General features: G+C 70.8%; 51 protein-coding genes and 1 pseudogene (1 of these 52 cut by a window edge). 18 read left to right on the top strand and 34 right to left on the bottom strand.

Features of this window, described 5'->3' with window-relative positions:
* Positions 1-64: 64 nt before the first annotated feature.
* Positions 65-1,270 (bottom strand): MFS transporter, encoded by a 1,206-nt coding sequence (locus PZB75_RS18250; RefSeq protein ID WP_275536374.1) that lies wholly within the window; start codon positions 1,268-1,270, stop codon positions 65-67.
* Between the two features lie 128 nt (positions 1,271-1,398).
* Here PZB75_RS18250 and PZB75_RS18245 point away from each other — a divergent pair, with 128 nt between their 5' ends.
* Positions 1,399-2,307, top strand: coding sequence for a LysR family transcriptional regulator (locus PZB75_RS18245; RefSeq protein ID WP_275536373.1), 909 nt, complete (start codon positions 1,399-1,401; stop codon positions 2,305-2,307).
* 55 nt (positions 2,308-2,362) lie between these two features.
* Here the strand turns inward: PZB75_RS18245 and PZB75_RS18240 are convergent, their stop codons facing one another.
* The 4 genes from PZB75_RS18240 to PZB75_RS18225 form a co-directional block, all read right to left on the bottom strand.
* On the bottom strand, positions 2,363-3,637 hold the full coding sequence (locus PZB75_RS18240) for a GAF domain-containing SpoIIE family protein phosphatase (RefSeq protein WP_275536372.1): 1,275 nt from the start codon (positions 3,635-3,637) through the stop codon (positions 2,363-2,365).
* A gap of 125 nt (positions 3,638-3,762) precedes the next feature.
* On the bottom strand, positions 3,763-4,116 hold the full coding sequence (locus PZB75_RS18235; protein WP_275536371.1) for a hypothetical protein: 354 nt from the start codon (positions 4,114-4,116) through the stop codon (positions 3,763-3,765).
* Positions 4,113-4,661 carry a DUF6232 family protein gene (locus tag PZB75_RS18230; protein WP_275536370.1) on the bottom strand — a complete coding sequence of 183 codons (549 nt, stop codon included), beginning with the start codon at positions 4,659-4,661 and terminating at the stop codon, positions 4,113-4,115. The genes PZB75_RS18235 and PZB75_RS18230 overlap by 4 nt, the downstream gene beginning before the upstream one ends.
* Positions 4,662-5,032: 371 nt before the next feature.
* A complete protein-coding gene (locus PZB75_RS18225; RefSeq protein ID WP_275536369.1) occupies positions 5,033-5,782 on the bottom strand; it encodes an alpha/beta fold hydrolase in 750 nt (249 codons plus the stop codon).
* Positions 5,783-6,540: 758 nt separating this feature from the next.
* Here PZB75_RS18225 and PZB75_RS18220 point away from each other — a divergent pair.
* Together PZB75_RS18220 and PZB75_RS18215 are read left to right on the top strand one after the other, a co-directional pair.
* On the top strand, positions 6,541-6,732 hold the full coding sequence (locus PZB75_RS18220) for a DUF3073 domain-containing protein (protein WP_275536368.1): 192 nt from the start codon (positions 6,541-6,543) through the stop codon (positions 6,730-6,732).
* Positions 6,733-7,315: 583 nt separating this feature from the next.
* Positions 7,316-8,275: a M28 family metallopeptidase gene (locus tag PZB75_RS18215; RefSeq protein WP_275536367.1), complete on the top strand. Its 960-nt coding sequence runs from the start codon at positions 7,316-7,318 to the stop codon at positions 8,273-8,275.
* A 113-nt stretch (positions 8,276-8,388) separates the two neighbouring features.
* Here the strand turns inward: PZB75_RS18215 and PZB75_RS18210 are convergent, their stop codons facing one another.
* From PZB75_RS18210 to PZB75_RS18180, 7 genes are all read right to left on the bottom strand, one after another.
* The gene (locus PZB75_RS18210; RefSeq protein ID WP_275536366.1) at positions 8,389-10,713 is read right to left on the bottom strand and encodes an amino acid adenylation domain-containing protein; all 2,325 of its coding nucleotides are present in this window, start codon (positions 10,711-10,713) and stop codon (positions 8,389-8,391) included.
* Positions 10,714-10,962: 249 nt separating this feature from the next.
* Positions 10,963-11,397 carry a nuclear transport factor 2 family protein gene (locus tag PZB75_RS18205; protein WP_275536365.1) on the bottom strand — a complete coding sequence of 145 codons (435 nt, stop codon included), beginning with the start codon at positions 11,395-11,397 and terminating at the stop codon, positions 10,963-10,965.
* A gap of 37 nt (positions 11,398-11,434) precedes the next feature.
* Positions 11,435-12,703 (bottom strand): polyketide synthase, encoded by a 1,269-nt coding sequence (locus PZB75_RS18200; RefSeq protein WP_275536364.1) that lies wholly within the window; start codon positions 12,701-12,703, stop codon positions 11,435-11,437.
* Positions 12,704-12,732: 29 nt separating this feature from the next.
* A complete protein-coding gene (locus tag PZB75_RS18195; RefSeq protein ID WP_275536363.1) occupies positions 12,733-13,740 on the bottom strand; it encodes a zinc-binding dehydrogenase in 1,008 nt (335 codons plus the stop codon).
* Between the two features lie 54 nt (positions 13,741-13,794).
* Positions 13,795-18,444 carry a non-ribosomal peptide synthetase gene (locus PZB75_RS18190; RefSeq protein ID WP_275536362.1) on the bottom strand — a complete coding sequence of 1,550 codons (4,650 nt, stop codon included), beginning with the start codon at positions 18,442-18,444 and terminating at the stop codon, positions 13,795-13,797.
* Complete coding sequence (locus tag PZB75_RS18185) at positions 18,441-18,758, bottom strand: acyl carrier protein (RefSeq protein ID WP_275536361.1); 318 nt, start codon at positions 18,756-18,758, stop codon at positions 18,441-18,443. Before PZB75_RS18185 ends, PZB75_RS18190 begins: the two co-directional genes overlap by 4 nt.
* Positions 18,759-18,801: 43 nt before the next feature.
* Entirely contained in the window at positions 18,802-19,689 is an 888-nt protein-coding gene (locus PZB75_RS18180; protein WP_275536360.1) for a 2-dehydropantoate 2-reductase, read from the bottom strand.
* Positions 19,690-20,128: 439 nt separating this feature from the next.
* Here PZB75_RS18180 and PZB75_RS18175 point away from each other — a divergent pair, with 439 nt between their 5' ends.
* The 6 genes from PZB75_RS18175 to PZB75_RS18150 all read left to right on the top strand — a co-directional run bounded on the left by PZB75_RS18175 (position 20,129) and on the right by PZB75_RS18150 (position 25,027).
* Complete coding sequence (locus tag PZB75_RS18175) at positions 20,129-20,470, top strand: phosphopantetheine-binding protein (RefSeq protein ID WP_275536359.1); 342 nt, start codon at positions 20,129-20,131, stop codon at positions 20,468-20,470.
* 124 nt (positions 20,471-20,594) lie between these two features.
* Positions 20,595-21,578, top strand: a complete 984-nt coding sequence (locus PZB75_RS18170; RefSeq protein WP_275536358.1) for a class I SAM-dependent methyltransferase — start codon at positions 20,595-20,597, stop codon at positions 21,576-21,578.
* Positions 21,579-21,580: 2 nt separating this feature from the next.
* On the top strand, positions 21,581-21,961 hold the full coding sequence (locus PZB75_RS18165) for a cupin domain-containing protein (protein WP_275536357.1): 381 nt from the start codon (positions 21,581-21,583) through the stop codon (positions 21,959-21,961).
* Positions 21,958-23,025, top strand: a complete 1,068-nt coding sequence (locus PZB75_RS18160) for a histidinol-phosphate transaminase (protein ID WP_275536356.1) — start codon at positions 21,958-21,960, stop codon at positions 23,023-23,025. Before PZB75_RS18165 ends, PZB75_RS18160 begins: the two co-directional genes overlap by 4 nt.
* A gap of 52 nt (positions 23,026-23,077) precedes the next feature.
* Complete coding sequence (locus tag PZB75_RS18155) at positions 23,078-24,097, top strand: methyltransferase (protein WP_275536355.1); 1,020 nt, start codon at positions 23,078-23,080, stop codon at positions 24,095-24,097.
* Positions 24,098-24,178: 81 nt separating this feature from the next.
* Positions 24,179-25,027 (top strand): hypothetical protein, encoded by an 849-nt coding sequence (locus PZB75_RS18150; RefSeq protein ID WP_275536354.1) that lies wholly within the window; start codon positions 24,179-24,181, stop codon positions 25,025-25,027.
* A 140-nt stretch (positions 25,028-25,167) separates the two neighbouring features.
* On the opposite strand, the gene PZB75_RS18145 is transcribed toward PZB75_RS18150, so the two are convergent.
* The 6 genes from PZB75_RS18145 to PZB75_RS18120 form a co-directional block, all read right to left on the bottom strand.
* Entirely contained in the window at positions 25,168-25,911 is a 744-nt protein-coding gene (locus tag PZB75_RS18145) for an alpha/beta fold hydrolase (RefSeq protein WP_275536353.1), read from the bottom strand.
* Positions 25,908-27,311, bottom strand: a complete 1,404-nt coding sequence (locus PZB75_RS18140) for a class I adenylate-forming enzyme family protein (protein WP_275536352.1) — start codon at positions 27,309-27,311, stop codon at positions 25,908-25,910. The genes PZB75_RS18145 and PZB75_RS18140 overlap by 4 nt, the downstream gene beginning before the upstream one ends.
* The gene (locus PZB75_RS18135; protein WP_275536351.1) at positions 27,308-27,856 is read right to left on the bottom strand and encodes a hypothetical protein; all 549 of its coding nucleotides are present in this window, start codon (positions 27,854-27,856) and stop codon (positions 27,308-27,310) included. The genes PZB75_RS18140 and PZB75_RS18135 overlap by 4 nt, the downstream gene beginning before the upstream one ends.
* Positions 27,853-29,046 carry a beta-ketoacyl-[acyl-carrier-protein] synthase family protein gene (locus tag PZB75_RS18130; RefSeq protein WP_275536350.1) on the bottom strand — a complete coding sequence of 398 codons (1,194 nt, stop codon included), beginning with the start codon at positions 29,044-29,046 and terminating at the stop codon, positions 27,853-27,855. Before PZB75_RS18130 ends, PZB75_RS18135 begins: the two co-directional genes overlap by 4 nt.
* Positions 29,047-29,285: 239 nt before the next feature.
* Positions 29,286-29,804: a hypothetical protein gene (locus tag PZB75_RS18125; protein WP_275536349.1), complete on the bottom strand. Its 519-nt coding sequence runs from the start codon at positions 29,802-29,804 to the stop codon at positions 29,286-29,288.
* A gap of 28 nt (positions 29,805-29,832) precedes the next feature.
* Positions 29,833-31,680: a GNAT family N-acetyltransferase gene (locus PZB75_RS18120; RefSeq protein ID WP_275536348.1), complete on the bottom strand. Its 1,848-nt coding sequence runs from the start codon at positions 31,678-31,680 to the stop codon at positions 29,833-29,835.
* Positions 31,681-32,270: 590 nt separating this feature from the next.
* On the opposite strand from PZB75_RS18120, the gene PZB75_RS18115 reads away from it, so the two are divergent.
* The gene (locus PZB75_RS18115) at positions 32,271-32,654 is read left to right on the top strand and encodes an S-adenosylmethionine decarboxylase (protein WP_275536347.1); all 384 of its coding nucleotides are present in this window, start codon (positions 32,271-32,273) and stop codon (positions 32,652-32,654) included.
* A gap of 72 nt (positions 32,655-32,726) precedes the next feature.
* On the opposite strand, the gene PZB75_RS18110 is transcribed toward PZB75_RS18115, so the two are convergent.
* From PZB75_RS18110 to PZB75_RS18090, 5 genes are all read right to left on the bottom strand, one after another.
* A complete protein-coding gene (locus PZB75_RS18110) occupies positions 32,727-32,954 on the bottom strand; it encodes a DUF5133 domain-containing protein (RefSeq protein ID WP_275536346.1) in 228 nt (75 codons plus the stop codon).
* Between the two features lie 285 nt (positions 32,955-33,239).
* Complete coding sequence (locus PZB75_RS18105) at positions 33,240-34,070, bottom strand: glycosyltransferase family 2 protein (RefSeq protein WP_275536345.1); 831 nt, start codon at positions 34,068-34,070, stop codon at positions 33,240-33,242.
* A complete protein-coding gene (locus PZB75_RS18100) occupies positions 34,055-35,089 on the bottom strand; it encodes a glycosyltransferase (RefSeq protein WP_275536344.1) in 1,035 nt (344 codons plus the stop codon). Before PZB75_RS18100 ends, PZB75_RS18105 begins: the two co-directional genes overlap by 16 nt.
* A complete protein-coding gene (locus PZB75_RS18095; RefSeq protein WP_275536343.1) occupies positions 35,086-36,147 on the bottom strand; it encodes a glycosyltransferase family 4 protein in 1,062 nt (353 codons plus the stop codon). The genes PZB75_RS18100 and PZB75_RS18095 overlap by 4 nt, the downstream gene beginning before the upstream one ends.
* Positions 36,138-37,265 (bottom strand): glycosyltransferase, encoded by a 1,128-nt coding sequence (locus PZB75_RS18090; protein WP_275536342.1) that lies wholly within the window; start codon positions 37,263-37,265, stop codon positions 36,138-36,140. The genes PZB75_RS18095 and PZB75_RS18090 overlap by 10 nt, the downstream gene beginning before the upstream one ends.
* A gap of 407 nt (positions 37,266-37,672) precedes the next feature.
* On the opposite strand from PZB75_RS18090, the gene PZB75_RS18085 reads away from it, so the two are divergent.
* Positions 37,673-38,146 (top strand): hemerythrin domain-containing protein, encoded by a 474-nt coding sequence (locus PZB75_RS18085; protein ID WP_275536341.1) that lies wholly within the window; start codon positions 37,673-37,675, stop codon positions 38,144-38,146.
* 295 nt (positions 38,147-38,441) lie between these two features.
* Here PZB75_RS18085 and PZB75_RS18080 read toward each other — a convergent pair whose 3' ends face one another.
* Both PZB75_RS18080 and PZB75_RS18075 read right to left on the bottom strand, forming a co-directional pair.
* Positions 38,442-39,278, bottom strand: a complete 837-nt coding sequence (locus PZB75_RS18080) for a cytochrome c oxidase assembly protein (protein ID WP_275536340.1) — start codon at positions 39,276-39,278, stop codon at positions 38,442-38,444.
* Positions 39,278-39,844 carry a DUF2243 domain-containing protein gene (locus PZB75_RS18075; RefSeq protein ID WP_275536339.1) on the bottom strand — a complete coding sequence of 189 codons (567 nt, stop codon included), beginning with the start codon at positions 39,842-39,844 and terminating at the stop codon, positions 39,278-39,280. The genes PZB75_RS18080 and PZB75_RS18075 overlap by 1 nt, the downstream gene beginning before the upstream one ends.
* Positions 39,845-40,259: 415 nt before the next feature.
* Here PZB75_RS18075 and PZB75_RS18070 point away from each other — a divergent pair, with 415 nt between their 5' ends.
* From PZB75_RS18070 to PZB75_RS18055, 4 genes are all read left to right on the top strand, one after another.
* Positions 40,260-40,496: a DUF2945 domain-containing protein gene (locus PZB75_RS18070; RefSeq protein ID WP_275536338.1), complete on the top strand. Its 237-nt coding sequence runs from the start codon at positions 40,260-40,262 to the stop codon at positions 40,494-40,496.
* Positions 40,493-40,834 carry a DUF3140 domain-containing protein gene (locus PZB75_RS18065; RefSeq protein WP_275536337.1) on the top strand — a complete coding sequence of 114 codons (342 nt, stop codon included), beginning with the start codon at positions 40,493-40,495 and terminating at the stop codon, positions 40,832-40,834. The genes PZB75_RS18070 and PZB75_RS18065 overlap by 4 nt, the downstream gene beginning before the upstream one ends.
* Before the next feature lie 238 nt (positions 40,835-41,072).
* Positions 41,073-42,092, top strand: coding sequence for a DNA topoisomerase IB (locus tag PZB75_RS18060; RefSeq protein WP_275536336.1), 1,020 nt, complete (start codon positions 41,073-41,075; stop codon positions 42,090-42,092).
* A gap of 160 nt (positions 42,093-42,252) precedes the next feature.
* On the top strand, positions 42,253-42,474 hold the full coding sequence (locus PZB75_RS18055; RefSeq protein WP_275536335.1) for a DUF6480 family protein: 222 nt from the start codon (positions 42,253-42,255) through the stop codon (positions 42,472-42,474).
* A gap of 157 nt (positions 42,475-42,631) precedes the next feature.
* On the opposite strand, the gene PZB75_RS18050 is transcribed toward PZB75_RS18055, so the two are convergent.
* Positions 42,632-44,122, bottom strand: a complete 1,491-nt coding sequence (locus PZB75_RS18050; protein WP_275536334.1) for a hypothetical protein — start codon at positions 44,120-44,122, stop codon at positions 42,632-42,634.
* Between the two features lie 356 nt (positions 44,123-44,478).
* Between PZB75_RS18050 and PZB75_RS18045 the strand changes: the two genes are divergently transcribed.
* Both PZB75_RS18045 and PZB75_RS18040 read left to right on the top strand, forming a co-directional pair.
* Positions 44,479-45,768, top strand: coding sequence for a histidine kinase (locus PZB75_RS18045; RefSeq protein ID WP_275536333.1), 1,290 nt, complete (start codon positions 44,479-44,481; stop codon positions 45,766-45,768).
* A complete protein-coding gene (locus PZB75_RS18040; RefSeq protein WP_275536332.1) occupies positions 45,765-46,427 on the top strand; it encodes a response regulator transcription factor in 663 nt (220 codons plus the stop codon). Before PZB75_RS18045 ends, PZB75_RS18040 begins: the two co-directional genes overlap by 4 nt.
* Before the next feature lie 598 nt (positions 46,428-47,025).
* Here the strand turns inward: PZB75_RS18040 and PZB75_RS18035 are convergent.
* The 6 genes from PZB75_RS18035 to PZB75_RS18010 all read right to left on the bottom strand — a co-directional run bounded on the left by PZB75_RS18035 (position 47,026) and on the right by PZB75_RS18010 (position 54,944).
* On the bottom strand, positions 47,026-48,258 hold the full coding sequence (locus PZB75_RS18035) for a GNAT family N-acetyltransferase (protein ID WP_275536331.1): 1,233 nt from the start codon (positions 48,256-48,258) through the stop codon (positions 47,026-47,028).
* A gap of 297 nt (positions 48,259-48,555) precedes the next feature.
* Positions 48,556-49,674, bottom strand: coding sequence for a peptidase C39 family protein (locus tag PZB75_RS18030; protein WP_275536330.1), 1,119 nt, complete (start codon positions 49,672-49,674; stop codon positions 48,556-48,558).
* 131 nt (positions 49,675-49,805) lie between these two features.
* Positions 49,806-51,908, bottom strand: coding sequence for an iron ABC transporter permease (locus tag PZB75_RS18025; protein WP_275536329.1), 2,103 nt, complete (start codon positions 51,906-51,908; stop codon positions 49,806-49,808).
* Positions 51,905-52,969, bottom strand: a complete 1,065-nt coding sequence (locus PZB75_RS18020) for an iron-siderophore ABC transporter substrate-binding protein (RefSeq protein WP_275536328.1) — start codon at positions 52,967-52,969, stop codon at positions 51,905-51,907. Before PZB75_RS18020 ends, PZB75_RS18025 begins: the two co-directional genes overlap by 4 nt.
* A 70-nt stretch (positions 52,970-53,039) precedes the next feature.
* A complete protein-coding gene (locus PZB75_RS18015; protein ID WP_275536327.1) occupies positions 53,040-53,903 on the bottom strand; it encodes an ABC transporter ATP-binding protein in 864 nt (287 codons plus the stop codon).
* 165 nt (positions 53,904-54,068) lie between these two features.
* Positions 54,069-54,944 (bottom strand): AraC family transcriptional regulator, encoded by an 876-nt coding sequence (locus tag PZB75_RS18010; RefSeq protein ID WP_275536326.1) that lies wholly within the window; start codon positions 54,942-54,944, stop codon positions 54,069-54,071.
* Between the two features lie 444 nt (positions 54,945-55,388).
* Here PZB75_RS18010 and PZB75_RS18005 point away from each other — a divergent pair.
* Positions 55,389-55,556: pseudogene (locus tag PZB75_RS18005) on the top strand (RNHCP domain-containing protein); the annotation flags it as partial.
* A 68-nt stretch (positions 55,557-55,624) separates the two neighbouring features.
* Here the strand turns inward: PZB75_RS18005 and PZB75_RS18000 are convergent.
* Complete coding sequence (locus PZB75_RS18000) at positions 55,625-56,020, bottom strand: SRPBCC domain-containing protein (protein WP_275536325.1); 396 nt, start codon at positions 56,018-56,020, stop codon at positions 55,625-55,627.
* 5 nt (positions 56,021-56,025) lie between these two features.
* On the bottom strand, positions 56,026-56,600 hold the 3' portion of the coding sequence (locus PZB75_RS17995; RefSeq protein ID WP_275536324.1) for a CGNR zinc finger domain-containing protein. 28 nt of this gene lie beyond the right edge of the window; 575 of the gene's 603 nt are visible here — the last part of the coding sequence; its start codon lies off the right edge, out of view; its stop codon occupies positions 56,026-56,028.

The following is a 56,600-nucleotide window of genomic DNA, read 5'->3' as shown; positions in this document are numbered from 1 at the left end:
CAGGACCCGGTGCCAGGCCCCGGTATCAGGACCCGGCGTCAGGACCCGGTATCAGGACCCGGCGTCAGATCCTTCCGTCGACCGGGGCCCGCCCGGTCGCGGCCGTCAGCAGGGCGCCGATCGCGAGGGCCCCGCCCAGCCACATCGCGGCCGTGATGCCGATGCCGTCCGCCGCCAGACCACCCACCAGCGCACCGAGCGCGATGGCCGCGTTGAAGACCCCGACGAACAGCGAGGAAGCCCCCTCGCGCGCCTCCGGCGACGAGACCAGAATCCACGTCTGGGTGCTCACCGACACCCCTCCGTACGTCAGCCCCCACACCGCCATCAGCACACCCGCGACCAGGAGGGACCCGCCCACGGCGGGCAGCAGCAGGACGGTGGCCGCCATGACCCCGCTGATGAGCAGCAGTGTCGTACGCGGCGAACGGACCGCCCCGGCGCCCGAGATGAAGTTGCCCGCGACCCCGGCGACCCCGTACACGAGGAGCAGCGTGCCGATCATGCCCGCGCCGGCTCCGGAGACGTCTTCGAGCACCGGCCTGACATAGGTGTACGCGGCGAAGTGACCGGCGACGACGAATCCCACGACGATCAGTCCCGTACGGACCTGGGGGTTGGCGAACAGCCGCATCACACCGCTCAGCGGGACGGCGCGCTCGGCGGGCAGCTTCGGCAGCAGGACCGCGAGCGCCACCAGCACGAGGAGCGCCAGCCCGGCGGCGGCCACGAAGGCCGCGCGCCACCCCGCCGCCGCGCCGAGGTACGTACCCGCGGGGATGCCCAGCACGGACGCCACGGCGATCCCGCTGAAGACCAGCGAGGTCGCGGAGCCGACCGCCTTCGCGGGGACCAGACGCACGGCGAGGCCCGCCGCGATGGCCCACACCCCGCCCATCCCGATGCCGACCAGCACCCGCGCCGCGATCATCACACCGAAGTTCGGGGCCCACGCCGCCCCCAGGTTGCCGATCACCAGGACGGCCATCAGCCCGCACAGCACCAGCCGTCGCCCGTACGCTCCGAGTGTGGAGGTCAGCAGGGGGGAGGAGACGGCCGCGACCAGACCGGTGATCGTCAGGGTGAGACCGGCGGTGCCCTCGCTGACCCTGAGCGCATCGCCCATCGGGGTCAGCAGCCCGACGGGCATCATCTCGGAGGTCACCACCGTGAACGTGCCGACGGCCAGGGCCACCACGCCCAGCCAGCCACGCAGCGCCGACCGTTCCCGCACCGGTGTCGTTCCCGTGGATTCCTCAACTTGCGTCATGCGTCAAGAGAACCGAGCCCGGCGGCCAGGAACAACAGCCAACCTCTCATCCTTCTATGAGCGGGGCTCATGGAACGGAACACGCCACCCCCGAGCCGGGAGGAGTCCCCGATCCGAGAGGAGCGCTCATGAGCAATCTGGAGATCCGAGAGGTGGAGGCGTTCCTCGCGCTGGCGGACGAGCTGCACTTCGGGCGGGCGGGCGAGCGGCTGTACCTGTCGCAGAGCCGGGTCAGCCAGCTGCTGCGTTCCCTGGAGAGCAGGATCGGCGCCCGCCTCGTCGAGCGCACCAGCCGCCGGGTCGGCCTCACCCCGCTCGGCGAACGGCTGGCGACCGGCCTGCGCCCCACGTACGCCGCGCTGCGCGCGGTACTCGACGAGGCGTCGGCCGAGGCCAGGGGGGTCGGCGGACTGCTGCGCATCGGCTTCCAGGGCAGCGTCAACGACCAGGTCATGAACGCCATCACGCTCTTCCAGAGCAGGTACCCGGACTGCGCCACGGAGATCGTGGAGATCCCCTTCTCCGACCCCTTCGGCCCCCTCCACCGCCGCGAGGTCGACACGGCGGTGGTCCTGATGCCGATCGAGGAGAACGAACTCGTCCTCGGGCTGGTCTTCTCGAAGCAGCCGCAGACACTCGTGGTGTCCACCCGGCACCCGTTCGCCAAGCGCCGGAACCTGACCGCCGAGGACCTGGCCCGCTGCCCGCTCATCAGCGTCCACGGCGCCGCCCCCGAGTACTGGCGCCGGGCGCAGGCCCCCCGGCACACCCCCGGGGGCCTGGACATCCCGGTCGGTCCCACGGTGAGCACGCTCCAGGAGGGCCTGGCGCTGGTGGCGGCGGACCGGGGCGCCATGCTCCTGTGCCACCCCACCGCCGACTACTACGGGCGCCGCGCGGTCACGTTCGTCCCCGTCACCGGGCTCGACGACTCGTTCCTCGGCCTCACCTGGCACCGCGACCACGGGAACGCCCGCGTCCACGCCTTCGCCCAGGCGCTCACCAGCACGGCGGAGGCGGCCGAAGGGAAGGGGTGAGCGCCCACGGCACGTACGCCCCCGCGCCCTCGGACGGCACGTACCGGCTCCGGCGTCAGCGCACCCGGAGGGCGAGCAGCGCCACGTCGTCCCGGTGCTCGCTCAGCATGCGGGCCAGGATCTCGTCGAAGAACACCTCAAGGGGTTCCCCGGCGAGCGGACCCGCCTGCTGACGGAGCCGGACGAATCCCCGGCCGATGTCCTCGCCCGGCCGCTCCACCAGACCGTCGGTGTAGAGCAGCAGCGTCGACCCCGAGGGCAGGACGTCCAGCCGGTCGGTCCGGGGAACGCCGAGGTCCACGCCCAGCGCCACATCGGGTTCGTGCTCCAGCAGTCCGGTCGTACCGTCCGGGTGGATCAGCAACGGCGGCGGGTGCCCGGCGTTGGCCCACCGGAACTCGCACGCGGCGCCCCCGCACACCCGGCCGACCATCGCGGTGACCAGCTCGATGTCCGTGAGGCCCTGCACGACCCGGTCCGTCCGGCTCATCACCCCGGCCGGCGTGTCCTCACCGTCGTACGCCAGGGCGCGCACCATGTTCCGTAGCTGCGACATCCGCACCGCGGCCGGCAGGTCATGGCCCACGACGTCCCCGATCGCGAGCATCATCGACCCGTCCGGGAGCTGGAAGGCGTCGTACCAGTCACCACCGACCTGGGCGTACTCACGGGCGGGTACGTACCGCGCGGCCAGCTCCCCCAGCCCCGTCGTCCGGGCGTCCGGGAGGACCGGCAGCAGCGAGCGCTGCATCGCCTCGGCCGTGCGCTGTTGCAGCAGATAGAGCCGGGCGTTGTCCAACGTCAGCGCGGCCCGGTGCGCCAGCTCCGCGCCCAGCGCCACCTCCTCCTCGCTGAACTCCGGGGCCGACGCCGTGCGCAGGAAGGTGAGCGCCCCCATCACGTCCCGCCGGACCCGCAGCGGTACGACGAGCGCCCGTACGGCGCCCGTCTCCTCGTACAGCCGCCGCTGCGCCGCCGGTTCGTCGGCCGCCGTCACGTCCTCGACGAGCTGTGGCCCCGCCCCGTCCAGCACCCGGCCGAGCACGGAGGAGGTGAACTCCGGCCTCGGGTGCTCGGTCACCGACAGCGCGTGCGAAGCGGACCCGTCGGTGGTGACCTGGGCGACCCGGAGCCGGCGCACCCCGCCGTTCTCCGCGATGTCCACCACACAGGCGTCGCCCATCCGCGGAACGACCAGATGGGCGAGTCTGCGCAGGCTCTCCTCCCCGTCCAGACCGCTGCTGAGCGCGGCACCGGTCTCGGTCACGAGCCGGGACCTCGCCAATGCCCGGCGCAGGGCCTCCCGCTCTTCCCGAGGATCGCCGCTCATCCGCTCTCTCCCTGTGGACCACGCTCACCCCACCGTAGAGCGACCACGCCGCCCCCGCTCGGGCAAGCGGTGCGGGAGCGCGCCGCCGAGGACCAGCGCGGGATCGCGGGGCCCCGCGGCCCGCCTCAGGCCCCGATGAGCTCGATCAGGGAGCGGACCGCGTCGGCGACCGGCCGGCCGACCGCGCCCACGGTGGCGGCGATGCCCGCGACGGCCATCAGTGCCCGGTGCCGCTCCTCCGGGGGAACGGCCGGGTCGGCCGTGATGGCCGGGAGGGAGTCCTGGATGCACCGTGCCGATGCCGGGGGCACCTGCGTCTGCAACTGCCGCAGCAGCGCCGTCAGTTCCACGATCGCAGCACGCAGGGCGGGGTCCGCCGACGAGGAACCGGTCTGCGCGGAGCCGCCGTTGACCATGCCGATGTTGCACGTACCGCCGTGCATGTTGACGACTCTGCCGTAGTAGTTGTCCCCGCTCATGAGTTCGCCATCCCCACGTTGCCGGAGCCGCCGTACATGTTCACGGCGTCGCCGAAGTAGTAGTTGCTGGGGTTGCTGATCGTCAACCGTTCCACCCGCACCTGGAGTTCGGTCTCCGGGTTCTCTATCGCGTGCGCGATCCGGTGGACGAGCTGGTTCAGCTGCTCGGGCTGCCCGGTGACCAACGCGGTCGACAGGCCGTTCGACTCGACGGCCATGACGAAGTGCGAGGAGGCGGTCACCACGGCGAGCATGTCCGCGAAGAAGTAGATCAGGCCGCCCACGGCGGCGATCCAGGTGAACGTGATGAAGCCGTCGAAGCCGGAGTCCTCCCGCGAGAGGAAGTCGGCGATCGCCCCGAACAGCGTGAACGCCATCGCGACGATGAGCGTCAGCGCCGCCCGTTTCAGGAACCGGCGCACCGCCTCCGCCCGCCGGGGGTGGAGTACGAAGGTGTAGACCCGGGCGACGTTCTGGAGCGGGTAGACCGCCCCTCCCACCCACAACAGCCTTTTGGTGACGGTGAGATCGAGCGAGGTCGGCATCCCGAAGCGGGGGGCGGGAGGCGCCCCCGGTGGGCTCTGCGGCAGCGACGGCCCCGCCGGCTGCGAGGCCCGCTGCGGCGGAGGGGACGACGGGGGCGGTGTCGGCGGCTGCGGCGGTGTCGGTGGCCCGGTTGCTTCCATGCTTCCCCCTGGTAAGGAACGGTGAGAGCGCGTCGCCCATTTCGCAGCGCGCCGGAGGTACGGATCGTGTCGAGGTGGAGCCTCATTAAGCACCCGGCGCTTTTCTGCCACAAGTCGAATTCAAGGCAGACCACACCCCCCGGACGCCGAAGGGCGGACCGTTCGGGCCGTCCGGTTCCGCACCCCGGCGGGCGGCGCGGGCGTGGACCGGCCGGCCGCCGGGGTGCGTCTCATCCGGTGCGCACGCCGCCGAGCGCCTTCCTGATCACCGCGGCCACCTCGTCCGCGTACTCGTCCAGATAGAAGTGCCCCACCGGAAAGACATGGCATTCGCCCGGCAGCGCGGACTCCTCCAGCCAGTCGGCCGCCCGGTCCGGGGTGACGACCGGGTCGTCGTCCCCGACCAGCACGGTGAACGGGATGTGCAGCGGTGGCCCCGGGCACCAGGTGTACGTACGAAGGGCCAGGTAGTCCGCACGCACGGCGGGCATCACCATCTCCAGCAACTCCGGTTCCTCCAGCAGGAGTCCGGCCCCACCGAGGCGGCCCATCTCGGCGATCAGGGCCGGGTCGCCGACGATCCGGTCGCTGGGGGGCGGCACCACGGTGGGACGCCCGCGCCCGGACAGGAAGAGCCGCACGGGCGCGGGCACCGACATCTCCTCCAGCCGTCGGGCCGTCTCGTACGCGATCGCCGCACCCATGCTGTGCCCGAAGAACGCGTAGGGCCGCTCGGTGCCGAGAGCGCTCACCACCTCGTCCGCGATGTGATGGGCGAGCCCGATGATCGACTCGACGGGCGGTTCCCGATGGCGGTCCTGGCGCCCCGGGTACTGGACGGCGCGCACATCGACGTCAGGGGCCAGCGCGCCGGACAGCGACAGATAGGCGCTGGCGGCGCCGCCCGCGTGCGGGAAGCAGAGCAGTCGCACCCCGCTCGGGGATGTGCGCTCGAACCGTTTGAGCCACCGGCTCTCCATATCGGTCTCCATTCCCGCGGCGGTCCGCCCTGGGCGAGGTCGCCGCCGCTCGGTCGCGTCGGCAGAGATTGGTCAGAGAATCCGGAACCGGCGCGACACGCACACGGCCACGCCCCAATGACCGACGGACACAATACGCACGGGGAACCAGTAACGCTTCCGGCCCGGACAGAGCGCGAACGACCCTCCTCCACCCGTCCGCACCTTCACTCGTCCCGTTCCTTACCCAGATGTGGACGGCCGCCCACATGTGGAGGGCGGCCGATGTGAATTCAGGTTTTCCGGTGCGCGTCTTTCGGCGGAATTGCACGGGGGACGGAGAGGGCGGGGCGAAGCCTGTGCACCGGAGCCCGTGAAGGTTTTACGGCGGAACCGGGCGAACGGTCGAGCTGCCGGAGAATTCGCATCCGCCGTACGCCCTGAGGGCTGGGCCGGAAGCTGGAACCGGGATCAGCGGCCGGGGGCCCGCGCGTGCGACCGTGGCCGGCACCGGAGGCCCGCGACCCGGGAGCGAGCCGGACGGAGCACTGGACGCGCCAGGGAGACCGTCCTCGGTTCCCGCTCGCCCGGTTCAGCGGTGGATTCGCAGGTCAGGCGGGTGAGCGGGGCGCTGTGAGCCGGTTTCGGGAGACCTCCGGCGATCCACTGCTCGGCGCAAAAGAGCCGGTGTACACATGGTAGCATTTGACGGGTGACGTAAAGACGAGCGGGCCGCCACGAGCGGGTAGCGCCGCTCCTACCTCCCAGGAGATGTGGCTATGGGTCGTGGTCGCGCGCGCGCCAAGCAGGCGAAGGTCGCCCGGGAACTCAAGTACTCCACGTCCGTGACGGACTTCGAGGCTCTACAGCGGGAGCTCGCCGGCGGGTCGACGGTTCGGAACAAGGACCCCGAGCCCGACCAGGAGTTTCCGGAGTATCAGCCGTTTGAGCGCTCCTACCGCGAAGAGTGACGGGCCGCTGAGCGCCTGAATCCGTACGTCGCCCGACGGCGTCGGTCACCACCGACGCCGATCGCGCCGGTGCCTGACACCCGAGACTCACTCCGACCGTCCGGCACCCTCCTCAGTGTGTTTCCGTGCGCATGTGGCCGACGCGGTTCGATGGCTCCCATGACGCACTGGAACCGTTGTTCGATCCGGTCGAACGAGCCAGATTCGCGGCGAATGAGGGTCAGGCGGGCCGTCAGCGCCCACCGCTGGGCCGCGCCGTCAACCCTTGACCGGGCTCGAACGGTGGCGGGTACCCCACGGGCCGCCCCTCCGCACGGCCGAGCACAGGTCGTCGACGCGCGGACGCCGCGTCCGGCCGCCACGACCCTCCCGCCCCCACGGAAAGCGCGTGAGGAATTCGGCACGCACCGGATTCAATACCTCCGCGCAATCGGAATCAACCGGTCCGCAAACGGGAACGCCACTTCGAATTCACGGAACCCGGATTACCCGAATGCGTTGACCACACATCACATTTCATGTGAGGCTTCTCAGTGATCCAACTCCTCCTGGCGAGGAGTTTGTTTCCACAACGGAGGTTTCCTTGAAGTCCAGCAATGCCCTGCGCACGACTCTCGCGACCTGCGCCGCCGCCGGTTTAGTCCTCTCCCTCACCACCGGGGCCCAGGCTTCCGCGCCTCATACGCACAGGACGCACAAGGCCGCCCCGGACATTTCCGTCAAGGCTGTGCAGAAGCATCTCTACGCACTGCAGAAAATCGCCGACAGGAACGGCGGCCACCGGGCGCACGGAAGTGCCGGATACCAGCAGTCCCTCGACTACGTCAAGGGCATTCTGGACAGGGCCGGCTTCAAGACCTCGGTCCAGGAGTTCGAGTTCGGCGGAAAGAAGAGCTACAACCTTCTCGCCGACTGGCCGAAGGGCGGCAACCGGCACGGCGAGACCCTGATGGTCGGAGCGCACCTGGACTCGGTGGACACCAGCCCCGGCATCAACGACAACGGAAGTGCCGTCGCCGCCGTCCTCGAAACCGCGCTCGCCGTGTCCAAGGGCGAGATCAAACCGAACAAGCATCTGCGTTTCGCCTGGTGGGGCACGGAGGAGGAAACCTTCATCGGCTCGACGTACTACGTCGACCACCTCACCCCGGCAGAACGCGGCAGGATCAGCGCCTACGTGAACTTCGACATGATCGCCTCGCCCAACCCGGGGTACTTCGTCTACGACCAGGACGCCGAGATCGAGGGCCTGTTCAAGGACTTCTTCCGGCGCAAGGGCATCGACACCGAGCCGGCGACGGCGCTCGACGGGCGCAGTGACCACGAGTCCTTCCGCGCCAAGGGCATCCGTGTCGGCGGCACCTTCACCGGCTCGGCCGAGATCAAGACCGCCGCGCAGGTGCGGAAGTGGGGCGGCACCGCCGACGAGGCCATGGACAAGTGTTACCACCTCGCCTGCGACACCCCCGCGAACATCAACAAGAAGGCCCTCGACCTCAACAGCGACGCCATGGCGTACGTCGTGACGCGGCTGAGCTCCTGAGAACACGGCGTCGGTCCGTCCGGTGACCGAACTCCTCGGTCCGGCCGCGGATTTCCCGCGGCCGGTCCGCTTCCGGAGAGCCGTTCCCCCCGGGACGGCTCTCCGGACGGCTCTCAGGTGTCCCGCTCGCAGCGGGGAGCCGCCGCGGCCAGGGCCTTGCGGTCGACCTTTCCGGTGGGGCCCACGGGCAGGGCGGGCATGAGCAGCACATGCTCCGGGACCATGTAGCTGGGGAGCAGCCCGGCGAGCACGCGGCGCACCGACAGACTCGTCAGTCCCCGCTCGTTGTCCCCGGTCGCGGCGGCGGCCACCAGCTCCGGTCCGGTGGCTCCCGCCACCGTGGTGACGGCGCAGTCGACGACGCCGGGGACCTGGCGCAGCGCCGCCATGATCTCGCCCAACTCGATGCGGTAGCCCCGGATCTTGACCTGGTCGTCCTGCCGTCCGAGGAATTCGAGGTGTCCGCCCTCCGTCCATCTGGCGCGGTCGCCGGTGGCGTACATGCGTTCACCGGGACCGCCGTCGACCGTGTCCGGCAGGAACTTGGCCGCCGACAGCTCGGGGTCTCCAGCGTAGCCGTCGGCCACCGCCACCCCCGCGATGTACAGGTCGCCCTCCACGCCGATCGGGCACACCTGCCGGGCCTCGTCCAGGACGTAGTAGCGGGCGTTGTCGATCGGCCGGCCGTAGGGGACGCTCGCCCAGGCCGGGTCGATCTCCTCGACCTCGAAGTAGTTCGACCAGATCGTCGCCTCGGTCGCTCCGCCCAGGGCGACGAACCGGGCCCGGGGGAAGTGGTGGCGGACCCGGTCCGGAAGGGTCAGCGGCACCCAGTCGCCGCTGAGGAAGACGAGCCGCAGGCTCGGCGGAGCGGCCCCGGCGGCCGGCTCCTCGGCGACCGACATCACCAGGCTCAGCGCCGCCGGGGCCGAGTCCCAGAAGGTGATCGGCTCCTTGAGCATGATCTCCATGAGCAGTTCCGGGTCGGTGAGTTCGTCCGGGGTGACGACGCGCAGGCAGGCCCCCGCGGCGAGGGTGCCCAGGAGGTCGTACACGGAGAGGTCGAAGGTCAGCGCGGTGACCCAGAGCAGGCAGTCGTCGGCCCCCACCGAGTAGCGGTTGTTGACCCACTGGATGATGTTCACCGCGCTGCGGTGACGCACCGTGACACCCTTCGGGACCCCGGTGGAGCCGGAGGTGAAGATGACGTACGCGATGTCGTCGGCGACCGGCCCGCCGGGCAGCGGCAGTCGGCGCGCGCCCTCGACGTCCCGCCAGGTGCTGACCACCGGGCTCGGACGCGTGGGTTCGCCCGTGCCCCGGCGCAGCACGACGTCGTACCGGTCCCGCAGCGCGGCGTTCCACCGCTCGCCCGAGCGGCGGTGGATCTCCACCTCGACCGGGAGACCGAGTGCGTCGCCGAGTCCTTCGAACCAGGAGGAGGACAGGGTCAGATGTCCGGCGTCCGGCCCGTCGGTGGGTTCCACGACGTCCGCCAGTACGACGGCCCCGCCGGGCACGAGCGCGACGAGCGCGTCCTTGAGGACGCTCCGCAGGTACTCGTAGCCGGGGAAGAACTGGACCACGCTGGCCATCAGGACGACATCGGCGCCGGCGGGTGCCACGACCGCGCCCAGTTGGCCGGCGGTGGCGTGCACCAGCCGGGTGTCCTCGCCGAGTTCGCGTTCCGCGCGCCGCAGCGCGACCTCCGAGATGTCCAGGCCGGTGTAGGAGGCGACCCGGCCCTTCAGCGCGCTCGCGACGAGCCCGGCACCGCAGCCGACCTCGACGACACGCGGGGACGGCCGGTCCGCCAGGACGAGGTCGCGGACGTGCTCCACGTACGCCCGGATCTCGGCGTCGGTGACCTGGTCCGCCGGGTTGTGGTTGAAGCCGGAGGCGCGGGCGAGGTCCGGGTCCTCGGCGATCGCGTCCCAGAGCAGGCCGATGGCCTCCTCGTCGAGCGGTTCCGCGGTCCCGGTGTTCGGGTCCGCGCACACCAGACGCGTCGTGACACCGGCGATGCCCGCGGCTTCCTCCGCCTGCCGGGCCCAGCGTTCCCCGGTGACGATCCACTCGATGCCCAACTGCTCGATGGGCTTGGCCACTCGGGACGCCGGCCACCGGACGTCCAGCGGCACGTAGGCCGCGCCGGCGCGCAGCGCGCCCAGTACGGCGACCACCGAGGTGTAGGAGTTCTCGACGAGGACGCCCACGTACTGCCCCCGTCCCACTCCACGGCTCCGGAGGTATCCGGCGAGCAGACCGGCGTCGGTCCACAACTCCCGGTAGGACATGGACTTTCCGCCCGCCAGCCGGACGGCGGGGTTGTCGGGTGCCCGGTGCACCTGGCGCTCGACCAGGTCGACCATGGAAACGCTGTCCTCGAAGGGACGGCTGGTGTCGTTCCATTCGGCCGGGGGCGGTCCGGGGGACACACCAGGGGTGTCCGGGGACGACCGCGGTCCTGCGGGGTGGGGTGAAGGACCGGATGCCGTTGCCATCTGCCAACCTCCGTGACTCTCTGTCGCCGCGATGGCTCGCGAAACGTTGATTCGTCTACCGGACCCACGAGGTGCCGACGGCCCACCCGTCCCGAGCGGACGGGCCGTCGGCACCGCTGGACCGGCCTTCCGGCCCGGTCCCGTGCATGACGCGCCGAGCCGGACGAGCCGGCCCGGCCGGTGTCAGATGACGCGGCCCTTCTCGGGGTGGTCGCGGTAGATGACCCGGTCACGGATGCGCAGTTCGCCGTCCTGGCGGATCATGATGTCCTCGACGCTGGAGGAGGAGTAGAAGGTGACCTGGTAGTCGGCGTTGGACTGGGTCACCAGCGAGTAGTACGTGACCCGCAGCGCGTCGACCTCGTACTCCTCAAGCAGGAAGTGGTCGAACCAGTGGCGGGTGACCAGCCCGTTGTACCCCGGGAGCATGGAGTTCATCTTGATGCGCATGTTGTCGTGACCCACCGTCTTCTCACCGCGGTGGGGGTGGGCGACCGAGCCGTTCTCGGTGAACGTGCGGATGAACTGCTCGATGTCCAGGTCGTCCAGCACGCGCATCTGACGGGCGTAGAAGTTCTTGACCTCGATGTACAGGTCGGCGTCGATCTTCGCTGACATGAAGAAGCTCCCTGAGTGGGTTCGGATTGTTTCTCTGTTACGGACGAGGAAGTGCGGCCCCGGCGCCCGGTGGCGCCGGAGGCTCCTCGATGACGAGGAACGCGTTCGTTCCCCCGACGGCGGCCGACATCAGGCCCGCCGTGCGCGGCCGGCCGTTCGATGTCCATGGACGGCCCTCGGGCACGATGCCGAACCGGTCGCCATGGCGGGTGATCTCCTCGATGGGATCACTCGTGTTCGGAGTGGCCGGCAGGAATCCCTCACGGATCGCGAGGGACGTCTTGATCAGGGCCGCCATGCCCGCGGCGGTGTCGCAGTGGCCGACGGACGCCTTGACGGAACCGAGGGCCACCGGCGGCCCCTCGGTGCCCAGTGCCTCGATCAGGGCCGTCGCCTCGATCTGGTCGTTCATCGGGATACCGACGCCGTGCGTCTCGACGTAGTCGATGTCCGCGCCGTCCAGACCGGCCAGCGCCAGTGCCTTCCGCACGACCCTGACCTTGCCCTCGACGCCGGGGACGACGAACCCCGGCTTCCCGTGGCCGTCGTTGTTGACCGCGCTGCCGCGGATCACGGCGTGGATCGGGTCGCCGTCCCGGACGGCGTCCTCCAGCCGGCGCAGGAGCACGGCGCCGGAGCCGTCGCCGGGCACCACCCCGTTGTTGCGCCGGTCGAACGGGCGCATGATGCCCTCGGTCGAGTAGATGCTGCGGGGTGTACGGAGGTAGGTGCCGTCGTTCTCCTCCATGATCGCGACCGCCCCGGCGATGGCGTAGTCGCAGGCGTGCAGCCGCAGGCTCTGGCACGCCAGGTGCACGTTCACCGTCGCGGTCGCGCACGCCGAGTCGACCATGACGCTCTCGCCCCAGAGGTCCCGCAGATAGGAGAAGTAGGGGCCCGAGAAGGTCGGGTCGACGCCCACGACATCGCCGAAGGCGGCCCGGGGTATGTGCTTGGTCCGCGCGCACCCGGCGTACACCGCGGTGCGGTCCCCTATCGCGGAGATCCTGGTGCCGGAGTCCTCGACGGCCTGCCACATGGACTCCTGGAGGATTCCGTGCTGCGGGTCCAAGCCCGCCACGCCGATGAGCCCGGCGTCGTACGTGTCCCGGTGCGGGGCGATTCCCCAGGAGGAGACCCGTGAGGTGTCGTCGCCCAGATCCTCGACCACGGGAACCTCGTCCCGCTGGAAGCAGTCCCGGCCGGCGACCAGGTTCGCCCAGAACGCCGGGACGTCCGGCGCCTTGGCGAACCTGCCGCCCATTCCGATGACGGCGACCGAATGGGTCGGCACATCCGTGTACATGTTGCAGCCCTCTCTCCCGGTCGCGGTCCTCAGTCGAAGGTGATGCCGACCTTGACCACACCTTCACCCCGGGTGTGAGCGAGCTCGACCGCGGCGGCGATCTGCTTGATGTCGAAGGTGTGGGTGATCTGGTCCTTCACCGCGAGCGTCCCGTCCGTGATCAGCTGGAGCGCGCTGCGGAACGACGTGAGTCCCGGCTCCAGCTGCGCACCGCCCACGGCCGTGATCAGCTGGGCCTGCTTGCCGAACAACTGCACGTAGGGGATGGAGAGTTCGTACGCCTCGGGCATGCCGTAGAAGCCCAGCTTCCCGTGCGTCCCGACCATCGACAGCGCGTGCGCGCGCGCCGAGTCCGTGCCGGCGGCCTCGACGACCAGGTCGGCGCCGTTGCCACCGGTCAGCTCCTTCACGACCTCGTCGGGCCGCTGCGCCGGGACGAGAGCCGTCGCGGAGCAACCGAGCGCGCGCGCCAACTCCAGCCTGCCGGGCTCCAGATCGACGGCGACGACCTGGTCGAAGCCGAGGTGCCTGAGCATCTGGACGAACAGCAGACCGGCCGACCCCACGCCGACCACCGCGGCGGTCCTGCCCTCGGCGGGCCCGGACCAGAACCTCTTGAGAGCGTGGATCACGGTGCCGAGCTGCTGCGCCATGAGGTACTGCGTCGGCGATCCGGTGGGCACGTGCAGCAGGAAGCGGTCGGCGATCGTCTGGTAGCGGGCGAACGACGCCATGTACGCGTGGTTCGGCACCGTCAGCACCGTCTCGCCCGGGGTGAACAGGGGCGACCGGCTCTCGACGACCTCGCCGAGGCCCTCATGACCCGGGTAGCCGGGCGGGCAGGGGTACGGGTGGTCCTGCATGTCCTTGAAGAAGGGCGACTCGGCCCGGACCCGGTGCACATCGCTGCCGCAGATGGCTCCCACGGTGTTGCGGACGAGCACTTCCCCCTCGGCCAGATCGCGGAACGTGACCTCTTCCACCTCCAGCCGCCCGGGTTCGACAAGGATGGCGGCTTCCCCGCGTACATCCGGCATTCGGATTCTCCTCATTCCTCAAGGTGGGTGGTTCGCTCGACGCCATGACGTCCGTCAGGCCCGGTCGAGCAGTTCGGCCATGCGCCCGAAGGTGCGCGCCTCGGCCAGCTCGGCGGCGGACGGGGTGGTACCGGCGAAGAGACCGATGCGCTGACGGAGCCGGAGCAGCTTCAGCCGTTCGTCGTCCGCGTCGAAGAGGTCACTGTTCTCGTCGGGTTCGGTCCCCAGGACCGCCCGCCAGGCCGCCGCCAGCCGCCGGCGCGTCGGCACGTCCGACTGCCGGACGCTGTCCTGGGCCCAGGAGAGCGGATGGCCGGGCAGCCTGATACGCCTGCCCCGGCCGGCCGGGGTCAGATCGGCCTCGACCCCCTGGCACCACATCCCGGCGACGGCCATCAGCAGGGCCTGGTCGTCGTCGACGTCCGGCGCGAGGGTGGGAACGACCGAGGTGCCCGGGGCGGTGTCCGTGGTGGAGACCGGTCCGGGGGCCGTGCCGATGTCGGCCACGACCACCGCGGTGGTGTCCTCGGACGCCAGCTTCAGCAGCTCCGCGGGCTCCCCCGGGGCCGTCAGATGACGCGTCGACGGTCCGGGGCCGTCCGGCAGCACGACGCCGAGGCCGGTGATCCAGGGCAGTTCGGGCCTGCGCAACGGCAGTTCGGGAGCCCCGGCCGGGTCCGTCGCGAGGTGGCGTACCCCGTCGTCGAAGGCCAGCGCACCACAGACGGTCGCGGCCGCCGACCGCCCGGAACCCGTGCCGTAGACCGCCGCCGGTGTCACGCCCCACAGCGCGAACTGTTCGGCGATGCCCACCTGTAGCGCGTAGACGAAGCTCGCGACGGTCCTGGCGGGCAGTCCCGCCCACGGCGCTCCCGTCCCGGAGGCGGAATCGGGGAGGGTGGTGCCGAGCAGCGCGGCCGCGCGGTCGATCCGGTCGCGTACGGCCGGGAACAACCGGTGGGCCAGGGCGCCCGTGGCCGAGGCGGCGGACGGCCCGGAGCAGTCCGCGAAGGCGAACACGACGGCCGGCCGCGGTCCTGCGGACACCTGCCCGGCGAAGGCCGGTGCCCCGGTGCCCGGCTGCTCCGGGTCGAGTGCCCGCGCGGCTTCGACGAGGTTGCCCGCGACCACGGCGAACCGGTGGTCGAAGGGCACGCGGCCCACGTCGAGAGTGCGGGCCACGTCGTCGAGCCGCGGGGTGGTGGACGCGTCCAGGTGACGGGCGAGTCGGTGGCGCGCCGCGCCCAGCGCCTCGGCCGTGGTGGCGGAGACCGCGAGGATCTGGTGCCTGCGGTCGTCGGCCGGCCGGGGTTCCGGGGCGGCGGCGACCGGCGCGGGACGCGGGGTGCTCGTGGCGGGGACCGCCTCCGCCGCCGGGGCCGCGCTCACGGGCCCGGGTGGCGGGGGTGCGGGGGCCGGGGCGGGCGCCGCGGGCGGGGTGTCCGCCGGCGCGCCCGGCGCCGCCGCGACGAGGGCGGACTGGGCCTCGACGGTGACGTTCCGCATCAGGTCGATGATCGAGGGGGCGACGCCCGTGGCGACCCGCAGCTCCTCCTGGAGCCGGACGAGGAGCAGCGAGTGACCGCCCGCGTCGAAGAAGTTCTGGTCGAACCCGAAGGAGTCGTGTTCCAGGACGGCCTGCCAGGCACCGCGTACCGACTCGACCGTGGTGGCCCGCGCGGGACGTGCCATCGGGGCCGGGGCCACGGGCTCGGGTGCGGTCGCCGGGGTCATGGGGGCCGTCGGCGTCCCGGACACCTCGGACGCCGCCCCGGACACCCTGGACACCTCCGACGCCCCAGGCGCCCCGGACACCTCGGGCACCTCAGGCGCACCAGGCGCACCAGGCACCTCAGGCACCGACGCGTCGGTCACGGCCGGGAGTTCGCGGCGGTCGATCTTGCCCGTCGGCGTCAGCGGCAGCTCGGACATGAGGACGATGTGGCGCGGCACCGCGAAGGTGGGCAGCCGCTCCGTGGCGAACCGCCTCAGCTCGGCGGGGGTCGTCGGCCCGGTGGTGACCGCGTAGGCGACGATCTCCTTCTCGTCCCGCTGGTTGCGCCGGGTCGTCACGAAGACCGACTCGATGGCGTGGTGCGCGTCGAGCACCGCCTCGACCTCGCCCAGTTCGACCCGCTGGCTGCGGATCTTGACCTGGTTGTCGTTGCGGCCGATGAACTCCAGCAGCCCGTCGGGGGTCCAGCGCACCCGGTCCCCGGTGCGGTACAGCGTGGCGGGGCTGTCGGCGGGGGCGAGCGGGTCGGGCACGAAGCGCGCGGCGGTCTGTTCGGGCGCGCCGAGGTACCCGTCGGCGATCCCGACGCCGCCGAGCAGCAGTTCGCCGGCCACACCACGCGGTACGAGGTGGTCGGTTCCCTCCATGACGACGCGTACGAACGTGCCGGGCACCGGCTTGCCGATCGACAGGGTCCGGGCGTTCTCCGCGACCTCGGTGACGGGGTGCCAGGTCGAGGTGAACGAGTTCTCCGTCGGCCCGTAGCTGTGCAGCAGGACGCCCGGACGGCACCAGCGCAACGCGCGGCGCATGTGCGGTACGGAGATCAGCTCGCCGCCGAAGTACACCCGCCGCAAGGACTGGAGGAGATCCGGCGCGTCCTCGATGACGCGGTTCAGCAGCGGGGTGGTGACGAGCAGGGTCGTGATGCCCCTGGCGCGCACGATGTCACGCAGGTCACGTGGGCTGAGCACCACGTGCTTGTCCAGGACGACCAGTTCGCCGCCGTGGGCGAGCGCTCCCCAGATCTCGTACGAGGCCCCGTCGAAGTTGAGCGGGCACAGCTGGGCGACGACGTCCGACGCGTCGAGCGGGATGAAGTCGGGCCGCCCCATGAGCCGTGCCAGACCGCGGTGCGGCAGCACGACACCCTTGGGCCTGCCGGTGGTGCCGGAGGTGTAGAGCACGCAGAAGGTCGAGGAGCCGTCGCGGTCGACCCTCGGCGGTTCGGCCGGCTCGTCGGCCGCGCTCGCGAGCAGGTCCGGCACGGATATCGCCGTACCGGTGCGCAGTTCGACGTCGCGTCCGCTGTCCGGGTCGGTGATGAGCATCACCGGCCGCGCGTCGTCCGCGATGAGCTGGAGCTGGGCCTCGGGGTAGGCGGGGTCGAGCGGGAGGTAGGCCGCGCCCGCCAGGACGGTGGCGAGCCAGAGGACGGGGGTGTCGGCGCCGGGTGACGTGAGGATCGCGACGGTGTCGCCGGTCCGTACGCCCTGTCCGCGCAGCCAGTTGGCCACCGCGCCCGCCCTGCCCACCAGTTCGCCGTAGGTGACGGTACGGTCGCCGTGCCGGACGGCGACCGCGTCGGGGCGGGCGGCCGCGTGTTCCAGCACGAGATCGGGCACGAGCGCGGAGGGCTCCTCGGGCGAGGCGGAGTGCTCCGTACGCTCCAGGAGTCGCGGGTCGCAGACGGCGAGCAGTTCACCGCAGGTCAGCATCGGCTCGGCGGCCGCCCGGGCGACCAGCTCCCGCAGTTCCTCGGCGAACAGTTCGGCGGTGGCGGCGCGGTAGCGCGCGGAGTCGTAGTAGACCCTCAGCTGCGTCCAGTCGGCGCCCTCGACCACATTGATCGCGAATTCGTACTTGGTGGTCTCGTCCGGGTGTTCCAGGCGGTTCACCGCCGTGTCACCGACCGTCCACCGGTCCTCGTACGTCGGGGTGTGCATGAAGACGGTCCGTTCGACGGCCGTCCCCTCGGCGTGGGTGCGGCGGATCTCCTGGAGGCGGTGGGCGGAGATGTCCGCGTGCATGAGGGAGTCGAGGACCTGGTCGCGCAGCCCGTCCATGACGTCGGCGAAGGGCCGGTCGGGGTCGAGCGCGTCCCGCAGCGGAAGGGTCCGGCTGCGCAGGTCGATCAGCTCTTCGGTGTCGTCGTCACGGCCGGCGAAGACCATGCCGAAGGTGCCTTCGTCACGGCCGCTCCACGCGTGCAGCAGGATCGACCAGGCGCTCAGCAGGACGACGGCCGGTGAGCTGCGCTCGCGCCGGGCCAGGGCCCGGACGGCGTCCGTCGCCTCGGCGGACAGGGTGAGTTCGACGGAGGCCGACGGGCCGGGCAGACCGTCGTCGGGGACCAGGTCGGGCACCGGGACCAGCGGCGAGGGGGCGTCGCGCAGGACCGAGATCCAGTGCTCCTCGCCCTCCGCCCGCTGCTCGGCCGTGACGACCGGCACAGCCGGTGCCCCACGGTCGGGTATACCGGGGCCGCCCAGGGTACGGGCCCGGTAGGCCGCGACGAGATCGTCGGCGAATATGCGGCTGGACCAGCCGTCGGAGACGATGTGGTGCATGGTGACGGCGAGCAGCGCTCCGCCGTCACCGACGAACAGCGCCCCCCGGACCAGCGGTGGCACGGTGAGGTCGAACGGCGCGCGCCCGGCGACCGAGGCCAGGCGCAGCGCCCGTTCACGGTCGTAGGCGCCGCTCACGCGCTCCGTGACGAAGGCGGGCGGCGGATCGGCGACGACCAGCCGGTTCAGCTCGCCGTCCTGGACGAGGAATTGGGAGCGTAACGCCGGGTGGGCCCGTAACACGTCGTCCACCGCTCCCCGCAGGGCGCGTTCGTCGACACCGGGGACGAACTCCAGGACGACGCTGACGTTGTAGCGGTCGGACTCCGGTTCGCGCTGACACGCGAGCCACACCTCAAGGTGGCCGGGCAGCGCGGGCGTCGTCGATTCGACGGTCAACGCAGCTGTCCTTCCTGCCGCTGCGCCGAGGACGCCACCATGTCGCCGCCGTCACCGCGCAGGGAGCGGACGAGTCCGGCCACGGTCCGCACCGAGCGGAAGTGGACCGGGGTGAAGTCGGCGTCACCGATCTTCACGCCGTAGCGCTGCTCGCACTGCGCGCGCAGCTCGACGAACCCGAGCGAGTCGAGGCCGAGCACATCCTGGAGGCCGTCCTCAGCACCGATCTCCTCGGCGGGCACGTCCACCAGGAGATCTTCGACAAGGATCTCCTTCAGCTCGTCCTCGAGAAGCTGATTGGCACTAACTGTCATGATCATCTCCGTTGCGATGAGTGGATCTGTCGCGGGTGATGGCTCACCCGCAGGCATCGCGGGCGTGCTGAGTCAGCCTGCTGATCGACGGTGTGGCGATGTTGGACGCGGCGCCGATGCGCAGCACCGGTTCGGTGAGTGCGGTCAGTTCGGTGGGGCGGCCCCCGGCGACGTCCCGGTGCAGCGACGAGTCGGTACGGCCGGGGAAGGAGTCGAGGGTCCGCCGGCTCGCCGCCGCGTCGACGGCGACGCCCTGGGCGGCCGCGACGGCGCAGAGCTCAGGCACGACGGCGTGCATGAGCGCGAGCAGTTCGGGGTCGCGGCGCACGACGCCGAGCGGGCCGTCGGCCGCCGTGGTGGCCAGGGCCAGCGGCAGCAGGATGATCAGCTTGCGCCATAGCACATCCGGTGGTGAATCACCGAATTGACAGCCGATTCCGGCTCGTTCCAGCTCGTCGCGCAGTGGCGGCAGCCGGGGATCGTCCGCCGATTTCTCCGAAGCCAGTTCGACGGATGCGAACAGGGAGTTCCATGTGACCTCGCCGGGCGCGGAGCGCACGGCTTCGATTCGGATGGTCCCAGGAAGCAGACAGGGCCCGAAACGCGCACGCAGAGTGTCCAGATGACCAATGCCATTGAGCAGTGGAACAACTGACGTGGCATCGGCACCGGGGACGATGCGCTCAAGGGCGGATGTCAGCGCGGGCGCTTTTACCGTCACCCACAGTACATCGACAGATTCGCACAGTTGTCGCACCGCCTCGACCGGCACCTTGTAGTCGTCGCGCAGTCCGCCGCGCACCGTGATCTCGCCGGAATACCGGTCGTACGAGGAATCTGTCATGACCAGGACGACCGGTTGGCCAGATTTCGCCAGGGAGGCCCCCAGCGCGAGACCGACGCCACCGGCCCCCAGAATCGCATGCCTCAACGCATCCCCCGTCGGGATTCCAGTATTGGTCAACCGCTGAGTGAAAGAAAATCGGTGAAAGAAGGTCGACGGCCGTTGAATGTGAAATCTTCACGCACCGGCCGGTGAGCTTTCGGGGAGTCCACACGGAGGTGAATCCAGCACGCCATTTCAACGAAAGGTGGGGAAATGCAATGCACTGTCGACCCCGGCCAGACTGTACCTCACAGCAACCGAGAGTGGTCAACCCTTGACTCATCTGGACTCGGACGCCTACCGTACCAGTCGTTAATCCTCCTGCAACATGACCGCGTTGCAGTACATCGGAGATCAGCGTCGCCACAAGAGCCGGCCTGGCTGAACGGTGGCGTCTGAATGACGGGGGATCTTGAATGAACGCACGTGGAGTTTTGGCCTGCCCTACGGTGGTGGCCATGCGCCGGCGCGGCGAAGTGAACTCATGATTCTCGACGCGAGCGGCGAGCCGAAAGGGGCCCGCCGCGCGGCCACCGCGGAACAGACGGCGACAGCGGGGCGGTCCACCTCTGTCGTCGGCAGCGACGTCCGCGAGCACGTGCGCCGCGTCTGGGCCGATGTCCTGGGCCACAAGGACTTCGACGACGACACACAGTTCTTCGAAGCGGGCGGCCAGTCCATGAAGGCCACCCAGGTGCTGATGAAATTGCGCAAACAGACCGGCGTGCGCCTTCCCATCCGTCTGGTATTCGACAACCCCACGGTCCGGGAACTCACCGCGGCGGTGGAACGTGAGATCGCGAAAGCATCGACCGCTACCGAATAGCTCTGTCTTCAGTGGACGAGAGAGGGACTTTCCTTTGACCGCGAAGAGCACTCACAGATCTGTGGGCGAGCCTGGCACAGAGATACCCCTGCCCTCCGAGTGGCAGGGCCGGGCGAAAACGCCCATGAATGCGGATGCGGCTTTCAACGGCTTCATCAGCACCAATGTCGTCTTCGCTCTGGAGCGCCTCGATTTATTCGCCCGCCTGGACGAGGCCAAGAGCCTGAACATCACAGACTTCTGCGTTCAGAACGGCCTCGACGAGTCCGTGTTCCGTGCGCTGGTCTCCTCCGCCGAGTCATTCGGCTATCTGTCCGTACGGGCCGACCAGGTGGCATTGACGCAGGACGGACGCGATGTCCGCCGCATGATCGGCTTCTTCACCTGGGGCGTCGGCGGCTACCACGACGTCTTCGCCAACGCGGCCCCCATCGCCCGCGGCAAGCGCAGCTTCGGCGACGACGTACGCCGCGACGAGGCCATGGTGGCCCTCGGCTCGGCGCAGGCCGACATCGCCCTGATGCGCCACCTGCTCGACGAGCAGATCGCCCAGCTCGACTTCTCCGTACTCGCCGATCTGGGCAGCGGCATCTCCGAGCGTCTGTGCCGGCTGGTCCAGGCCCGCCCCGGTACCCGCGGAATCGGCCTGGACATCAGCCAGTCGGCCACCGAACTGGCCGCGGAGACCGTGAGCCGCTACAGCCTGCACGACCAGGTGAAGCCGGTCTGCGCCGACGTACTCGACGTCATCTCGGGCAAGCAGCGGATCGAGGGCGCCGAAGAGGTCGACGTCGTGATGAGCTTCATGTTCCTGCACGATCTGCTCGTCGACCCCGCCACGCGCTCCGAGATCATCCCCTCCCTCCGCGCGGCCTTCCCGAAGGCCCACACCTTCCTGCTCGGTGACACCACGGTCCGGCCGAACGACGGCTCCGGCACCCTGCCGATCTTCTCCAGCGGCTTCGAGCTGGCACACGCCCTGATGGGGGTGCCGATCTACACCCGCCAGACCTACGAGGACCTGTTCGAGAAGGGCGGCATGACCGTCCGCCGCACCGTCCCCTTCGGAGCCCCGCACACGTACCTGTTCGTCCTGGAGGCGCGGTAGCCATGGCCGAGACACGCAAGGCCGAGATCATCGACCAGCTGCCGATCCCGCTCGCGGTCGCGGGTCACCACCAGCCCGCGCCGTTCTACCTGACCTCGGACATGTTCGGGGGACTGCCGGTGCAGCTCGCCGGCGGCGAACTCAGCGTCCTGGTGGGGAAGCCGGTCGCCGCGCCGCACACCCACGAGGTGGACGAGATCTACATGCTGGTCTCACCCAACAAGGGCGGCGCCCGCATCGAGGTCCTGCTCGACGGCGAACGGCACGAGCTGAGCTCCCCCTCCGTCATGCGCATTCCGGCCGGCGCCGAACACTGCTTCCTGACCCTCGAAGCCGAGGTCGGCAGCTACTGCTTCGGCGTCCTGGTCGGGGACCGCGTGTGAGCGAGGCACCGGCCACACGGGGGAAGAACGCCTACAACGCCACCATTCCCGGCGCCGACACCCTCATCCGCCTGCACCTGAGCGAGAGCCCGTACGGCGCCAGCCCGTCGGCGGTCCAGGCCGCCGAACGGGAACTGCGGCGCATCAACCTGTATCCGGCGCCCGAGCGGGACGCCCTGGTGGCGGCGCTCTCCGCGCACTGGGCGATCTCCCCGGACCGGATCGCCGTCGCGAACGGCAGCGACGAACTCGTCCTCGCGACGGCCCTGACCCTGGGCGACCGCGGCCGGCCCGGACTCGTCCACGCCGGCACGTTCCCCGGATACCCGGCCTCGCTGAACCGGATCGGCCGCTCGCACACCGCGGTGCCGCTCGTCGGCACCGGGATGGACGTGGGCGGATTCGCCGACCGGTTGCCCGACCACGGCATCGGCTACGTGTGCAACCCGCACAATCCCAGCGGCTCGGTGCTGTCCGCCGACGATCTGACCACCCTGGTGAAGGCGTCGGAGGCCGGCGGGGTACCCCTGGTGTTCGACGAGGCGTACATGGACTTCGCCGATCCGGGAACCCCCCAGGCCCGCGACTGGCTCGACCGCGGGGCACCGATCGTGGTGCTGCGCACCTTCTCCAAGGCGTACGGGCTGGCCTCGCTGCGGATCGGGTACGCCCTCGGGGCGCCGGAGTTGATCGCCGAACTCAAGGAGACCCTGCGCACGCTGCCCTTCAGCGTGAACCGGATCGCCCAGGCCGCGGCGACCTCCGCACTCGGGGACTCCGAGTTCCTCGAACGGACGCGCCGGGCCAACGAGTCGCAACGGGCCTGGTTCACCGGAGAGCTGGACCGGCTCGGGCGCGGCCACCTCCCCTCCTCGACCAACTTCGTCGCCGTCCAGGTGCGGGACCCTTCCCTCGCCCAGGACCGGCTCGCCGCCGAGCACGGGATTCTCGTGCGCAGCGCCGCGCTGTTCGGGTTCCCCGGGTATCTCCGGGTCTCCCTCGGCACCCGCGACGAACTGACGTCACTGCTCGACGCGTTGGACAGCGTCGACCCACTCGGCTGAGCACTCCGAGTCCCCGAGCCGCCGCCCACCCGGACAACACAAGGAGCATGACGTGTTCCGTCAGGACCCCCTGAACACGATCCTCGCGCTGGCCTCCGAGTTCACCCCCACCGCCGTACGGGTGGCAGCCACGCTGCGCCTGCCGGACCTCGTCGAGGCCGGCCACAACACGCCCAAGGCCATGGCGGAGCGGACCGGCGCCGACGAGCAGGCGCTGGGCCGCGTGATGCGGTACCTCACGCTCCTCGGCCTGTTCACCGAGGACTCGGGCACCTACGCGGTGACCGAGGTCGGCCGGGTCATCGGCTCCGACCATCCCAGCACCCTTCAGCGCTGGCTGGACCTGGAGGACCCGGCCCGGGAGATCGAGGCCCGCTTCGAGCCGGCCATCGCCGAGCTGCTGACCGCCGTGCGCACCGGCAGGCCGGTCTACGAGAAGGTGTACGGCGCCGACTTCTGGGACGACCTGAGGGCGCGCCCCGAGCTGGACAAGTCGTTCAACGACGGCCTCACCCGCACCGTGAACCGCATGGTGCCCGAGTTCGTCAGGATCTACGACTGGGCGTCGGTCAAGCACGTCGTCGACGTCGGTGGCGGCAAGGGCGCCCTGTTGGCCCCGCTGCTGGCCGCACATCCGGAGATGCGCGGCACGCTGTTCGAGCTGGAGCACGTCGTCGAGCAGGCCAAGGAGACGCTGGCTCCGGTCGCCGACCGCTGTGACCTGGTCGGCGGCAGCTTCTTCGAGCCGATCACCACCGGCGGTGACGTCTATCTGATCGCCAACACGCTCCACAACTGGAGCGATGCCGACGCCGAGAAGATCATGGCCCGCCTCGTCGAGGCGGCCGGCCCCGGCGGCCGGGTGCTCATCGTCGAGCGGATGGTCGACAGCGGCAAGGACCCGGTGATGGCCAGTTACGCGGATCTGCTGATGCTCGTCCTGCTCGGCGCGCGTGAGCGCAGCGTCGAGGACTACCGCGGCCTCGGTGCCGAGGTCGGCATGGAGCTGACCGACACCCTCCGCTTCGAGACCCCGGGCATGTGGCTGCTCGAATTCACCGTCCGGTCTTGAGCGATCCGTACGGACGGCCCGACGTCACCGGGCCGTCGGCCGTCCGCCGCCAGGCAGCGGAAGAGAGCGACAGGGAGCACCGTGAAGCGTTCACTGAATCCGGACGAAGTCAACTCGCAGCTGGTGTACGAATTCGACAGGGGAAGCAACTACGAGAGCGTCCTCAATCTGACCCAGGCGCTGTCCGCCCTGGTACCCGAGAGTGAGACGGACCACCCCGACCAGCGGTTCTTCCAGGTCACGCACCTCATCAGCGAGTACGCGTGGGTGCAGATCCACTACGAGCTGCGTCGGGTGAAGGAGCACCTGGACAACGACCGCTGCCAGCAGGCCGTGCGGCTGCTTGAACGATCGCGTGAGCTGAGCGAGATCACCATCAACGCGGTGCGCATGCTCTCCGACCATCTGCCGCAGCACAGCCTGTTGATGATGCGCAACTCGCTGCCGGAGGACGCCACCGGTCTCGACTCCCCCGGGTACCGCAATCTCCGCCGCGTCGCCCGTCCGCTCTGGAAGTCCTTCGAGCAGGCGATGGATCGCGCCGGGTGCACGGCGGCCGAACTGATCAGTGTCCAGAACGACGCGGCCGACAGCGAGAAGAGCTCCCAGCAGGCACAATCCCTCGCCCTGGTGTGGAAGGCGATGCTGCGGTTCGACTCCAGCGTGCTCGGCTGGAAGAAGAGCCATCTGATCATGGTCTGGGCCCAGTTGGGCGGTCAGCCCGGTCTGCGGCACGACAACGAGCAGACGGACCTCCCGCGCAGCCTGGGCGGCCGCTCGGTGTCGACGATGGAGTCCCGGTCCGACTTCGCCCTGTTCCCGGAGTTGTGGCGGGCCGCGGAGCAGACGTACTGGGCGCTCGGGACCCGGCACGACGGCCCGGTGGACGGCGAGGCCGTCAGGGGCTCGGGCTGCCCCGTGACGGGATGACCCTTCGCTGAGCCCTTCCGCGGGTCCCTCCGCGGCACGACGGCGTGGGGGTGGTCACCGGGTCCTCCCGGTGACCACCCCCGCGTCGCCATGGGCCGGACGACGCCACGGCCGGTGGCCGTACCGGCCCGGCCGCGGCACTACATGGCGTTCACGCCCGTCGCGGCCAGCTCGACGAGGCGCGCGGTGACGTGCTCCAGGTGCTCGTGGAGGAAGAAGTGCCCGCCGGGGAACGCCTCGACGCGGCAGGGCCGCCGGGTGTGGCGCTGCCAGCCGGCCATGACGTCCCCCGGGGTGGCGGGGTCCTCGGTCCCGTACCAGGCCGTCAACTCGACCGGCAGCGGCTCCGCTTCGAGGTCGGGCCGGTAGCCGGCGATCAGCTCCAGATCGCCCCGGATCACCGGGACGAAGAGCTGCCTCATCGGGGAGCGCAGCAACTCCTCGGGGATCGTGCCGCCTTCCGCCAGTGTCTCCAGCAGCCTGTCGTCCGGCAGGTCCAGCAGGGGCGCGTGCAGCTCCGGTGTGAGCAGATGACAGGGTCTGGTCGCGGCCACCACCAGGAACTCCGGGGCGTCGCCCCGGTCCGTCAGCAGCCGGGCCAGTTCATGTGCGATGAGCCCGCCCATGCTGTGGCCCAGGATCGCGTACCGCCCGTTCGGCACGATGCCGTCGGCGAGACGGCGCGCGGCCTCCTGAAGACTCGCGTGCCGGGGCTCGCGCGTCCGGCGGCCCCTGCCCGCGATCTCCAGCGGTACCACCCGGACCGCCGCCGGCATCTCCCGGCGCCAGCGCAGGAAGGTCCGGGCCGAGCCCCCCGCGTGCGGTACGCAGTACAGCGTGAGGGGTTCGCCCCCGTGACCGGCCACCTGATCGGGCGGCGTCACTTGTGGAACTCGCCGGACCGCAGCGGGTGGATGCGTACCTCGACGGGACGTTCGCTGCGGGTCAGCAGTGTCCGCAGCGACCGCCGCACATCGGCCTCGGAGGGCACGTCGAAGTCGTTGACGTAGATGTCGAGTCCGACCTTGGCGTACTCGTCGTCGCCCGCGCCGTCGCTCACCACCCGCGCCGCGGCCCGTACCACGCAGGGCAGCGACTCGGCCGCCTTGCGCACCGTCGCCAGCGACACCTTCTCGCCCCTGACCATGGCGAAGTCCGAGAGCCGGCTGCTGACGTACACATAGCCGTCGTCGTCGACGTAGCCCATGTCACCGGTGGCGAGCAGCCCCGGCTCGATCAGCTCTCCGCGCTTCGACAGCGGGATGTCCCCCACCCGCTGTCGGTAGACGGTGTCCGAACGCACCAGCAGTTCACGCTCGCCGTATTCGCTCGACTCACGGGTCAGCACCTCGACGCCGTCCATGGGCAGCCCCACCGAGTGGTAGCGGTCGGGGTGTTCACGGTGGGCCGCGAGCGTGGAGACCCGGGGGCCGGCCTCGGTCAGGCCGTAGGTCAGATACAGGTTCAGTCCGGGGTTGCTCTTCACCAGCCGGGACACATAGCTGGGGTCGAGTGCCTGGCCGCCGATGCTCAGAATCCGCAGGGGATCGGGCAGTTCCTCGCCCACCCCCACGATCGACTTCGCCTGGATCGGGGTCAGGGCGGAGACGCCGACTCCGTAACGGCTGATGGTGTCGGCGTAGTCGGCGACGGAGAACGGCGGGCCCGCGAGAATCAGCGGTGATCCCGAGACCAGGCTGCCCAGCACCTGCGCCACCAGTCCGAAGGAGTAGAACACCGGCAGGCCGACCAGCACGGCGTCCTGCTCCCGCTGGCCGATCGAGGCGACGTGCCGCCGGGCGTTGCGCAGCAGTGAGTCCACGCTGTGCAGGCATCCGGTGGCCATGCCGGAGGTACCCGACGTCATCAGGATGACGTGCCCCGGGTCGTGCCGCCGGTGCGGCCAGTCGTCGAAGAGCGCGAGGTCCACGCCGTCGATCGGGGTGACCTGGCCCGTGCCGTAGTCCACCGGCCTGACACAGGTCCGGACGAGGGCGTACGCGCCCAGGTGCCGGGAGATGCCCAGCACTCTGGACGGCGGTGTCGACGGGGCGAGCAGCACCGGCGTGTGCCCGGCGAGGGAGACCGCGAAGAACATGCGCAGGAGCCGGGCACTGTTGGGCAGCGAGATCACGACGACCGATCCGGGCTCGGCCGGCAGCGCCGCGAAGCGCTCCACGAGAGCGTCCAGCGTGAGGTGGTCATCGCCTTGTGAGGGGTGCACCTCCTCGACACGGCGCAGCAAATCGCCGATCCCTGCGAGGTCGAACTGCTGCCCTGTCATACGAGTTGGCTCCCCCTCGTTGTGTTTCGCCGGCCCAGCACGAAGCAGCGTGCGCGATGACGGCCGTCCTCCGCGCACTCATGTGTCACGACGACCACGTGAGCGGCGCTCGCGGCGTCGCCGGTCAGCCAGTCGGTGATCATCGCCCTCGTCACCACGGCGGCGTCCGCGACCGGCATGGGCAGCATCAGGGTCGGTCCCTGGAATCCGAACACCGCGCAGACGACGCCGACGAGTGAACCGGGGCCGGCCGCCGCGAACCGCATGGGCGACATCCGGCCGGCCGGGACTCCGGCGGCGACGGCCCGAAGGGTGTGGCGGGTGGCGTGCTCGCTGATCCCGATGACGGCCACCTCGGACAGTTCCGCCGGCGCGTCGGCGCCGCAGGCGTCGAGGGCGGCGGCCACCGCGTCCGCCATCATCCAGGCCACGGGATCGGCGTAGGTGCTCGGGATGCGGCGGGGCGCCTTGCCGGGGTCGGCGAGGTCGACGACCGCGTCTCCCACGAGGACGGTTCCCTCGGGACACCAGGGGGAGTCGGTCATGTCGCCCTGCCTTCGTGAGTGCCGCGCTCCAGCACCAGGCAGGTGTTGAAGCCGCCGAATCCGAGGGTGAGGCTGAAGCCGGTCGCGCCCGTCAGCGGGAGCGCCCCCTCGGTGGGAAGCGGCAGCGGGAAACCGGGCATGATCTCCTCGCACTGCGGGAGCGGCGGGGCGACTCCGTGGTGCAGGGAGAGCAGCAGCGCGATCGCCTCGATCGCTCCGGTGGCGCCCAGGGTGTGGCCGAAGGCCGGCTTCGTGGCGAAGACCACCGGCTCGGCCCCGGTGCCGCCGAAGAGTTCCGCGAAGCACGTGGCCTCGGTGTCGTCGTTGACCTTGGTCGCGGTCCCGTGGGCGTTGATCACCGCGATGTCCTCGGCGCGGACACCGGCCTTGGCGAAGGCCCGCCGGACCGCGCGTACCGCTCCGGCGCCGGACGTGTCGGGGGCCGTCAGCCCGGAGGCGTCGTTGGAGGAGCCCCAGCCCCTGACCTCGCCCCACACGCGGGCGCCACGGTCGCGCGCCGCCGACCGGGCCTCCAGGACGAGGAATCCGGCTCCCTCGCCGAGCATCATGCCGTCGCGACGGGTGTCGAACGGGCGGATGGTGGTCGGTGACGCCGTGCCGAGCGTGGAGTGTCCGAGCTGTTTGGCCGCGCTCAGCAGGTCGATACCCCCGCACAGACAGCGGTCCACCACACCGCCGCGGATCAGTGCGGCCGCGACGAGTATCGCGTCGGCGCCCGAGGAGCACGCGGTGCTGAGCGAGACGGGCGACTGCCCGAGGCCCAGCTCTTTGCCGACCAGGACCGTCAGGTCGTTCGGAGAGGTGTCGGCGGCGTCGTCCAGATGTGGACCGAGGCTGCTGCCGAGGACGAACAGATCGATGCCGACGGGCTCGCAGCCCGCGTCACGTAACGCGGCCCCGGCTGTCGTGGCGGCCAGGGCGACCTGCCGACGAGCGGGCGGCGCGGCCAGCTCGCCGCCTTCGAAATCGCCGCCTCCGAGTCCGGCGGCCCTGCCGATCGTCGACGCCGCGTCGGCCGGTAACTCGCGGATGCCGCTGCACCCGCTCAACAACTTCTGCCAGACTTCGCCGAGTTCATTGCCGAGGGCGGTCGTCCACGCCATGCCGGTCACACACACGGCGCGATCGGCGCTCGCCCGGCCCGCGGTCACGGACACGTCAGCCGTCATCAAACACCGTCGCGACAACAACGCCGGCCGAAGGGGCGGAGACCGGGGCCGAAGCCCTCGGAACCGGCCGTCCTCGGAGCTGTCGTCCCGCGCGCGCCGGGGGCTACAGGCCGGACCTCATGTAAAACCCTTTGATCGAACCGCATCTGCGTTGCCGCCCCCTGTCGCTTCACGCCTCAGAAGAGAAGTGGTGAAGTGCAACTCGACTACTACGCCGACCACTCGGATACAAATTCACACTAACGTGCCTCTTCGGCTTGCGGCAAGCATGACGAAGACCCTCCGGAGCTGCCCGGGAGCCGTGGCCGGGCCACGCGCGCCGACCCTTGTGACAGAGCATCCGATTCCGGGTACGGGTGCCCCGGGGACCCGTCCGCGAGGCATCGTCGACCCGGCAACGCCCCACCGGCCTCGGCCCGTTCGTACGCGCTGCCGTCGACGAGGACCAGGGACTCCACCGCGGTCCCCGGCCTGTCGGCCATCCGCGGTCCGTCGGCCATCCGGGGCGGCGCCTCGCCCTTGTCCTGTCGGCCGACCTGGGGCGCCACGAACCGCGACGACGGCGCCGGATCGGCGAGCAGCAGCGGAAGCACCGACGGCGCGGTACGGCCGGCACCGCCGCTCAGTGCGCCGCGCTCGGCCAACACGCCGATCGCGGCCGACGCCCAGGCACGCGGCGCTTGCGGTGCCCCGGTCCGGGATTCGACGGTCACCTCGTCCCGGACGGTGCCGTCGAGGTCCCGGACCACGCACGTCAACCGATCGAGGGTGACCGCGCCGTCCTCGTCACCGGTCGGTGTCCACAGGTCGGGCCTGGTTCGGAAGTCTGAGCCTCATGGCCATGTGGGTCACGTCGAAGCCGAACTTCTCGTACAGCGCGCGCATCGGGAGGTTCCCCGAGTACACCCTGCCGGTCACCTCGCCCACCTGGTGCTCGTCGGCGAAGTCGAGTCCGGTGGCGATCAGCAGCTCGGCGACCTCGGTCCGCCGCTCGACCGGTGACACGGCGAGCGAGCGGACATTGGCGTACTGGTCGCTGGTCATCGTGTTCTTGTTGATGCTCATCCACAGCCAGCCGACCACGGCGCCGCTCGGGTCGCAGGCGACGTACATCCCTGCCCGGGACTTCTGCATCGCCCTGCCCAGCCGGGCGCGGTGCCGCTGGGGGTCGTCGATCGCGTCGTCACCGAACGAGACCTTGGCGATCTCCGTTTCGAAGGACGCGATCGCGTCGAGATCGTCGCTCCCGGCGGAACGCACCACGAACCCGTCGGCCCCTCGCGCGTCCTCCCGTACCGGGGGGAGCGACTGGACGGGCACGGCCGGAGCCGAGGGGGCACTCTCGGGGCTCGCGACGGGCGGTGCCGCCTCCGGAGCCGGCGACTCACCCGGTTGCGTCATGCTGACCAGTTGGCGTGGCTTGAACGGGCCCCCTCCGCACCGGGGACAGCCGTTCGCCCGCAGAGCGCCGACCGACGTCCACTCGGCTCCCGGGCCGACCGGAAAGCGCGCCTGGCAGGAGACGCATTCGTATTCCCGCTGCCGCGAGCGCTTGTCCCTCGTGTACAGCGGCCCTCCGTATTCCGCCTCCAAGGGCGACTCGGTGGCGCTGGTGGTGAGCAGGTGCTGGAAGAACCCACTGCCCCCGAGGATGCCGCTGCCTTCGTACTCGTTGAAATTATGGATGAATCCGTTGGTGACAAGCCCCAGGCTCAGGATTTCCCGCTGGACTTCCAGCATCTCGTTGGGGTTCTTGGCGCCGAACGAGAAGAAGACGCTGTGGGCGGCCCCCGGACGCAGTCCCTCCACAGCTCTCGACAGAAAGAGCCGCGCGCCTTCCGGCGTGTACGGCGGGTCGGTCATCGCCACATCGAACTGATCACGCAGATGATCGGGGATCGGGCGCCGCAGATCATGCTCGACCGTATCGATCCTGATCTCGTGACCGGCGGCGACCTCGTTGATGTGACCGAGGATCTCGGGGGAGATGTCGAGGACCGTGAGCCGCTCCACCAGCGGTGAGCCGAGCACGTCACCGACCACCGCGACGGCCAGTGACACCATGTCGTCGTCCCCGACCAGCAGCAGCGAGCCGCCCGGCAGCACCCCGGCCCGCAGCAGCGCGAGCACCCTGCGCACCTTGGTCTCCGGCGTGCACCGTGACTGGTCCAGAGCCATGTCGGCCCCGGGGCCGGTCTCCATGATCTCGGCGAGCCGCCGGACCGCCTCGTCCAGCACCGGGGGAATGACGATCTCACGCCCGCCGCAATCGAGGCAGGTCGCGTCGAGGGAGAGATCCATTCCGAGCTCCGCGACGAGTGCCAGTCCTTCGGGTGTCAGCCGGGACGGACGCTTTTCGGTGAGGAGGCCGCGATGGCGCATCTCACTGCTCACCGCCGCGGCGATCGGCACCGGGAGATTCGTGGCCCGGCTGATATCTTTGGTGGAAACCGGAGCCAGTCGACGAATGGCCCTCAGAACGGTGCGCACACCCGGAACGCCCTCTTGCAGATTGACCGCTTCGGCCACTTCCCGCAGAACGGCATCCGCCTTGATGCGTGCAATCGAACTCGAATCCTTCAAAATATCATCCTCAGTGTGGCCATCGTCCTCGACAGTGTAGACGATGACCATGCCCCGCAGACCCTTTAAGAACATCTCCGCCCGGGGACGACACGTATTCCGGCGAACGGCCACGCGGGGCCACATCGCGGAGCGCGCCCAGGACCGCCACACGCCCCCACCCGCCCTCCGCCCGCCCCTGAGTCGGCCCCCGCGTGACACCCGTCCGAGAGCCGTCGCCCTTCAGAACACGCACGGAACAGCGGAGACCCGAAACCGGGAGCCCCCGCACAATGGCGAAGCGAATTCACCCGATGAACGGAATCGCATTCCCCCGCATTCCGGTCGCCACGGTCCCAGTGAAAGCGAGGCACGTCAGTTCCCCTTGACGGAATCACCCTCACATGAGGCCGGCGTCCCGGCATCCGGGATTCCCGCAATCCACCGGTCGAATTCCTGAACGGACGCCTTGCACCGGGGCGGATTCCTCCCTCCCTGGTAGGCGGCCGACGCCGTGCGGCAGCACGCCAGGATGCTAAGCTTGGGAAGTTGAACACAAGGAGCGTGTACCACGGGTTACCGAGTGGCTGCGCACCGGAGCAGAACTCCCCCACGTGAAAGGAGACGGGGAAGGGGGCAGGCCCCGTTTCCCCTGATGTGCCATGACGACGAACCCCAGCGACCTTGCGACCGAGGACATAAACGTCGACGACCTTTGCTCGTACGCCGTTGATGTCTGGGTCAGCGACCACAGCATCCTGACCGACGAAAAGCGCCTCCTCGAACTGCTGCACACCGCGGCGGAAAAGGGAAACGCGAAGGTCCTCGGCGAGGCTTCCCACGTCTTCCCCAACGGCGCCGTGACCGCGATCCTGCTGCTGTCGGCCTCGCACCTGAGCATTCACACGTGGCCGGAGTTCAGCCTGGCCAACGTCGACCTGCTCGCGTACGGCCGCCTCAACGGCGAACGCATGATGCAGAGCGTGGAGCTCGGCCTGTCGCCCACCCGGATCAACGTCACTCGCATGCTGCGCGCGGTGCACTGACCCCTTCGGCCCGAGAAGTACCCGATGTGAACAGGCCAAGTTGCGGCCGGGCGTCAGCGGGCGCGCCGACGTTCAGGCGGTGAGGAGGGAGTCGTCCTCGGGGCGGGCGCCGGGCAGACCGTGGCGCGCGGCGACGAGTGCGGTGTCGATGTCGCGGGTGCCGGTGGAGACGCACAGCGTGTAGGCGATGTCGTCCATCCGTTGCCTGGCCTCCGGACCGCTGTTCTGTGCGTGCAGAATCCGCAGCGTGTCGTACTGCTCGACCAGGTTCCGCAGGACCGCGGGATGCGCCATCAGCATCAAATGTCTCCCTTGCACCAATACTCACATGGGTCACGCAACGATCCGGTTACCCCGGGCCCGCCGCCGTACTCCCCGCGTTCTGTTCATGGCGCGTGCCCGGAGCAGCCGGGTCGGAACGCGCGTCGTCGTCCGCGCCGACGGTGACCGCTTCGCCCGCACCTTCGGCCAACGGTGCGCGCAGGCCGAAGCGTCGGCGGGCGGGAGGGCTGCGACCGCGACGCCTCTCCGCACAGCTGGTCAACGGGGTCGAGTGCCGCCTCTCCGGACCGGGGGCCCTTCGACTCAGGAATCGATCGGTGGCCCCTTGTGCCACATGTCTGTGCGCGAGTCGTACTGTACGAGTCCCATTTCGGCGAAGTCGCGCAGCCAGCCTTCCATGGGCCACTTGCCCCAGCGGCGTTTGAACACGGCGCCGTTGCGGAGGATGTCGTCGAGGTGTTCGACGGGTGGTCTGCTCACGTGGTGGTACTGATGATGGACAGGCGCACCACCCAGCCACCGGAGTTCCACGCCCAGGTCGGCCGCTTGGCGCGCGAAGTCGGTGTCCTCGCCCCCGTAACCCATGTACTCCTCGCAGAAACCGCCGGTCCGGTGCCAGGTGACAGCGGTGAGGGCGAAGGACAGCGACCAGAAGAGGCGGTGGTCGCCGCCTCGGAGGATCTGCCCTTCGGCGGGGTCGGGCCGTCCCTCATGGGGCTTCGCGAGCCGCGGAAGAGCGGCGAGGCGGTAGCCCTCCGGCGGTGGAGGCGGCAGGTAGGCCACGGTGCCGCACAGCAGCGCTCCGTCGACGGCGTTCCCGGCGTAGCGGGCGATCGTGTTCTTCCCCGGCACGCAGTCGACGTCCAGGAAGACGAGGAGGTCGGCGCCGGCCTCCAGCGCGTGCCGTGCTCCGGCGTTACGGGCGGCGGCCAGCGGCAGGCAGCCGTCCTGAACCGGTACGGGAACCGTTTCGGCCGCAGGCGTCCGGGAGGCGACGAGGGGGGCGGCGCGCGGGTCGTCCATGGTGACCAGGACGTAGTGGTCGGGGACTCGGGTGCCGGCGGCGAGTCCGTCCTGCTGGAGGAGCAGATGGGAGTGGCGTCCGGCCACCGGGGTGATCACCGCGATGCGCATGTCGTCCCTCCGGTCCTCGCCTGCGCCGCGAGGCTGTCCAGCAGGTGTGCGGCTCGGGAAGCTCCGTCCCCGGGGGCCCACAGGGCCCAGCGGCGGCCGTCCGTTCGGCAGGCGGCGGCCAGGACGTCGGGCCATTCGTGCGGCTCCGGCCATCGCGGCCGTACCGACGCCAGACCAGCGGTGTCGAGCGCGCGTGCGGTGGCGTGCTGTTCCTCGTGCGGACGGTGTTGCGGGATGACGACGGCCGGTCGGCGGGCTGCGGCGCACTCGGCGATCGCGTTCTGTCCCGCATGGGTGATCACGACGTCTGCCGTGGTCAGCAGGGGCCACGGATCGGCGCACCACGTGGGTCCCGTTCCGCCGAGTACCTGCCAGTCCCACCGAGGTGTGGCCCGGGCCGCGTCGCGCAGTTGCGCGGCGCTGATGTCGCTGCCGCCCGCGCCGAGCATCACCAGCACCTGACGCGGAGGACCCTTCGGCCGCGCAGGTGCGGGACGCGGCCGGTCGTCGTAGCGGGAGAACGCGCCGGTGTGGACCGTCTTCCGGCGCCAGCGAAGTGGGCGGCCCGGCTCCGGCAGTTCTTCGGGCCAAGGTGCCATCAGACAGTCGGCGATGTCGTACGCCAGGGCGTGGGCGGGGTCGGAGCGGTCCCCACGCATGTCCGACACCACCACGGGGACGCCCATCAGTCGTGCCAGCACGGTGACTTCCGCCGAGACGTCGCTGACCAGGAGGGAGGGTGCCGTCCGGGTGATCCAGTCGGCGATCGCCCCCATCCGTGCGCGCAATCCGTCGTGGTGGAGAGGGACCCAGTGCAGTCTGCCGCCCGCGCCGGGGTCACGCACGGGCTGCGGGGCGCCCGGATCGGTGTCGAACGGCAGCCGTACCCATTCTCCGCTCCAACTCTCGGGCCGTGGCAACGAAGACAGGCCCGTGATCGGGGTACGGGTGTGCCGGGCCACGCACATCGCCCGGTGCAGATGGCCCCGGCCCTGGTGGTGGACGTAGTAACCGATCACCGTGCCGCCAGTTCCTCGTAGAGGGAGACGTAACGGTCCGCCATGGCGTCCAGGGAACAGAACCGCTCGGCGCGGTCCCGGGCCGCGAGACGGTCGAGACGCATGGTCTCCGGGATCAGCTCGGCGAGGGCGGCCACGTCGTCGGCGGGCGCCAGTCTGCCGCACTCGGGGGTGAGGATCTCCCCGAGAGCCCCCCGGTCGAAGCCGCACACGGGCGTGCCGCAGGCCAGGGATTCGGCGACGACCAAGCCGTACGGTTCGTCCCAGCAAGGCGTGACGAGGACTGCCGCCGCATGTCCCACGAAGTCCACCAGGCCCCTGCGGTCGAGGTGGCCGGCATAGGTGATGGTGTCGTCCAGCAAGGGGGCCACACGCTCGCGGAAGTATTCCGTGTCGCCCACCGGGCCCGCCAGCCGGAGGGGGACTCCCGCCAGGCGGGCTGCCTCGATCGCCAGGTGCGGCCCCTTCTCCGGGACCACACGGCCGAACCAGGCGAGCCCGGGACCGCCCGGTCCCCGGCTCCACAGAGCGGTGTCGATGCCGTTGCGCACGACCCGCGCCGCCGGGACGAGCGGACGCCACACCCGTGCGGTGTGCGCGCTGACAGCGGTGAAGACCACAGGGCAGCGCTCACTCGTCTGTATGGCGGATTCGAGCCAGGGGGTGGGCGGCGTGTGCAACGTCGTGATGACCGGCCGCGGGAGCGCCGCGGCCATGGCGATGGGCAGGTAGTGCAGGCTGTTGTTGTGCACGACGTCGAAACGGCGGCCGTCACTGCCTGCCAGGTCCAGCATCAGCCGGAGATACGCGTGGTGCTCGTCCATCCACTGGCCGTCGGGCATACTCACGTCCGACCGGGCAGACTCACTCAACCGCGCCCGGCGCACCGGGAGTTCACGCACATCGAGGGTGGGATCGGTCCCGGGACCGGCGAAGAGTTCCACCTGGTGACCGCGTTGTGTGAGAGTGCGGGCAAGAGTCCAGGTGTGCGCTTCCAGTCCGCCGGCGAAGGGTTCTTTGATCGGAAAGCGCGCGGACGCGACGAGTGCTATGCGCAACGGGGAGTCCGCCCCAACAGCTCGTGGTACAGGTCGAGATGGGCGGCCGCGACAGCGCTGCGCTCTTTCGCGCGCTCGCCTGGTGTGGACCGCCACGCGGGACGTCGTTCGTACGCTTCCGTGATCACCGCACGCAGCGACTCGGGGTCCGGCCCCTCCGGCGCTTCGCCGGCGTATGACAGACAGGGACGTTGTTCGGCGTAGAAGCCGCAGGTGGGCGCGGCGACGGCGGTGCCCAGGTCGTGGCACGCCTCCAGCCAGCCGGAGTGGGTGCCGAAGGTGTACGGCAGGACCGAAAGATCCAGGCCCGCCAAGTAGTCCCACAGTTGTTCGTCACTGAAGTAATCATGCTCACGCAATTCCAGGAGCCCGCGCTCGTGCAACTCGCGCAACTCGGAAAGGACTTCCGGGGCGTAGGCGTGGGCGGCCGGGTCCGCGACCTCGTGGTGAATGTTCACCCGCAGCTCCGCGCCGGGCAGTTCGGCGACCGTCTCGGCAAGGACGCGCGTCACGGGTAGTACGGCCATGTTGGGCCGCAGGCTCTTCGCATGCACTCCGACCACGAAGCTGTCCCGTCCCGGCCTCGGCCGGGAGAGAGCCGGCTGCTCGACCACATGTGGATGCGGCAGGACGGTGGCGGAGCGACCCCAACGTCTCCGGATCTGCGTCGCGGCCCCGGGTGTGAGCGTGATCAGCCGGTCAGCCGCCGGGACCAGAACGTCCAGAGCGGCTTCATGGGGCCGGGGATCGGGTTGATGCGGATTGCGCAGATCGTGGACGGTGTACACCAGCGGCTTGCCGTGGCGCCGCAGGGCGGAGACGAGTTCGGACAGCTGCCGGGGGCTCTGGGCGTCGAAGCCGAAATGCAGGTGGTAGACGTCGAACTCGCGATGGTGCTCGGCGACCCAGGCGGGATCGAGCATCACGGGCGGCCACCAGCGTTGGGACGTGCTGGGGGCGCCGTTGGGGCGAGGATCGTCCAACCGGACCACGTCGGCCTCGCCGTGCGGGTCGGCGCAGTGGCGCACATAGACGTGTCCGGCCGGCACCGACGCCACACGTACCGGTCCGGCAGCGGGCCGGGCCGGGAGGGACGGCAGAGCGGTCTGACTGGTCACCTTGTGCCAACTCCTGCGGGTACGGACAGTGGTCTGTTTCCCCTGTTACCCCTGTTCCTCATGAGCAGTCCGAGACCTGTGGGAGACCGGAGACCGTCGCCGCGGTGGGGACGCGCCGTCAGCGATCGCGGGACAGCCCGACCGGCGCCGAGTCGTCAGGCGCACGGCCCCTCTCGTCCCGCCGGTCCCGGTCACCGGGCGGACGGTCCCCCTCCGCCCGCGTCTCGATGCCCGGCACGGCAGAACGCCAGAACGTGGCGGCCGTGCCGGTGGGGCCAGTCCGTGGGTGTTCCAGGGCGGCGACCGGGCACACGACGAGGGCTCAGGCACGCCGTAACGGCGGCCTGACACCCCTGACGCCCCCTCACCCGGAGGGGCGGTTGCCGTGCCCGGAAGGCGGCCCACCGATGGACGCGATCGTACTGCTCAAGGACGACCACAAGGTCGTGGAGAAGCTGTTCAAGGAATTCGAGCAAGCCGGTGAGAGGGCCTACAAGACCAAGCGGAAGATCGCTGACAAGGTCATCGAGGAGCTGACCGCGCACGCGTGGATCGAGGAGAAGATCTTCTATCCCGCCGCCCGGGAGGCCGTCCCCGAGACGAAGGACCACGTGCTGGAGAGCGTGGAGGAACACCACGTGGTGCTGTGGATGCTGGCTGAACTGACCGGCCTGGACCCGACCGACGAACGCTTCGACGCCAAGATGACGGTACTGGTCGAGAACGTGCGCCACCATGTCGAGGAAGAGGAACAGGAGTGGTTCCCCAAGGTCCGGGCCGCCCTGGGGCGCAACCGTCTGACCGATCTCGGGGAGCAGCTCGCCGCCGCCAGGCCGACCGCTCCGCGCGACCCCCTCAAGGTGCCCAGCGCCGACGGCTGAGGCTCACCGAGCCGCTCTTCGGGTACGCCGAGAAGACGCTGTGCGCTCCCTGCTGGACGGCGTAGCCGGATTCCTTCGCCGGGTCGTGCGGGTTCTCGCCTGTGCGGGTTCTCCTCCGTGCGGGCCCGCGCGGGTTCTCCTCCGTGCGGGCCCGCACGGGTTCTCCTCCGTGCGGGCCTGTGCGGGTTCTCCCCCGCACGGGCTCTCCCCCGCACGGCCGAACGGCGTCCGAGTCACGGCTCAGAGGGCGCTGCCGCGGCGCCCGAAGTACCGGGTGAGGGATGCCCTCGCCCGGTCAGCGCGGTGCGGCCGCGGTACCCGCCGCCGGGCGCCTGGTCCGCCGCCCTGCCCGGGGGCGTCGTTCAGGCCGCCAGGTGGCCACCAGTGCGCCGGCCAGCAGGAGTTCGGCGATGTCTCCGCCGTAGTACATGATCTCGGCGCCCTGCCGGACCTGGCCGACGGGGGCGTGGACATCGACGAAGAACCCGCCGTACATGGCCTGCGCGAGCAGGGCGTGGGCCGCGATCGCGACGCCCAGACACACCAGCCGGGCGGGTACACCGGGCCGGGAGGGTGCGGGGTCGGGGCCCGCGATGACGTACGCGAACAGGCATCCGGACGCCAGGAAGTGCGCGTGCATGAGCCAGTGCCCGGCCGGATGGGCCATGGCGGCGTTGTACAGAGGCGTGAAGTACAGCAGGCCCAGGGTTCCGGTGCTCAACAGCAGGGCGGTCGCGGGACGGGTCAGTGTCCGCGCGGGCGCGCTGTGCAGCACCGCAGTGACCCGACGGGCTCGCGCGGGCGGCAGGATGCGCAGCAGGAGGGTGACCGGCGCGGCGAGCACCAGAGCCAGCGGCGCGTACATGCCGATGAGCATGTGCTGTGCCATGTGCCCGCGGAAGTCGGTGTGCGCGGCCGGCCCCAGCGGTGGAAGCAGCGCGAGGGCGAGGAGGGCCAGCCCGGTGAGGAACGACGCCGCCCGCCAGGAACTCCACCGCTGGGCGGGGTTACGGCGTCGGGCCCGGCGTACGGCGAGCAGGTGGCCGACGGCGGCGGCGAGCAGGACCAGCGCCGTCAGCACCGCCCACGGCAGGCCACCACCGCCGTCGCCGTGGTGGTGCGTGCCGTCCATCAGGCGGGGCCCCCGCCCCGCCCGGCGCCACGGGGAACCTCCGGATCGAAGGCCCGGCCGCCGCGCTGGAGCAGGTGGCCGCCGATCAGGAACAGGCCGCCCAGGACGAGGAAGCCGGTGTCCCACCAAGCCTGGTAGGGGCCGCCGTGGACGTGGTGGATGCCCAGGATCTGGTGGTCCAGGATGCCCTCGACCAGGTTGAACAGGCCCCACCCGGCCAAGATCCAGCCCCACAGCTTGCGCGAGGCCCATACCGCCCGCCGGTCGTGGGTGACCCGTGAGTACAGGATCGCCAGGCCCAGCAGGACGGCGAGCCAGCACACGGCGTGGAAGACGCCGTCCCACACGGTGTTCATCTCCAGCCCGGACACCGTTTTCGGGTTGTAGTACTTCACCCCGATGCGGTCGTGGTTGGTGCTGGTGAGCATGTGGTGCCACTGCAGGAGCTGGTGCAGCAGGATGCCGTCGACGAAACCGCCCAGACCGACTCCCAGGACGATTCCCGGCAGCCGAAGGGTGTTCGGTGGCCCCGTAGCCGCACGGGCCGTGCCCGCTGTAGTGGCCATCACCTGTTCTCCGTCCCATCGAGGCGCGAGACCTTCCGGACACGTGTGCCCGCCCGGCCCGGCTCCCTCACCTGCTCGCGCAGGAGTTCCGTCCTTTCGCCCAGCCCAGGCGCCATGCCCCGCTCACGCCCCGGGCCGATGTCACGCACCGCGGGCCTCTCGACCGGATCAACCGGACCAGAAGCCTGCGGTGGGCGGTACGGCGGCGTTCGTCGGCGGCAGCGTCACCACCGTGGACGTCCCGGTCCGGCACTGCGCGCCGCTTCGGGCAGACCGACGGATCGGCGGATCGGCGGTACGCAGGGCCGGCCGCCGCCGTGCGTGCGGAGCGCGCAGCCGTGATCCTGACGACGGCGGGCACGCACACGGTGGTCCGGAATCCCGGCACCGGTCGGTGAGCGAAAGGGATCTCATCATGGCGAAGAAGGACAAGAAGCTCTCCAGGGGCGACGACGTCACCTGGCGGAGCCACGGGCAGGAGGTCGAGGGGTCCGTCACCCGGAAGGTCGAGGAGCGGACCGAGGCGGCCGGCCGGACGGTGGACGCCTCCGAGGACGAGCCGCAGTACGAGGTGCGGAGCGGGAGGACGGGCAGGAAGGCCGTCCACCGTCCGGAGTCGCTGGACAAGAAGAAGAGTGGCGGCGGATCGTGAGCGGTGGGAGCGACGAGGAATGGCAGGACACGCTCCACCGCTTCGGCGAGGCCGTCAACATGACCGCCGGTGAGCTGGAGAAGTGGCTCGGCACGGAGCAGTCGCGCGAGGTGGGTCAGAAGAACGGCGGCGGGGAGTCCACCGGTCACACTTCCGGCCGACGGATCGTGACACTGCTACGGACCCGCGACGCGGAACTCAGCGACGCCGACCTCGCGCACATGCGCAAGGTCACCGGCTATGTGCGGCGGCACCTGGCTCAGCGCCCCGATAGCGACGTCAGCGGGACCCGTTGGCGCCACTCACTGATGAACTGGGGCCACGACCCCGAGAAATAGCCTCGCCGGGCGGTCCGCGCCGGTGACGCCACGGCAGAAGGCCGCCCGCTCTCGCCCGTCGCGGCGGCAGCCACGGAGGGACGTTTCGGCCTCTGCGGAGGGGGCACCCAGTGGCCACCACGGACGCCGGCCTTCGCGCCGGCGACGAGGAAGCGATCACATGTCGAATCCCCGGCGATCGGCACGGTGACGCCTTCCCGGCGCGTCATGCCCACGACGCTGAAAGGCGCTGACGACGATGCGGTTGCGAACGGCGGACCCCCAGGCGCCGGGGCTGCGGCGAGAGCGCCGCGGCCGGGGCTTCCGATACCTGGACACCGCCGGCGATCCCCTCACCGATCCGTGCCATCTGGAGCGGGTGCGTGCACTGACCATCCCGCCCGCCTGGACCGATGTGTGGATCTGTCCTTGGCCCAACGGCCATCTCCAGGCGCTCGGCACGGACGCGGCCCACCGCCGCCAGTACCTCTACCACGAGGAGTTCCGGGCGCGGCAGGAACACGCGAAGCACGAGCACGTACGGGAGTTCGCCGGCGCCCTGCCACGGCTGCGGGAACATGCGGCGACCGGTCTCGCACGGCGCGGTCTTTCACGGGAGCGGGTGTCGGCGTGCGCGGTGCGGCTGCTCGACCTCGGCTTCTTCCGCATCGGAACGCGTGCCTACGCCCGGGAGAACCAGACGTACGGACTCACCACGATGCTCCGGGAGCACGTGGTCTGCCGCGCGGGCGTGATCTCTTTCTCCTATCCGGGCAAATCGGCCGTGCCGCAGGTGCGCGCACTGGTGGATCGGCCTGCCTACGAGACCGTACGAGCGCTTCTCTGCAGGCGCGGAGGTGAGGGCCAGCTCTTCGAGTACTGGCAGGGGCGCCGGTGGCACGGCCTCACCAGCACGGATCTGAACGCGTGTCTCAAGGAGTTCGCCGGGATGGACGTCACCGCGAAGGACTTCCGCACCTGGCACGCCACCGTCCTGGCGGCGGTGGGGCTGGCCGTCTCAGTCCCCGCGAGCCACCGGACACCGGCCGCACGCAAACGGGCCGTGGCCCGGGTGGTGAGGGAGGTCAGCCACTATCTGGGCAACACCCCGGCGGTGTGCCGCGCCTCCTACATCAACCCGCGCCTCATCGAGCTGTTCGAGGAGGGAAGGACGATCGCAGACGAGCTGGACCGGCTGGGAGAGGGCGCGGTGTTCGGCCGTCCCGCGACGCAGGGGCCGGTGGAGGAGGCCGTACTCCGACTGCTGGACGGGGGCTGAACACCACCGGTCACCCCCGCCGGACAGCCGTCTCGTACAGCGCACGCCGACGGTGGACCCCCGACCGACCTCGGGCGCGTCCCTCGGCACGCCGGCGTCCACGGCACACCGGACCGGCGATTTGCCGTGTGATTCCTCCCGCACGGGTTACCCACAAGGGATGAACATCGAGAATCAGGACCCCGACCCGCGTGAGACATCCGGCCTCGACCCCCAGGGAGGCGTCCCGGTCGGGGACACCCCTCCGGCCGAAGGCAGCATGTCGGAAACAGGACCGCGACATGAGCCGACCAAGGGATGGGCCAAGGGGCCGCTGATCGCCATCCTGGTGGTCGTTGTTCTGGTGGCGGCCTTCTTCCTCTTCTTCGCGCTGCTGATATGACCCGCACATTCCCCGCGGCCCGTCCCCCGCCGGGCGGCGGACGCTGTCTCCTCATGTGTTCCGCTCCACCCAACCGTCCACGGCGGGGCGGCGGCGCGAACCGCGCTCCGGCCGGGGAGGGGAACGGCCGTGCCGTCGGCCGCCGCGGCACAGCTGATCAGCGGCTGGTGTCCGGGTGGTGGACGCTCAGGTCGCCGTAGGCCGACAGAACGGCGGCCAGGTCACCGGGTTCGTGCCGCAGGGTGGCGTCCAGGAAGGCGAGAGTGGTCGCGGCGACGACGTGCGGGCTGCCGGTGCGGCCCAGGGAGCCGACGATCGAGGGCACGGGCGGCAGATACAGGGGGCCGTCCATGAAGGTGAGGTGTGCGGCGCCGGGAAGGGTGAGCCGGTAGCTCGTCGCGGTGCTGAGCCTGAGGGCCTCGGTGAGGCGGGGCAGGTAACGCGGGTCGGTATCGGGGGTGATGGCCTGGGTGAGCGCGAGCGTCGGCCGGCGGAGGGCGGGAGAGGTGGGGCCGTGGGGGTAGCCGTCCAGATCGATGACGGCGTCGAACCGGTGGTCCTGTCGGGCCGCCTGCAGAGCGGCGGCACCACCTATGGAGTGGCCGGTGACCGCGACCCGGCCGGTGTCCAGGCGTCCGGTCAGCGGGCCGGTGATCTCACCTCGGCCCGAGCGGTCCAGCTGGGTGAGGACGAAGCCGAGGTCGGCGGCCCGTACAGCCGTCCAGCCGACCGCCAGCTCGTCGTCCTTGTCCCGGTCTCCGGTGGAGGTGGTCCTGGCGTGAATCGTCCGCCCGTCGGCGAGGACGACGGCGGCGGAGTCGTACGGGTGGTCGAGGGCGGCGACCACATAGCCGTGGCTGGCCAGTTCCTCCGCCCAGGCGGTGTTCTGGGTACGCACTCCGCCCGACCCGGGAGAGAACAGCACGACCGGGAACCGCCCGCCCCCGTCGGCCACCGGGGCGTTGAAGACCGCATGGGTGCGGGCCCTCGGGACGCCGTCGACCAGGAAGCCGGGCAGGCCGACCCCGTGGGCGAGGGCATCGGAAACGGTGCGCGCCTCGTGCTCCGTGCGTCCGAGGTACTGGGCCCGCCGCACGCCTGCGGGGCTCTTCCGCGCGGGATACCAGAGCTGGACCACGACCGTGCGCCGGTCGTGCGGATCGGCGGTGAAGCTCTCGGGGCGGTGCGGGTCGGTCCACTGCACCACGCGGGTGCCGACCGCGAAACGGCCCGACGGCTCCGGGAACACAGGTACGGGAAAGGCCCAGGCGGCCACCGGACCCGTGGCGATCAGGCCGACACAGGCCAACGACCCCGGCAGCGCCAGCCACCATCGGGCCCGCCACGCCGACCGGCCGGTACGGCGTCGCAGCAGGGGAGAGAGCGCGAACGGCGACACGACGGCAGCGCCTGCCAGCACCGGCAGCATCTGCCAGCGGATACCCACCACACCCAGCACGATCGCGGACAGCACGAGAACCGCCCCCGCCGCGATCGTGACGCGCGGGCGGACAGCGGGGGGAAGCCAGCGCGCCACCACCAGCGTGACGGCACCCAGCAAGGCAAGGAATTCCGGAGGGGACATGTACAGTCCCGCGATGATCTCGGTCACCCGGCCATCCTCGGGGCGGGGCACGTGATGCCACATCGATCCCGGGTCGCCATCGCATGCGACCGGAGTCGCAATCCGAGGCACGTCCCCCGTGCGACCGGAGTCGTACCCGGGCATCTCGCCTGTGCGATCGGAGTCGCGATCGACACGCCAGGTGAACGGCTGCTTCGCGACCGCGGAAGGTAGCGGGACTCCTCCTGCGGTCGTACTTCGGCGCGGCGACGTCAGACGGTGGACTCATGTGCTTCGCGGGCCCGCGGCCTACCGTGACAGGGCAGCGGTACACGCCGGGGAGCGCGGGGTGCGGGCTCCCCGTACCGACCCGGCTCCGGCTGTACGCGGTGGTGGTCCCGCCCGGGGCCACCACGATGCTGAATCGACAGGGACGTGTGATGACCGAGGCGGCCGCAGAGCCCGGCAATGCCCACCCGGTGCGCTACCGGGACCACGTACGGCGGACGAGGACGACCGTACGGCCGACGAGACGCACCGACCTGGTCTCCGTGCGAGCGGCGCGACTGGTGAGGGCCGCCCGACGCCGGGGCCTCCGGCTGCCGCCCATGGTGTGGGACTCGCTGTTGCCGGCGCTGCTCCTGCTCAACGTCGTGACCACGCGCGCACCGCGAGAGCTCCCGGTGGCCGTGGCCCTCACCGCCGCCCTGGCGCTGCCCCTGGTGTGGCGGCGCCGGGCCCCGCTCACGGTGTTCGGTGCCGTGGCAGCCGCGGCCTTCGTCCAGTGGCTGATGGACGTCCAACTGCCGGCGGACACCGCCTTGCTGGTGGCCCTCTACACGGCGGCCGCGAACTCGGGCCGACGCGGCACGCTCGTCGCCGGTGCCGTCGTGGAGGGCGGGGCCCTGCTGGCCTGCCTGCGCTGGGCGGCGGAAGGCGCGTTCCTGACCCCCTTCGTCGCGGTGACCGCGACGGTCGTCGCCGCCGCCGTCCTGGGTGTGAACGCGCGAACCACGCGCGCCTACCTCGCGGCCCTGGAGGAACGGGCCGCACGCCTGGAGCAACAACAGGACCAGCGGGCACGACTGGCCGTCGCCGAGGAGAGGACGCGCATCACCCGGGAGATGCACGACATCGTCACCCACAACCTGTCCGTCATGGTCGCGCTCACCGACGCCGCCGTCTACGCACAGCACCGGTCGCCCGACAGGGCCACCACCGCGATGCTCCAGATCTCCCGGACGGGCCGGCAGGCCCTGACCGACATGCGGCGCTCGTTGGGCGTCCTGCGGACCGACGAACCGGACGCGGAACGCCACCCGTTGCCCGGCATCGCACAACTGGAGACCCTCGCCGAGCAGATGTGCGCCGCCGGGCTGCCGACCCGCGTCGAGATCCAGGGCGGCCACACCCACATACCCGCCACCGCACAACTGACCGTCCACCGCCTGGTACAGGAAGCCTTGACCAACACCCTCAAGCACACACCCACCGGCACACACGCGAAGGTCCGGGTACGGTGCTCGGCCGAGACCGTCACCGTGGACGTCACCGACGACGGCCCCTGCCCACCGCTCCCCGGCCCGGCACCATCCGGCCAGGGCATCACCGGCATGCGCGAACGCGCGGCCGCCTACGGGGGGAAGTTGCGGACCGGACCGCTCCCGGGCGGCGGCTGGGAAGTCCATACCCGCCTGGACCTCGGCAGCATCGGAGCGGCGTCCGCATGACGATCCGCATCCTGATCGCCGACGACGAAGCGCTGCTCCGCATGGCCTTCAGCACGGTGCTGGAGGCCCAGCCCGACATGGCACCGGTCGGCGAAGCCGCGGACGGCACCCAGGCCGTACGCCTCGCCCGGGAGCTGCGCCCCGATGTCGTCCTCATGGACGTCCGGATGCCCGGGACCGACGGGATCGAGGCGACCCGGCAGGTCATCCGGGTCTCCCCGCGGAGCAGAGTGCTGATCCTCACCACCTTCGACCTGGACGAATACGCCTTCGCCGGACTCAACGCCGGAGCCTCGGGCTTCCTGCTGAAGAACACCAGGCCCGAGGAACTGCTCACCGCGATCCGCAGCGTCGCCGCGGGCGACGCGGTGGTCTCCCCGCGGATCACCCGCCGCCTGCTGGAGAACCTCCGCCCGCACATCCCCGACGGCAGCGGCGCCGACCACGACGAGCGGCTGAGCCGGCTCAGCGCCCGCGAGCGCGAAGTGCTCATCCAGGTGGGCCGCGGCCTGTCCAACACCGAGATCGCGGCCACCCTGTACCTCGCGGAGGCGACCGTGAAGTCCCATCTGGGGCGCATCCTGCAAAAACTCGAACTCCGCGACCGGATACAAGCGGTGATCCTCGCCCACGAAAGCCGCCTCATCCCCCCGGCCTGACACCGCCGCCCGGGGCCGAGGCAACGCCCTCGGCTCCCGGGCGGCACCAGCGCTGAAGGACACCCACGCCCCGCATGGGCGACGCCTCCGCACAACAGCCGACCCGATCTTCCGGCGTGGTGCCGTGGCGGCAGGGGTCTCAGGGCTGTTCAGCCATGAGCGGGACGGGCTGTGACCCAAGGCCGGGCAGTCAACGCTTCTGCTGGTCACGCAAGCCAGTTGCAGGATTTCCCGACGCAGAGATGTGGGCCCTGCTCACCCTCTGGAAGGCCCTGCGCACCAAGACGGTCGGGGCTGCCGAGTCACCACCTGGCACCGATCCGGACCGCTGCTGTTTCACCATCGCCCTCCGGACCGCCCGCGACCAGGTCGTCCAGGCCGCCGCCGTCACCGGATCGATCCTTGGCTCGCTCAAGGAGAACCCCACCCGCCACTGGCGCCCCCGTGACATCGCTTCTCACTTCGGCGACATCACCATGGAGACCGTATCGGCAGCTCTCCGGATGGGCCGAGACCGGCCTCAACCACAAACTCGGCCCCGGCCTCTACACCGCCACGGCATGAACCCCGCCCGACATCCGGCTCGCAGCGGGCCCGATCAGAACCAGTGCAGGCAGTGCGGGGGACGTTCGGTGCCGAAGAGCGCGTCCGCGAGGACGGCAGCGCCCGGGTGGTGGGCCCGGATGTGTCCGGCGCGCACGAGCGTGCTCGGGTTGGTGCCGCCGAGGTAGACCGAGCTCAGGTCGCGCACGTCCAGGGACAGGTCGGGCTGCCGGTCCGTGGGGACGCAGTCGGCCTTGCCGTCGCGGATGGTCAGCAGGTGGCGGCCGTGCTCGCCCAGGAAGGGATCATCGACGTCCAGGACGAGTTCACCGTCCGTGAACCAGCCGCGTGCGGTCAGAGCACGCGGGACATCGAGAAGGCGCACCCAGAGCCAGTCGGCGTGGCCGCCGACCTCGCCGGCCCGGAGGTCGGCGAGTTGCCAGCGCAGCGGATGCTCGGGCGGGACATGCCGGAACACGACCTGTGAGACCAGGTCGTGTCCGAGTACGAACCGGGCCAGGGCCGTGAAGACCGCGTCGTCGACGGCGATGGTCTCGTCGACCGTCAAGGTGTTCTGCTCGCCGATGGAGTAGCTGGCGTACCCGTCCGCGGCGCCGTCGGCGTCCCGGTGGACGGCGACGTAGCGCGGCGCCGGGGAGATCGGCGGATGCCCCGCGCCCAGAGCCCACCAGCGGTGCGGCCGGGACAGCGCGCCGGGCTGGGCGCGGCGATACCGGTCGTAGACCGCTTCAAGGATCTCGCCGCACTCGGCACGCCGCAGTATCTCGACCGAACCGCTGCCGGAGCCGGTCGCTGGTGCGTCGGCCGTCGCGAGCGCCCGGGGAACGGCGAGGGCGGCCCTGTGGCGCGGCACCGTCAACCGCGCGGTGGAGGTCGCGGGTCCGTAACCGAACCTGCCGTAGATCGGGGCCTCTGAGGCCAGCAGCACGGAAAGGAACTCACCCCGAGCCCGTACCTCGGTGAGCTGGTGCCGCATCATCGCGCTGAGCACGCCACGTCGCCGGTGCGAGGGCAGGACGCCGACGGCGGTCACCCCGGCGACCGGGACGAGTGTCCGACCGGGCAGGGTGAGTTCGAAGGAGTACGCGGCGGCCGTGCCCACGGGCCTCCCGTCCGGTGCCACGGCGAGCAGGCCGCGGTCCATTTCCAGCGCCGACCACCAGCGCCCGCCGTCCGCGACCGGAGTTTCCGGGAAGTGCCCGAACGCCGCGTGGACCGTGTCGACGAAGACGTCCAGGTCCTCATCGGTCGTGGAACGAATCTCCATCGCTGCCGCTTCCTCCTCGGAATGCCGACATCCCGGGTCGTGGTGTCGGGCCACAGGGCAGGGTAGCCCTCTGGCCATGGCGAACGCGGAGCGGCCGAGTCCGGAGCGGGTCACCTCGGGCGAGGTCCGGAGCAGGTCGCCTCGGGCGGTCGGCTGGGCGCGGGCGACGTGATCGGCGACGTTCGGCGGGAACCTGAGCGGCGACAACGGCTCCCGAGTGGCGATTGCGCAGCGCGACACGGCTCCCGAGCGGCGATTGCGCGGCGCACGCGACCCGGCTCGGGCGGCCGTACGGGGCTACTCGTCGGCCGGAGCGGCAGGGGAGGCGGCTCGCCGCCGCGGGTGGCTGATGGTCACGGCTCCCCGGAAGCCCTCCGGCGACATCGTCGACATCGTGTCGAGCGACGGGTCCGGCACCGGCAGGAGGTGGGCGTCGACCCAGGTGTCTCCTGTCGCCGCGTTGGCCCATGGGTCCTCGATCACGACGGCGCCGGGTACGACGCCGTGGCAGAGCACCCAGTGCGGCACGTCGAACCCCTGCATCCCGGCGAGCGAGAGCAGGAGCAGTACATGCTCCTGTCGGCCGATCGCGTCCCGGATCTCGGTCAGGGAGAGGTGGCGCGGGTCGATCGGGACGCCGATGCGTTCGGCATCCGTACGGGACGTGCGCTGGAGCAGGGCACGCCACTCCTGGTCGCTCGAAGGGTAGTGGTCGAGCATGACAGGCCGGTCCGTGTCGAGGTGGACCGTGACCCGGGACGACGGCCGGGCTCGGCGCAGGGCAACACCCAGGCCGACGGGCTCGCACGCCGGGAAGTTGGTCGCGTCGCGCCACAGCGTCAGCTCCGCCTGGCGGTCGAGCGCCTCCCACGGCAGTGTTCCCGCGTGCACCTGCGCGACCAGGGCGGTGACGGCGCCGCAGGTGAAGTGTGTGGTCTGCCCGTAGTACGGGGGTGCGGTCACCACGCCGTCGCGCAACCAGCGAACGTAACCGGCAGCCGGTCCGGCCGCGCCCTCCGGCTGCGTGAGCGGAGGGCTCAAGGCAGCGAAGCCCGCGGCAACGGCGTCCTCGGGGCCAGCCGTCCATCCTTCCCATTTCAGCTGCGCGAGCTCCCGACGGCGTGCGTGGGCGACGACGGCCGCGACGGCCGCCTGCACGTCGCCGACGGCGTCGACGATCTTCAGATAGGCCGTGTCCGGGCGTGCGGTCACGAGCGCGGCAGCCGTCCAGTCCTCGCCGTCGTCACCGGGAACGGCCACGATGTGCGGGGCGTGGGCGGAGCGGTCGACCGCGCGCCAGCGCTCCGACACCTCGTGGGGTACGAGCCGCGCCAGTCGGTCCGGCGGGGTATCGGGCTCGTACGGTACGACGACGCTCTTCGGGGGCCGCAGGGGCCTCTCCTGCTGGGACGACATTCGGGTGCTCCTGGCGGGACGCGGGGGACGGGGGACGGGGTGCGGGGATTCACCCGTGGGTGCAGGCGGCCTGCCGGCGGGCTGAACCGGAGCCCGGGGCCGGTCGGTTCGGGCCCCGTACCGAACGGAGGTCATGCGCGGGACTGCCGGAGCACCCGGACGAAGTACGGTGCGCCGACCAGGGCGATCATGAGGCCCGCCGGCACCTGGGCGGGGGCGACGACTGTGCGGCCGAGTGCGTCCGCCACGCACACCAGCAGTCCGCCGAGCAACATCGCGACCGGGATCGCGCGGCCCTGCCGGGCACCCACCAGCGAACGGGCGAGGTGCGGAGCGACGAGCCCCACGAAGCCGACGACGCCGACGGCGACCACGCTGAGCGCCGCGAGCACCGCGGCGATCGCCAGTGCGGAGAAGCGGGTGCGCTCCACCCTGACGCCGACGATGCGCGGGGTGTCCTCGTCGACGGCGAGCAGGTCGAGCCGGTCGCGCATGGACAGCAGTACGGGAAGCGCGAGCGCCAGGGCCACCGCGACCGGTACGACGTCGGAGAACGTACGGCCGTAGGTCGTGCCGGAGAGCCAGGTGAAGATGCGGGGCGTGTTGTACGGGTCGGCGCGCAGCAGGAGGAAGGTGGTCACGGAGCTGAGGCCGTACCCCATGCCGATGCCGATCAGTACGAACCGGTCGGGCAGGAAGCCCCCGCGCCAGGCCAGCAGGGCGATCACCGCGAAGGTGGCGAGCCCGGCCGCGACGGCGACCGCGACGAGCACCGGCTGTCCGCCGCCCAGCCCCGACGTGACGACGCCCGCCGCGCCCAGCCCGGCGCCGGCCGTGATGCCGAGCACCCCCGGTTCCGCGAGTGGGTTGCGTACCGTGCCCTGCACGACGCATCCGGCCAGTCCGAGCGCCGCGCCGGCGAGGACCGCGGCGGTGACACGCGGCACCCGGTCGTCGAGCGCCTGGCCGATCAGGTCGGGGGCGGTGCCCTGGACCCAGAGGGCGATGTCCCCGGTCCGCAGCCAGAGGCTCCCCGCCAGGACCGCCACGAGGGCCGCCACGGCCAGCAGTGCTCCCGCGCCGGACGCGACGAGGAGATACGCGCGGTGGGATCGTACGGCGACCCGTGCCCGCGGGGGTTGCCGAAGCCGGCCCGTGTCACGCAGCCGCAGAGCGAGGACCACGATCACGACGGAGCCGAGCAGCGTGGTCGGCACACCGGTGGGGATGGAGGCCGCGCCGTCCGCCCCCTGCACCGCACGCAGAACCGCGTCCGCGAGCAGGATGAGCAGCGCGCCGAGCAGACCGGCCGCGGGGATCAGGAGCAGGTGCCGGCGCAACGCGCCGACCCGCCCCGCGATCAGGCGGGCCAGGACGGGGGCGCCGAGACCGACGAAGGCCATCGGGCCCGCGAGGGTCACCGAGGTGCTGGTCAGGAGCACCGCACAGACCACGGCGGTCACACGGGTGCTCCGGATCGGCACGCCGAGGGTGGATGCGGCGTCGTCGCCCAGGTTCATCACGTCCAGTCGCCGGGACAGTGCCAGGGCGGCGCACAGCACCACGACGACGAGGGGGACGGCGCGTACCGACGCGTCGATGTTCAGCTGCGAGAGTGAGCCGCTCCCCCAGGCGTAGAGACCGGTCGTGTTCTGGTCGAACAGGATGAGGAGCATCCCGGTCGCGGAGTCCAGGGCCATCGCCATCGCCGATCCGGCGAGGATGAGGCGGGTCCCGGAGGTGCCCGCGGCCCGGCCCGCGAGAAGCAGCACGAGCGCCGCCGCGACCAGGCCGCCGGCGAAGGCGACGACGCCCGACGCCCACAGCGGGACGGCGAGACCGAAGGCGGCGATGAGCGTGACGGCGAAGTAGGACCCGGCCGAGACCGCGAGGGTGTCCGGCGAGGCGAGCGTGTTGTGCGTGACGGACTGGAGCAGCGTGCCGGCGCAGCCGAGGGCGAAGCCCACCGCCACGCCCGCGAGCAGGCGCGGCAGGCGTGAGCCGGTGAGGATCTCGCCGACCGGCGCGCCGCCGGTGTTCTCCCGTTCCCCGGCGAGATGGCGCACCAGGTCACCGACACCGACGCCCGATGTCCCCTGGGTCAGGTGCCACATGCCCACCAGGACGGTCGCGACGAGGAGGACCGCCAGGACAGCCACCCCGGCGGGGCCGCCGCCGCCCTCCACGCGCGGCAGCACTCCCCCTTCCGGTGACGCGGTGCTTACCGTGCTCACTTCTTGTCGAGTACGTCGACGTAGGCGTCGATCGCCTGCTCGTTGGAGCGCGGGCCGCCGGCGCCCCACACCCGCGCCGGGAACGCGTGGGCGCGGCCTTCCTCGACGGCCGGGAGGGTCTTCCAGATCGGGTTCTTCCGCAGCGCGGCGACGTATCCGCCGGCGCCTTCGTCGTTGGCGTAGAAGAGGTTGGCGTCGCCCACCGCGACAAGTCCCTCGACGTCCGTCTGCGCGAGGCCGTAGGCGGGGTCGACACCCCCGTCACCGTGCTCCTTGTTGACGCTGCTGGTCCACGCGGGCTTCATGCCGAGTTCCTTGCCTATCTCGGTGAACAGGGCGCCGTCGCTGTAGGGGCGGACGGTGAGGTTGCTTCCCTCAAGCCATCCGTCGAAGAACACGAAGTCCTTCGTCGGCAGGTCGGCGTCGGTGACCTGCTGCTTCGCCTTCGCAAGGTGCTGGTCGAACTCCTTGAGCACCTGGCCGGCCCGCTCGGTGCGTCCCGTCGCCTCGCCGATCATGCTGAACACCTCCCTCATGTTCCCGATCGGGTCCTTCGGGTTCGCCCCTCGCGTGGCCATCACGGGGACGCCTCTCTTCTCCAGCTTCTTGATCATCTCGTCCTTGGCGTCGAACGCCTCCACGATGACGAGGTCGGGCTTGGCCGCGTAGAGAGTGTCGAGGTCGGGCTCCTCACGTGTGCCGATGTCCGTCACCCCGCTGGGCAGCTTCTCCGCGCTGACCCAGGTGCTGTATCCCTTCGCGTCGGAGACGGCGGTGGGGGTGACGCACAGGGTCAGCGCGTCTTCGACCTGCTGCCATTCCAGGACCGCGATGCGCTTGGCGGGCTTGTCGAGCTTCACCTGCCGACCGACGCCGTCCTTGAGGGAGACCGGCTTCGTCGAGGTGGCCGTGGTGTCCTGGGCGCAGTCCTTCGACGCGGGGGCCGCGCCGGCGCTGCTCTTGGCCGTGATCTTGTCGGCGTCGGTCGTACCGCAGGACGTGAGGGCGAAGAGGGCGAGCCCGGTCGAGGCTGCGGCCGTCAGGCGACTGGCACGGTTCATGAGGGTTCTTCTTTCTCGAACGATTCGCCGGAGCGGCGAACGGGCTGCTCCGGAAGGGGTGCCGCCCTCTTCAGGAGAGGTGGCGCCCGAGGGGGTCGATACGCAGGCGGCCCGTGCGCGGGTCGACGCCGACGTCGACCCGGATGTCGTAGACCTCGCCGATGTTCTCGGCGGTGAGAACGTCGGCGGGTGCGCCCGCCGCGTGCACACGGCCGGCCCGCATGAGGACCAGCGTGTCCGCGACACGGGACGCCTGGTCGAGGTCGTGCAGCACGATCCCGACCGCGATGCCGTGCCTCTCCACCAGATCCCGCACCAGGTCGAGCGTCTCGAACTGGTACCGCAGGTCCAGGTGGTTGGTCGGCTCGTCCAACAGCACGACACCGGTGTCCTGGGCGAGGCATGCCGCGAGCCAGACACGCTGCATCTCCCCGCCGGAGAGTTCCCCGACCTGCCGGCTCGCCATGTCCCGTACTCCGGTGACGCCCATGGCGCGGTCGACGGCGGCACCGTCCTCGACGGTCGGTCCGGCGAGGCCACGCCGGTAGGGGTGACGTCCGAACGCCACGACCTCCGCGACCGTCAGTCCCTGGGGTGCGGGCCTCGACTGAGAGAACAGTGTGACCTCGCGGGCGAACTGACGAGGGCTGAGCAGGGCCGCGTCACGCTCGGCCCGTCCGTCAGGGGCGCCGAGCGTCACCCGGCCGCCGTCCACCTGATGCAGTCGGGAGAGTGCGCGCAGCAGCGTGGACTTTCCGCTGCCGTTCGGCCCCACAAGGGCGGTCGCGCGGCCGGGTTCCAGGGCGATCGAGACACCGTGGACGACCGGCTTGCCGCCGTAGCGCAGTACCAGGTCGTGCCCGTTGAGCACGGCCACCGGGGCGGCGGGGCCGGCCGGGGGTCTTCCGGCACGCCGGAAAGGGCTTGTGAACATGAAGAGATCCGGATGATCGGAGGGGCGCGGACTGCGGCACCCCCGTCCGGCCTTCACCGGCCAGGCCGCACACTCTCCCGCGCGCGGACAGCGCCGTGCGCGGCGAGCAGCAACTAAGGGTTACCTAACTCCCAGAAGACTATATTCGACTCGCCATGCCGACAATCAGGCGTTCTCGCCACCCGATACGGAATTCGGGACATCCCCGGGCACTCTGTCCGCCGCGTCGAAGAACGCGCCCGGCGTGGTTCCCATGACACGCCGGAAGGCGGCGATGAAGGAGCTGGGCTGCGCGTAGCCGAGGCTCTCGGAGACCGACATCACATCGAAGCCGTCGGAGAGGAGCATCAGCGCCCGGTGCACACGCAGCATCTGCCGCCATTGCGCGAAGGAGAGACCTGTCGTCTGACGGAAAGCGCGGGTGATCGTACGGCCGCTGGTTTCCAGCAGCCGCGCCCATTCGTCCAGTGAACGGCAGTCGGCGGGATCGTCCAGCAGGGCTTCGGCGATCGCGTCGATCCGGGGGTCGCCAGGCAGCCGCAACGCGAGCTGGTGCTCCGAGGGCTGGATCACGTCGAACACGACGGATTCCGCCCGCAGCCGGGCCGCCACGGGAAGATCCGTGCGGGACAGATGAGTCAGCAGCGACACGAGCAAGGGCGTCATCGCGATCGCCTTCGGCTCCCCGAACGCGATCGGCGTGCGGTCAGGGGCGAAGAAGGCGTCGTGGAACTGCGCGCCCTCCGTCGCCCGGCCCGCATGCACCACTCCGGCAGGCATCCACAGCCCGTGCCCCTCGAACACGGTGAAGACGCGGTCACCCACCCGGGACGTCAGCGTTCCCCCGCGCACCCAGACGAGCTCGTGCAGGCGATGCGAGTGCGGCGCCCACTCCGTGGGAGCGGGGACGATCCGGAACTCGGCGACGATGGCACCGGAGGCCACCGCCTGCTCCGGGAGCGACACGGCCCGGCGCATCACAGTGCCCACCTCGCGCTGCCGCATCCCGGGGTTCGCCTCACCACGGGACGATCGGACCATGCGGACGAGTCTAAGGGCTGTCCCGCGATCCGTGGTGGATCAGCGTGCGGCGTCGGATGCGGTGCATCGCAAGGCGGAGGGGCGTCCGCATACTGCATTGTATGGGGACGTTCCGACAACGCCGCGAGGTGCCGTAGCTGTCGTCGCACGCCCACCAGGGATCGCGGGACAGCCCTCAGCCCGGTCGACAGATGCAGTACGCGACCGGCTGGTCCTCGCCTTCCGGTCACGGAGCGATCAGCCACCGCAGTGCGATGACACCGTCCGGGACGAGTTTCGGGCGGCGGCCGGCCGGGCGGACACGCGGGAACACGAAGCGGGCGGACATGGAGGCTTCCGAGCCCTTGCGCCGGTGACCGTGGCCGCACTGTCGCGCCCTGCGGCAGGACGTGTCCGCGCAGGCCGGCCGGGACCCCCTGCGGCCCAGCGCGAGGACGAACCCATGACAGCAACGCGGGGATGTCGCCGATCGCCATCGCGGTGCTACGCACCGGCGACCGGATGGTCGTCCACCGCTGCGTGCGCCGCGACGAGCTGACCTCCGACCCCACCCGCGCGGACGGCAACCGACTCATCCTGATGCGGATGGCCGTGCCGCCCCTCGCACACCCCCTCGTTCGTGAGAGGACTTCCGACGACTTGGTGCGTGTCGGTCTCCGGTCAGGTGCCGCAAGCCGTCGTCACTGCCGGTCGAGGGCGGTAGCGACCTGGTCCATGACGCGCCGCCAGTGCGCCCGTTGCCGTTCGCGCTCTTCAGCGCTTGCCAGGTGCTCCTGGTGGAAGCGGAGTGTCGTCCGGGCTCCGTCGACTGCGGGGGTGAGGGCGACCTGGACCGTGGTCGTGCCGTGGGTGACGCGGATGCGGTCTGCGGGGCGGTAGCCGCGCACCTCGCCCGCCACTCCTTCGGTCGTCCGGTAGGGGGTGCCGTGTTCCGGTGCGAGGACCGCGCCGGAGCCGAGCCAGAGGGCGATGCCTTCGGGGCTGCTGATGAAGTCCCAGACGATGGTTGCGGGGTGGGGCAGGAGGCGGGACACGCCGATCTGCCAGCCGGCGTCCTCGGTGAGTCCGGTGGGCATGACGGTCATCCTTCCTCGATGTGGCGGGCGCGCAGCGCCCTGACCTTGTGGCGGTTGCCGCAGTGCTCCATGGAGCACCAGCGGCGGCGGCCGGGGCGTGAGGTGTCGACGTAGACGAGGTGGCAGTCCTCGGCGGCGCAGGCGCGGATGCGGTGCGCGAAGGGGCCGGTCAGCAGCTCGACGGCGTCCCGGGCGACGGTGGCCGCCAGGTGCGTGCCGGTGGGGGTTCCGGCCCACTGTCGCTTGCCGGTCGGCGTGATGGTGGGGGCCATGGCCGGACGGGCGGCTGCTTCGTTGATGGCCTTGAGGTCGCAGGGCGGGTGAGGCTCGCCGCGCGTGTGGGCGATGATCACCCGGAACAGTGCGTCGCGCAGCCCTCGCATGTAGGCCACTTGCGCTTCGGAGATGTCCAGTGCGGGCGTCGGGGTCAGCCGCGACCGGTCCGCCCATGCTGCCAGGTCGGCGGGCTCGTGCAGGACCTCGTACCGGCGGTAGGGGCCGGGGCCGCCGGTGGTCAGCAGTTCCAGGCACAGCGCGCCGGGGTCGAACCGGTAGGCGACGCCGGTATGGGAGTGCAGCG

It is taken from the genome of Streptomyces sp. AM 4-1-1, from assembly GCF_029167625.1.
Classification (GTDB): Bacteria; Actinomycetota; Actinomycetes; order Streptomycetales; family Streptomycetaceae; genus Streptomyces.
The sequence above is the reverse complement of the archived record's forward strand: the minus strand, read 5'-3'. Positions and strand labels throughout refer to the sequence as shown.

Excerpts from the sequence above, each read along its gene's own strand:
- PZB75_RS18055 (WP_275536335.1), top strand. The coding sequence starts at position 42,253 with ATGAACATCGAGAATCAGGACCCCGACCCGCGTGAGACATCCGGCCTC.
- PZB75_RS18165 (WP_275536357.1), top strand. The coding sequence starts at position 21,581 with ATGGCCGAGACACGCAAGGCCGAGATCATCGACCAGCTGCCGATCCCG.
- PZB75_RS18020 (WP_275536328.1), bottom strand. The coding sequence starts at position 52,969 with ATGAACCGTGCCAGTCGCCTGACGGCCGCAGCCTCGACCGGGCTCGCC.
- PZB75_RS18120 (WP_275536348.1), bottom strand. The coding sequence starts at position 31,680 with ATGGTCATCGTCTACACTGTCGAGGACGATGGCCACACTGAGGATGAT.
- PZB75_RS18135 (WP_275536351.1), bottom strand. The coding sequence starts at position 27,856 with ATGACCGACTCCCCCTGGTGTCCCGAGGGAACCGTCCTCGTGGGAGAC.
- PZB75_RS18110 (WP_275536346.1), bottom strand. The coding sequence starts at position 32,954 with ATGCTGATGGCGCATCCCGCGGTCCTGCGGAACCTGGTCGAGCAGTAC.
- PZB75_RS18075 (WP_275536339.1), bottom strand. The coding sequence starts at position 39,844 with ATGGCCACTACAGCGGGCACGGCCCGTGCGGCTACGGGGCCACCGAAC.
- PZB75_RS18035 (WP_275536331.1), bottom strand. The coding sequence starts at position 48,258 with ATGGAGATTCGTTCCACGACCGATGAGGACCTGGACGTCTTCGTCGAC.
- PZB75_RS18010 (WP_275536326.1), bottom strand. The coding sequence starts at position 54,944 with ATGGTCCGATCGTCCCGTGGTGAGGCGAACCCCGGGATGCGGCAGCGC.
- PZB75_RS18060 (WP_275536336.1), top strand. The coding sequence starts at position 41,073 with ATGCGGTTGCGAACGGCGGACCCCCAGGCGCCGGGGCTGCGGCGAGAG.
- PZB75_RS18245 (WP_275536373.1), top strand. The coding sequence starts at position 1,399 with ATGAGCAATCTGGAGATCCGAGAGGTGGAGGCGTTCCTCGCGCTGGCG.
- PZB75_RS18085 (WP_275536341.1), top strand. The coding sequence starts at position 37,673 with ATGGACGCGATCGTACTGCTCAAGGACGACCACAAGGTCGTGGAGAAG.
- PZB75_RS18070 (WP_275536338.1), top strand. The coding sequence starts at position 40,260 with ATGGCGAAGAAGGACAAGAAGCTCTCCAGGGGCGACGACGTCACCTGG.
- PZB75_RS18250 (WP_275536374.1), bottom strand. The coding sequence starts at position 1,270 with ATGACGCAAGTTGAGGAATCCACGGGAACGACACCGGTGCGGGAACGG.
- PZB75_RS18235 (WP_275536371.1), bottom strand. The coding sequence starts at position 4,116 with ATGAGCGGGGACAACTACTACGGCAGAGTCGTCAACATGCACGGCGGT.
- PZB75_RS18045 (WP_275536333.1), top strand. The coding sequence starts at position 44,479 with ATGACCGAGGCGGCCGCAGAGCCCGGCAATGCCCACCCGGTGCGCTAC.
- PZB75_RS18000 (WP_275536325.1), bottom strand. The coding sequence starts at position 56,020 with ATGCCCACCGGACTCACCGAGGACGCCGGCTGGCAGATCGGCGTGTCC.
- PZB75_RS18140 (WP_275536352.1), bottom strand. The coding sequence starts at position 27,311 with ATGACAGGGCAGCAGTTCGACCTCGCAGGGATCGGCGATTTGCTGCGC.
- PZB75_RS18015 (WP_275536327.1), bottom strand. The coding sequence starts at position 53,903 with ATGTTCACAAGCCCTTTCCGGCGTGCCGGAAGACCCCCGGCCGGCCCC.
- PZB75_RS18115 (WP_275536347.1), top strand. The coding sequence starts at position 32,271 with ATGACGACGAACCCCAGCGACCTTGCGACCGAGGACATAAACGTCGAC.
- PZB75_RS18030 (WP_275536330.1), bottom strand. The coding sequence starts at position 49,674 with ATGTCGTCCCAGCAGGAGAGGCCCCTGCGGCCCCCGAAGAGCGTCGTC.
- PZB75_RS18220 (WP_275536368.1), top strand. The coding sequence starts at position 6,541 with ATGGGTCGTGGTCGCGCGCGCGCCAAGCAGGCGAAGGTCGCCCGGGAA.
- PZB75_RS18205 (WP_275536365.1), bottom strand. The coding sequence starts at position 11,397 with ATGTCAGCGAAGATCGACGCCGACCTGTACATCGAGGTCAAGAACTTC.
- PZB75_RS18200 (WP_275536364.1), bottom strand. The coding sequence starts at position 12,703 with ATGTACACGGATGTGCCGACCCATTCGGTCGCCGTCATCGGAATGGGC.
- PZB75_RS18185 (WP_275536361.1), bottom strand. The coding sequence starts at position 18,758 with ATGACAGTTAGTGCCAATCAGCTTCTCGAGGACGAGCTGAAGGAGATC.
- PZB75_RS18195 (WP_275536363.1), bottom strand. The coding sequence starts at position 13,740 with ATGCCGGATGTACGCGGGGAAGCCGCCATCCTTGTCGAACCCGGGCGG.
- PZB75_RS18240 (WP_275536372.1), bottom strand. The coding sequence starts at position 3,637 with ATGAGCGGCGATCCTCGGGAAGAGCGGGAGGCCCTGCGCCGGGCATTG.
- PZB75_RS18050 (WP_275536334.1), bottom strand. The coding sequence starts at position 44,122 with ATGTGGCATCACGTGCCCCGCCCCGAGGATGGCCGGGTGACCGAGATC.
- PZB75_RS18080 (WP_275536340.1), bottom strand. The coding sequence starts at position 39,278 with ATGGACGGCACGCACCACCACGGCGACGGCGGTGGTGGCCTGCCGTGG.
- PZB75_RS18170 (WP_275536358.1), top strand. The coding sequence starts at position 20,595 with ATGAATGCGGATGCGGCTTTCAACGGCTTCATCAGCACCAATGTCGTC.
- PZB75_RS18175 (WP_275536359.1), top strand. The coding sequence starts at position 20,129 with ATGATTCTCGACGCGAGCGGCGAGCCGAAAGGGGCCCGCCGCGCGGCC.
- PZB75_RS18225 (WP_275536369.1), bottom strand. The coding sequence starts at position 5,782 with ATGGAGAGCCGGTGGCTCAAACGGTTCGAGCGCACATCCCCGAGCGGG.
- PZB75_RS18130 (WP_275536350.1), bottom strand. The coding sequence starts at position 29,046 with ATGACGGCTGACGTGTCCGTGACCGCGGGCCGGGCGAGCGCCGATCGC.
- PZB75_RS18230 (WP_275536370.1), bottom strand. The coding sequence starts at position 4,661 with ATGCCGACCTCGCTCGATCTCACCGTCACCAAAAGGCTGTTGTGGGTG.
- PZB75_RS18105 (WP_275536345.1), bottom strand. The coding sequence starts at position 34,070 with ATGCGCATCGCGGTGATCACCCCGGTGGCCGGACGCCACTCCCATCTG.
- PZB75_RS18040 (WP_275536332.1), top strand. The coding sequence starts at position 45,765 with ATGACGATCCGCATCCTGATCGCCGACGACGAAGCGCTGCTCCGCATG.